Source organism: Pontibacter beigongshangensis (assembly GCF_014332515.1).
Classification (GTDB): Bacteria; Bacteroidota; Bacteroidia; order Cytophagales; family Hymenobacteraceae; genus Pontibacter; species Pontibacter beigongshangensis.
Genome location: NZ_VFSD01000015.1, coordinates 115344 through 158855, shown reverse-complemented (window position 1 = coordinate 158855; position 43512 = coordinate 115344). Strand labels below are relative to the sequence as shown.

The 43512-nt window shown below is 52.0% G+C and carries 35 protein-coding genes (1 of these 35 cut by a window edge); 21 read left to right on the top strand and 14 right to left on the bottom strand.

Going from position 1 to position 43512, the window contains the following annotated elements:
* Window positions 1-114: 114 nt before the first annotated feature.
* Complete coding sequence (locus FJM74_RS13535; RefSeq protein ID WP_187263142.1) at window positions 115-1293, top strand: acyl-CoA dehydrogenase family protein; 1179 nt, start codon at window positions 115-117, stop codon at window positions 1291-1293.
* 178 nt (window positions 1294-1471) lie between these two features.
* On the opposite strand, the gene FJM74_RS13530 is transcribed toward FJM74_RS13535, so the two are convergent.
* Complete coding sequence (locus tag FJM74_RS13530) at window positions 1472-1894, bottom strand: phospholipase D-like domain-containing protein (RefSeq protein WP_317175561.1); 423 nt, start codon at window positions 1892-1894, stop codon at window positions 1472-1474.
* A gap of 289 nt (window positions 1895-2183) precedes the next feature.
* On the opposite strand from FJM74_RS13530, the gene ruvB reads away from it, so the two are divergent.
* Window positions 2184-3230 (top strand): Holliday junction branch migration DNA helicase RuvB, encoded by a 1047-nt coding sequence (gene ruvB / locus FJM74_RS13525; protein WP_187263141.1) that lies wholly within the window; start codon window positions 2184-2186, stop codon window positions 3228-3230.
* Between the two features lie 411 nt (window positions 3231-3641).
* A complete protein-coding gene (queG, locus tag FJM74_RS13520) occupies window positions 3642-4583 on the top strand; it encodes a tRNA epoxyqueuosine(34) reductase QueG (RefSeq protein WP_194350003.1) in 942 nt (313 codons plus the stop codon).
* Here the strand turns inward: queG and FJM74_RS13515 are convergent.
* Window positions 4580-4771: a hypothetical protein gene (locus FJM74_RS13515; protein WP_187263140.1), complete on the bottom strand. Its 192-nt coding sequence runs from the start codon at window positions 4769-4771 to the stop codon at window positions 4580-4582. The two genes, queG and FJM74_RS13515, sit on opposite strands and share 4 nt — an antisense overlap.
* 487 nt (window positions 4772-5258) lie before the next feature.
* Here FJM74_RS13515 and FJM74_RS13510 point away from each other — a divergent pair, with 487 nt between their 5' ends.
* Together FJM74_RS13510 and aroC are read left to right on the top strand one after the other, a co-directional pair.
* Window positions 5259-6698, top strand: a complete 1440-nt coding sequence (locus tag FJM74_RS13510; RefSeq protein WP_187263139.1) for a BatD family protein — start codon at window positions 5259-5261, stop codon at window positions 6696-6698.
* The gene (gene aroC, locus FJM74_RS13505) at window positions 6695-7780 is read left to right on the top strand and encodes a chorismate synthase (protein ID WP_187263138.1); all 1086 of its coding nucleotides are present in this window, start codon (window positions 6695-6697) and stop codon (window positions 7778-7780) included. The genes FJM74_RS13510 and aroC overlap by 4 nt, the downstream gene beginning before the upstream one ends.
* Window positions 7781-8029: 249 nt before the next feature.
* On the opposite strand, the gene FJM74_RS13500 is transcribed toward aroC, so the two are convergent.
* Window positions 8030-9415, bottom strand: coding sequence for a sodium:proton antiporter (locus FJM74_RS13500; RefSeq protein WP_187263137.1), 1386 nt, complete (start codon window positions 9413-9415; stop codon window positions 8030-8032).
* Window positions 9416-9883: 468 nt separating this feature from the next.
* On the opposite strand from FJM74_RS13500, the gene FJM74_RS13495 reads away from it, so the two are divergent.
* Window positions 9884-10489 (top strand): NifU family protein, encoded by a 606-nt coding sequence (locus FJM74_RS13495; protein WP_187263136.1) that lies wholly within the window; start codon window positions 9884-9886, stop codon window positions 10487-10489.
* 319 nt (window positions 10490-10808) lie between these two features.
* On the opposite strand, the gene secDF is transcribed toward FJM74_RS13495, so the two are convergent.
* The 6 genes from secDF to FJM74_RS13465 all read right to left on the bottom strand — a co-directional run bounded on the left by secDF (window position 10809) and on the right by FJM74_RS13465 (window position 17486).
* Window positions 10809-13829 (bottom strand): protein translocase subunit SecDF, encoded by a 3021-nt coding sequence (secDF, locus tag FJM74_RS13490; protein ID WP_187263135.1) that lies wholly within the window; start codon window positions 13827-13829, stop codon window positions 10809-10811.
* Between the two features lie 140 nt (window positions 13830-13969).
* Entirely contained in the window at window positions 13970-14344 is a 375-nt protein-coding gene (locus FJM74_RS13485; protein WP_241739144.1) for an RNA methyltransferase, read from the bottom strand.
* Window positions 14345-14501: 157 nt separating this feature from the next.
* Complete coding sequence (locus FJM74_RS13480) at window positions 14502-15194, bottom strand: potassium channel family protein (protein WP_187263134.1); 693 nt, start codon at window positions 15192-15194, stop codon at window positions 14502-14504.
* On the bottom strand, window positions 15191-15811 hold the full coding sequence (gene udk / locus FJM74_RS13475; protein WP_187263133.1) for a uridine kinase: 621 nt from the start codon (window positions 15809-15811) through the stop codon (window positions 15191-15193). The genes FJM74_RS13480 and udk overlap by 4 nt, the downstream gene beginning before the upstream one ends.
* Window positions 15812-16167: 356 nt before the next feature.
* The gene (gene rdgB / locus FJM74_RS13470; RefSeq protein WP_187263132.1) at window positions 16168-16764 is read right to left on the bottom strand and encodes an RdgB/HAM1 family non-canonical purine NTP pyrophosphatase; all 597 of its coding nucleotides are present in this window, start codon (window positions 16762-16764) and stop codon (window positions 16168-16170) included.
* A 212-nt stretch (window positions 16765-16976) separates the two neighbouring features.
* A complete protein-coding gene (locus FJM74_RS13465; protein WP_187263131.1) occupies window positions 16977-17486 on the bottom strand; it encodes a phosphoribosyltransferase family protein in 510 nt (169 codons plus the stop codon).
* Between the two features lie 186 nt (window positions 17487-17672).
* Here FJM74_RS13465 and FJM74_RS13460 point away from each other — a divergent pair, with 186 nt between their 5' ends.
* From FJM74_RS13460 to FJM74_RS13430, 7 genes are all read left to right on the top strand, one after another.
* A complete protein-coding gene (locus FJM74_RS13460) occupies window positions 17673-17915 on the top strand; it encodes a type B 50S ribosomal protein L31 (protein ID WP_187263130.1) in 243 nt (80 codons plus the stop codon).
* 74 nt (window positions 17916-17989) lie between these two features.
* Window positions 17990-19177: a GlmU family protein gene (locus FJM74_RS13455; RefSeq protein ID WP_187263129.1), complete on the top strand. Its 1188-nt coding sequence runs from the start codon at window positions 17990-17992 to the stop codon at window positions 19175-19177.
* A 190-nt stretch (window positions 19178-19367) separates the two neighbouring features.
* The gene (locus tag FJM74_RS13450) at window positions 19368-20498 is read left to right on the top strand and encodes a DNA polymerase III subunit (RefSeq protein WP_187263128.1); all 1131 of its coding nucleotides are present in this window, start codon (window positions 19368-19370) and stop codon (window positions 20496-20498) included.
* A 6-nt stretch (window positions 20499-20504) separates the two neighbouring features.
* Window positions 20505-21455, top strand: a complete 951-nt coding sequence (hemC, locus tag FJM74_RS13445) for a hydroxymethylbilane synthase (RefSeq protein WP_187263127.1) — start codon at window positions 20505-20507, stop codon at window positions 21453-21455.
* 284 nt (window positions 21456-21739) lie between these two features.
* Complete coding sequence (locus FJM74_RS13440; protein WP_187263126.1) at window positions 21740-22222, top strand: hypothetical protein; 483 nt, start codon at window positions 21740-21742, stop codon at window positions 22220-22222.
* A 57-nt stretch (window positions 22223-22279) separates the two neighbouring features.
* Window positions 22280-22669 (top strand): hypothetical protein, encoded by a 390-nt coding sequence (locus tag FJM74_RS13435; RefSeq protein ID WP_187263125.1) that lies wholly within the window; start codon window positions 22280-22282, stop codon window positions 22667-22669.
* A 190-nt stretch (window positions 22670-22859) separates the two neighbouring features.
* Window positions 22860-23087 (top strand): UPF0175 family protein, encoded by a 228-nt coding sequence (locus FJM74_RS13430; RefSeq protein ID WP_187263124.1) that lies wholly within the window; start codon window positions 22860-22862, stop codon window positions 23085-23087.
* A gap of 567 nt (window positions 23088-23654) precedes the next feature.
* Here FJM74_RS13430 and FJM74_RS13425 read toward each other — a convergent pair.
* On the bottom strand, window positions 23655-25070 hold the full coding sequence (locus FJM74_RS13425; protein ID WP_187263123.1) for a PQQ-dependent sugar dehydrogenase: 1416 nt from the start codon (window positions 25068-25070) through the stop codon (window positions 23655-23657).
* A gap of 436 nt (window positions 25071-25506) precedes the next feature.
* On the opposite strand from FJM74_RS13425, the gene FJM74_RS13420 reads away from it, so the two are divergent.
* From FJM74_RS13420 to FJM74_RS13400, 5 genes are all read left to right on the top strand, one after another.
* Window positions 25507-26127 carry a peptidylprolyl isomerase gene (locus FJM74_RS13420; protein ID WP_241739142.1) on the top strand — a complete coding sequence of 207 codons (621 nt, stop codon included), beginning with the start codon at window positions 25507-25509 and terminating at the stop codon, window positions 26125-26127.
* A gap of 233 nt (window positions 26128-26360) precedes the next feature.
* Window positions 26361-27266 carry an SDR family oxidoreductase gene (locus FJM74_RS13415; protein ID WP_187263121.1) on the top strand — a complete coding sequence of 302 codons (906 nt, stop codon included), beginning with the start codon at window positions 26361-26363 and terminating at the stop codon, window positions 27264-27266.
* Between the two features lie 251 nt (window positions 27267-27517).
* Window positions 27518-29170 (top strand): sodium-dependent transporter, encoded by a 1653-nt coding sequence (locus tag FJM74_RS13410; protein WP_187263120.1) that lies wholly within the window; start codon window positions 27518-27520, stop codon window positions 29168-29170.
* A gap of 6 nt (window positions 29171-29176) precedes the next feature.
* Window positions 29177-29344 carry a hypothetical protein gene (locus tag FJM74_RS13405; protein ID WP_187263119.1) on the top strand — a complete coding sequence of 56 codons (168 nt, stop codon included), beginning with the start codon at window positions 29177-29179 and terminating at the stop codon, window positions 29342-29344.
* A gap of 9 nt (window positions 29345-29353) precedes the next feature.
* On the top strand, window positions 29354-30307 hold the full coding sequence (locus tag FJM74_RS13400; RefSeq protein ID WP_187263118.1) for a ComEA family DNA-binding protein: 954 nt from the start codon (window positions 29354-29356) through the stop codon (window positions 30305-30307).
* 265 nt (window positions 30308-30572) lie between these two features.
* Here the strand turns inward: FJM74_RS13400 and FJM74_RS13395 are convergent, their stop codons facing one another.
* The 3 genes from FJM74_RS13395 to FJM74_RS13385 all read right to left on the bottom strand — a co-directional run bounded on the left by FJM74_RS13395 (window position 30573) and on the right by FJM74_RS13385 (window position 36472).
* Window positions 30573-31445: an NAD(P)-dependent oxidoreductase gene (locus tag FJM74_RS13395; protein WP_187263117.1), complete on the bottom strand. Its 873-nt coding sequence runs from the start codon at window positions 31443-31445 to the stop codon at window positions 30573-30575.
* A gap of 315 nt (window positions 31446-31760) precedes the next feature.
* The gene (locus tag FJM74_RS13390; protein ID WP_187263116.1) at window positions 31761-35270 is read right to left on the bottom strand and encodes a DEAD/DEAH box helicase; all 3510 of its coding nucleotides are present in this window, start codon (window positions 35268-35270) and stop codon (window positions 31761-31763) included.
* A 479-nt stretch (window positions 35271-35749) separates the two neighbouring features.
* On the bottom strand, window positions 35750-36472 hold the full coding sequence (locus tag FJM74_RS13385) for a class I SAM-dependent methyltransferase (protein WP_187263115.1): 723 nt from the start codon (window positions 36470-36472) through the stop codon (window positions 35750-35752).
* 390 nt (window positions 36473-36862) lie between these two features.
* Here FJM74_RS13385 and FJM74_RS13380 point away from each other — a divergent pair, with 390 nt between their 5' ends.
* The 3 genes from FJM74_RS13380 to FJM74_RS13370 all read left to right on the top strand — a co-directional run bounded on the left by FJM74_RS13380 (window position 36863) and on the right by FJM74_RS13370 (window position 42683).
* Window positions 36863-40816, top strand: a complete 3954-nt coding sequence (locus FJM74_RS13380; protein WP_187263114.1) for an AAA domain-containing protein — start codon at window positions 36863-36865, stop codon at window positions 40814-40816.
* A gap of 300 nt (window positions 40817-41116) precedes the next feature.
* Entirely contained in the window at window positions 41117-41674 is a 558-nt protein-coding gene (locus tag FJM74_RS13375; protein WP_187263113.1) for a hypothetical protein, read from the top strand.
* A 130-nt stretch (window positions 41675-41804) separates the two neighbouring features.
* Window positions 41805-42683, top strand: coding sequence for a hypothetical protein (locus FJM74_RS13370; protein ID WP_194350002.1), 879 nt, complete (start codon window positions 41805-41807; stop codon window positions 42681-42683).
* 171 nt (window positions 42684-42854) lie between these two features.
* Here the strand turns inward: FJM74_RS13370 and FJM74_RS13365 are convergent, their stop codons facing one another.
* Window positions 42855-43512: the end of a hypothetical protein gene (locus FJM74_RS13365; RefSeq protein ID WP_187263112.1), read on the bottom strand. Its footprint extends 959 nt past the window's final position; 658 of the gene's 1617 nt are visible here — the last part of the coding sequence; its start codon lies off the right edge, out of view; its stop codon occupies window positions 42855-42857.

Sequence of the window (43512 nt, the reverse complement as noted above, 5' to 3'; positions counted from 1 at the left end):
TTTATGAATATCAGGCCGAATTGTTATCTTGTTTTATGATGTTGAAGGCACATTCTACGTATGGCTATATAAGGAAGAACGGCAATCAACAAGAAACAATCAGCAAACAAAAAAATGGCCTACGAATCTGCAGGAGCACCCGATTATTTCAACATAGATGATCTGCTAACCGAAGAGCATAAGCTTATCCGGCAGACCATGCGCGACTTTGTGAAGCGCGAGATCTCTCCGAACATAGAGCAGTGGGCGCAGGAGGCGCACTTCCCTTCGGAAATCGTGGCGAAGTTTGGCGAGGTCGGGGCCTTTGGCCCCACCATTCCGGTAGAATATGGCGGTGGCGGGCTGGACTACATCAGCTATGGTCTGATTATGCAGGAAATTGAACGTGGCGACTCTGGCATGCGCTCCACCGCCTCAGTGCAGGGCTCCCTGGTGATGTACCCGATCTATGCCTACGGCTCCGAGGAGCAGCGAAAGAAGTTTCTGCCCAGATTGGCCAGTGGCGAGTGGCTTGGCTGCTTCGGCCTCACCGAACCCGACTTTGGCTCCAACCCCGGCGGCATGACAACCAATATCAAAGACAGGGGCGACCACTACCTGCTCAACGGCTCCAAAATGTGGATTTCGAACGCACCGGAGTGTCAGGTGGCGGTGGTATGGGCTAAAAACGAAGAAGGCCGCATTAAAGGCCTGCTCGTGGAGCGTGGCATGGAGGGTTTTTCTACGCCTGAAATTCATAATAAATGGAGCCTGCGTGCCAGCTGCACCGGCGAGCTCGTGTTCGACAACGTGAAGGTGCCGAAGGAGAACCTGTTCCTAAACGTAGAAGGCCTGCGTGGCCCCCTCGGCTGCCTCGACTCGGCCCGTTACGGCATTGCCTGGGGAGCCATAGGCGCCGCCATAGATTGTTATGAGTCGGCCAGGAAGTACGCCATAGAGCGGGTGCAGTTCGACAAACCCATCGGGGCCTTTCAGCTAACTCAGAAAAAACTGGCCGAAATGCTCACCGAAATTACCAAAGCGCAACTGCTGGCCTGGCGGCTGGGTACCCTCAAAAACGAAGGAAAAGCCACTACCCAGCAGATATCCATGGCCAAACGCAACAACGTAGACATGGCGCTGCGCGTGGCCCGCGAAGCCCGGCAGATACATGGGGGCATGGGCATAACAGGTGAGTACCCGATTATGCGCCACATGATGAACCTGGAATCAGTGATCACCTACGAAGGCACACACGATATTCATCTGCTCATTACCGGAGCCGATATTACCGGTATCCAGGCGTTTAAGTAAAATACGGATGTGGTAGGAATAAAAAGTGCAGGGTAAGAGCCGAAAACTTCTCTTCCTGCAGCCAGCACCTGGAATTATTCTAATGAAAATGGCCCTCCGAGAGGTTCTGGCAGTCGATCGCCCTTTGCGCCCGAACCTTCTTTTAAGTTATACAACTCTACTTTCAGGGCAGTACACGTTACTCCTCCAGGGCAGTTCCCCGATTGCCTTCGCGCCGGAAGGTGTATGTTGCCATTTCTTTCCAAAGTTTTTCAAACTCGCGGCTATAATCTTGTACAATGCCAGGCTGGTCGGTAACAAGCACGTTTTCGTGGTTGAACAGGGCGGCACTGCGGGTCCAGTTGTAGCTGCCGGTTAGCACCCGGCTTCCATCGAAGAGGGCGAACTTATGATGCATGTGGCTACGCGTCTTGTCTACGCGCACCTGCAGGCCTTTCGCTGCCAGTTCTTTAATGTCGGAGCCATGGTCGTGGATTTTTTTGTTGTCTGTAATAATCCGGATCCTGACGCCCTTGCGGTGGGCCTGGACGATGGCATCAGTAATGCGGTCGTCGCTGATGGTGAACACGCAGATGTCTATAGCCTGTACTGCCTCCGAAATGCCGGTGACAATAGCATGGAGGCAATCGTCGCCAGGGCTGAAGAAGGCGTGGCTGGTGATGTTGTGGTGGGATCAGAACATGGCAAACGCTGTAAGGAGTGGAGCTATAGCAAATACCGAATTTAATACCACAAATACAGATAATGCTAATAATATTAGATTTATAATTAATTTATATAAAATAATTAGCAAAAATGAGTAAATTCGTAGGTAGAAATGGAGTGAAACCAAAGCTGGAACTGTTACCTTTAGGTACAGCCATAGCTGCTTAAAAAGGACAAAGAATACCATGAGAGAAGATTATATCACTGGTGATAAGGAGAGCCTAACGCCAGCCGAACGTGATATAGACAAGGCGCTTCGGCCACTCAGCTTCCACGACTTTACCGGGCAGGCAAAGATTGTGGAGAACCTGAAGATATTCGTGCAGGCTGCCCGGCGCAGGGGTGAGGCGCTCGACCACGTGCTGCTGCACGGGCCTCCAGGCCTGGGCAAAACCACCTTGTCGCACATTATTGCCTCTGAGCTGGATGCCAACATCAAAATGACCTCGGGACCAGTGCTCGACAAGCCAAGCGACCTGGCGGGCCTGCTCACCAACCTGGATCAGAACGATGTGCTGTTTATAGACGAGATACACCGCCTGAACCCGATTGTGGAGGAATACCTGTACTCGGCCATGGAGGATTACAAGATCGACATCATGCTCGATTCCGGCCCGAATGCCCGCTCCGTGCAGATCAGCCTGAACCCGTTTACCTTAATTGGCGCCACCACCCGCTCCGGCCTGCTTACGGCACCGCTTCGGGCGCGCTTCAGCATTAACTCACGCCTGGAGTACTACGATGCAGAACTGCTCACCACTATTGTGAAGCGTTCTGCCGCCCTGCTGGGAGCGCCCATACACGCCGATGCGGCCTACGAGATAGCTCGCCGTAGTCGTGGAACACCGCGTATCGCCAACAACCTGCTTCGCCGCACCCGCGACTTTGCCCAGGTAAAAGGCGACGGCACGATTACAGTAGACATAGCCAAGTTTGCCCTGAACGCGCTGGACGTAGACCACAACGGCCTCGATGATATGGACAACCGCATCCTGCTCTGCATTATTGACAAGTACAAAGGCGGGCCGGTAGGTATTTCTACCATTGCGACAGCCTGTGGAGAAGAGGCAGAAACTATTGAGGAAGTGTACGAACCCTTTTTGATTCAGGAGGGTTACATTAAAAGGACGGCACGCGGACGCGAAACAACGGAGCTTGCCTACCGACACCTGGGCAAAATTCCGCCGCAGCAGGTAACAGGCGGTGGCTTGTTCAATCAACCGGAAGTTTAAAGTATAGTAAAATGTTTGTAATAAGTGTAAGGAGCAGGCTCTAGGCCTGCTTTTTCGTTTTCGGGAAAAGAGCCTTCCTGTTCCGAGGCTCAAGGGAAGCAATTATTCTAATGAAATTGGCCCTCCGGAGGCTTTTTAGATGTTAGATATTAGATGCTAGATAGTAGACTTTTTGTCTGCAGCAGGAGTTCGCGTAGCTACAAGAACTGATTGATGTCCTCCGGTTCATCTCCAAATCAACTATTAAACAATTTAACAACTGACAATCTACCACTAACCGAATTATTCTAATGAAAATGCCCTTCCGGAGGCTTGGCTGCGCCAGGTGCTGCTACTGAATCGTGCAAAGGATTTATTTTAGTTTAATTTTGTTCTTTTATTATCCTACCACCATAGCAGGAGTTTTACATTTTGACGAAAGAGAAAAACACATACCTGATTAAGCAAAAGGCGCAGGAACTGGGCTTTATGTACTGTGGCATATCCAGGGCCGATTTTCTGGAGGAGGAGGCGCCCCGGCTGGAGAACTGGCTTAACCAGAACATGCACGGCCAGATGCGCTACATGGAAAACCACTTCGACAAGCGCCTGGACCCGCGCCTGCTCGTAGACGACGCCAAATCGGTGGTGTCGCTGCTGCTCAACTATTTCCCGGAGCAGCAGCAGCCAGCGGAGGATACTTACAAGATATCGAAGTACGCCTACGGCACCGATTACCACTTCGTGATCAAAGACAAGCTGAAGGAACTGCTGAAGTTTATAAATGAGGAAATAGGGGAGGTAGGCGGCCGCTGCTTCGTAGATTCAGCCCCGGTGCTCGACAAGGCCTGGGCCAAAAAGAGCGGACTGGGCTGGGTGGGCAAAAACAGCAACCTGATTACGCCGCAGGTGGGCAGCTTCTATTTTATTGCCGAACTCATTATAGATCTGGAGCTTGTCTACGACGGGCCCATAAAGGATTATTGCGGCTCGTGCACCCGGTGTTTGGATGCCTGCCCCACCGATGCCATTGTGGCGCCGTATGTGGTGGACGGCAGCAAGTGCATTTCGTATTTCACCATTGAGCTGAAGGATCAGTTGCCGCAGGACATGAACGGGAAATTCGGCAACTGGGTATTCGGTTGCGACATTTGCCAGGACGTGTGCCCCTGGAACCGCTTCAGCAAGCCGCATCAGGAGCCGGCATTTGCGCCGCATCCGCAGCTAAAAGAACTAAAAAAGGCCGATTGGCAGGAATTGACGCAGGAAGTGTTTTCGCAGCTGTTCAGGAAGTCTGCTGTAAAAAGAGCAGGCTATAAGGGCCTGCTCCGGAATATAAAGTTTGTGGAAGGTACAACCAGCGAGGAGAACTAAATGGCGTTTTTAGAGAATACCCGGTTCAGGATGCGTAAATAGACCCCCGAGAATTTTTCGTAACACCATTGCTTCAGTTCTTTAATTTCCTCAACTACCAGAACTTTAAAAGCTTTTCTAAGCTCTTTCTCAAAAAGCGACTTATCGAAACTTACTTTCAATAAGATGGTTTTTACGTATTCTAACATTGTATTTGTAAATGTATGATCGATGTATTGTATTAGCAAATACGTGTTATAGCCTGAAAGGTGCTGTACAGCATAGGCGTCATAATGAGCGTAAATATATAAAAAATTGTATAAAATACCAAGAAGAAACTAACTAATATTTGTAAGCAACGTGCTTTCAGCCTGTTACTGTTGATTTTATGGTGATGAAGAAGCTGCCACTTTTGTATGAAATTTGTCCTGATAAAAATGAGGCAATTTTTATTGCTTAGCAACGTTACTTTCCCCTTTTAGAGATCAGGCTTTTACCCAAACCTTTTTGGCCCAAACCCGGGCCGATACCCCAAAACAGACCTTTGTTGCAGACGTTCTGAAAGGGCTGCCAGTGAGCCGGACCAGGGTATGGCTGGCAGCAGTTTATGGCTCAAAGCGTGCAATATTTGCTATCTTTGCTGCTGGCTGTTGGTTCTTTACGAAATCCGGTCTTGCCAGAAGGTTAAAAAAGCGTATGCGGTTCCTGTTTCTACTTGCTTTTTTTATGCTGGCGTCTGTGGCCCCAGCCACAGCGCAGCAGGTACGCATTGAGCTTGGCCAAAGCCGGCTGCCCATCAACCAGTATTTTACCATCTCGGCCAGGCTTCAGGACCAGGAGCTGAAAGATATTTCCGCCTTCCCGGATATTGAGGGGTTTAAGAAAAGCACCAAGTTCTCTTCTACTAAAACCATAATAGTGGGGGGCAAAACCACCGTTATCCTCACCGTTACCCAAAACTATGCAGCCTTTGAAGAAGGGGAGTTTGAGCTGAAGCCATTTGCTATGAAGGTAAACGGGCAGGTGGTGCAATCGAAGGGCACGACCATACAGGTGCTGCCCATGGCCACCAACCCCCAAAGCCCGGACCCCACCATAGCCGAGGCAGAGGCCGAAGAAGAGATAGAAGCAGAGCAGGAGTTCGTGGATATGGAAGACAACGCTTTTCTGACGCTCTACACCAGCAAAAAAGAAGTTTTTGTGGGCGAGGGAGTAGGCGTGGTGCTCTATTTTTACCTGGCCAACGAAGACCAGCGCCTGCTCGATTTTTACGATTTCGCCAACCAGCTCACCTCTATCCTAAAGCAGCTTAAGCAACCCAACGTGTGGGAAGAGACCTTTGAGATCGGGGAGATCACGCCGGAGCAGGTCAGTATTTCAGACAAGCCCTTTCTGCGCTTCAAGCTCTACGAAGCCGTACTGTACCCCCTCAACAAGGAGCCCCTGGTTTTTCCGCCGCTTTCGTTGAGAATGATCAAGTACAAAGTGGCTAAGAACCCTGGCTTGTTAGCCGAAGACAGGTTAGAAGGATACAAAACCTTCAGGGCGCGGGAACGGAGTATTGTGGTGAAGGAACTGCCGCCCCACCCGCTCCGCGATGTTGTGCCGGTAGGTGCCTACTCCCTGAACGAGGAGGTGAATAAAAGCAATGTTTCGGTTAACAAAAGCATTAAGTACCAGTTCGAGATTGTGGGGGAGGGGAACCTGGCCGCTATTATGGCTCCTGAGCCTGTGCCGGTCCCTGGCCTGGAGTTTTACCCTTCGGACCTGAGCCAGAATATTACCCGGCGCGACGGGCGCATAACAGGTGCCAAAACATTTATTTACCCGGCCATAGCCCGGCAGCCTGGCTACTATAGCCTGAGCGATGCCTTTGATTGGGTGTTTTTTAACCCCGAAACAGCTGTATACGACACCCTTCGCCCTGAACTGGTAGTGCGTGTAACAGGAGAGAGCGACCGGGACGACCTTATTTTATCAAGAAATTTGGGTACGTTTTACAATATCATTAAGAATGAAGAAAATACTTTGGTAAGTTTACATTATGTAGACGAGATCAAGCGCTACACAAATATTGTTTTGCTGGTGCTACTGGTTGTATCGGCATTTGTTTTTTTAAGAACTAAGCATAAATGAGCAATTCTTACGGTAAGCTTTTCCGGATCACAACATTCGGGGAGTCACATGGCGCCGCAGTAGGAGTAATAATTGACGGCTGCCCGGCAGGTATTGAGATTACGACCGAGGAGATCCAACATGCCCTGGACCGCCGCCGTCCCGGCCAGTCTAACATTACCACACCCCGCAAAGAGGAAGACAAGGTAACCATCCTTTCCGGCATTTTTAATGGCCAGACACAGGGCACACCTATTGCTATGGTGGTAAACAACAAGGACCAGGCAAGCCACGACTATTCGCATATCGAGCACGCCTTCCGGCCTTCGCATGCCGATTATACCTATACAGCCAAGTACGGTACCCGCGATTTCAGAGGCGGTGGCCGCAGCTCTGCCCGCGAAACCGTGGCACGCGTGGCTGCCGGAGCCCTGGCAGCCAAAATGCTGCAGTACTATGGCATTAGCGTAGCTGCCTATGTGTCGCAGGTGGGGAGCATAAAACTGGAGCAGGCCTACACCGAGCTGGACCTGAGCCTGATCGACTCCAACATCGTGCGCTGCCCTGAGAGCAACACCGCCGGAGAGATGATAAAGCTCATAGAAGATGCCCGCGACAGTTTAGACACCATTGGTGGTGTGGTGAGCTGTGTTATCAAAGGCGTTCCGGCCGGCCTTGGGGAGCCCGTGTTCGACAAGTTACACGCAGAGCTCGGAAAAGCGATGCTTAGTATTAACGCCGTGAAAGGATTTGAATATGGCAGTGGCTTTGAAGGCGTGAAGATGAGAGGTTCCCAGCACAACGACCAGTTTTACACCGACGAGGCCGGGAATGTGCGCACCAAAACCAACCGTTCGGGGGGTATACAGGGCGGCATCTCCAACGGCCAGGACATTTACTTTAACGTCGCGTTTAAGCCGGTGGCCACCATTCTGCAGCCGCAGCAAACCATCAACGACCAGGGCGAAGAAATTACCCTGAAAGGCAAAGGCCGGCACGACCCCTGCGTATTGCCAAGGGCCGTGCCCATTGTAGATGCCATGGCCGCACTCGTAATTGCCGATTTCCTGATGCGCCAGCAGGTGAGCAGGATCGGCCAGTAGCCTCCGGAAGGGCATTTTCATTAGAATAATTGCTGATTGTTTGTTGCTGATTGTTGAATGGTTAAGGTGAGGTGCAAGGCCTCAAAGTTCTATATTTCTAAACCAAAGAGAGCTTTGCGTCTTTTTGCCTCCGGAAGGCCATTTTCATTAGAATAATTTCAGAGACTTTTCTTTTTCCTTTAAAAGCCGAAGGGCCGGATTCCATAATGAATCCGGCCCTTCGGCTTTTAAAGGTATTTGCGGCCAACACTAGAACAGGCGCAGGTGCACCACCAGGTACCAGATCAGGATCAGTACCGGCAGCAGGAACGGAATGGAGAAACGTACCACATAGCCAAAGAAAGACGGCATTTTGATGCCTGCGCTCTCTGCTATGGCTTTCACCATAAAGTTAGGGCCGTTGCCTATATAGGTGAAGGCTCCGAAAAGAACTGCTGCCAATGAAATAGCCTCCAGCATGACCAGCGTGCCGGGGTCTGCGCCGGTGCCTGTGGCAAACTGCCTTACCTCTACCACACTGCTCTGCGCCATGTCGTACTTGGCCATGGCCAGCGACAGGAAGTTGGCGTAGGTAGGTGCGTTATCCAGGAACCCGGAAAGTGACCCGGTAACCCAGTACAGGAAATTAGGCGTGATGTACTGCGCAAACTGCGGAGCGGAAGCGATTTCGGCAGAAAGCTGCAGGGCTGGCATCATCGAGAAGAAAATGCCGAAGAACAGGAACACCACTTCCAGAATGGGGTGAAAGTTGAACTGGTTTCCTTCCAGGGCTGCTTTGTTCGAATAACGGAAGCAGAAGAAGGCGGCGGTCAGCTGAATAATTTCGCGCAGGAAAGAAAAGCGGTTGCCGTCGTAGTTGATGTGCGGCATGCCTTCCACCACGTTCGGGTCCAGGAAAATGGCGCCAATGATAATGGCCAGCCAGATCAGGTTACGCTTGCCACTCACCTCAAACTCTGTCTTGTCACCAGCCGCCTTTTCTGCCAGATCAGGCTGGGGCCGCGCTGCCGCATTGCGTCTGTCGATGAGGTAAAACACCAGGCAAAGCAGCGAAACAGCCAGCAGCCAGGGCACAAACAAGTGTTGCAGGGTCCAGAAGAACGGAACGCCTTTTAAAAAACCTATAAACAGCGGCGGGTCGCCAAGCGGCGTCAGCAGGCCACCGGCGTTGCTCACTATAAAAATGAAGAAAACAATCTGGTAGGCCTTTATGCGGTGCGCGTTTAACCGGATAAACGGGCGGATAAGGAGCAGCGAGGCCCCGGTAGTGCCTATCACGTTAGCCAGCACAGCGCCTACAGCCACCATGGCTGCATTCGTGAGTGGGGTCGATCTGGCATCGGTCTTGATGTAGATACCGCCGGCTGCTATGTACAGGGAACTGAGCAGGACGGCAAAAGAGAAGTACTCAAAGAAGGTGTGTATGGGCATGTGCACATCGTGCAGCACGAATATATAATAGGCTAAAACCGTGAGGCCAATCGTAACAGCAACTTTTTTGTAGTTGTGTTCCCAGAAATGACCAAAAAAGATCGGACCACTGGCGATCAGCGCGATCAGGAGCAGAAACGGAATAATGAGGAAACCAGGCACCGCAGGGTGTGCCTGCGCCAGAACAGTAAAGTGGTTGAGCATGTTAAATACGCAGTCTAAGGCTAAATAAAAATTTAACAGTTGCGCAAAATTACATTTTCTGGGCTAAATAGCTACAGTTAAGCAGGCATAGGCAACGGCATAATTTTTTTTAGAAGCGGATTGACTCCGGGCAAACCGCCCCGTGGAGTTCGTATAAACTGCATCTTTGCTTTTTGAAGCCGAAAATTGTAACTCACCAAGGCAACAGAGGCAGGACCACTTAATCCTGCTGTTCAATTGGAAGAAAACAAAGCCTGATTTCCGGGAACTTGGCCGCCGGTTGTTTTAAGCCTCCTGGTAATTGAAATTGGCCCGGATTCTTCGAGGAGATGTTGCAGTAGCCTATAACTCCGCTTTATTGGTGTTTAAACATGCTAAAGTAAGGTTTCTGGCACTTCTCAGAAATTATAAGTAAATTTGGAAACTTTAAAACCAATACAAAAGTTTTAATATTAAACAGCGTATCTTATGACAGAAAATAAAGAAAAGGTAGTTTCAGTTTATGCTGAAGCTAACCCTAACCCGGAATCAATGAAGTTTGTGATGAATGTAGCGTTTCTGCCCGATGGCCAGAGCGTAGATTATCCAAACCTTGAGAGCGCATTAAACTCGCCCTTGGCGCAGGAGCTTTTTAACTTCGATTATGTGTCGCGCGTGTTTATCGCCAGCAATTTTGTAACCGTTACCAAGAGCACCTCCATTGAGTGGGTAAAGCTTATTCCTGAGCTGCGTGCCTTCCTGAAATCATATGTAGAGGCTGGCGGCCCGATCTTCACGGAGATGCCGGTTGCTAAAACCACGGCCACTGCCGGATCCGACACTTCGCCGGAAGATGTTGAGCTGTCGCAGAAGATTATCGACCTGCTCGAAAATTACGTGCGCCCTGCAGTGGAGCAGGATGGCGGCAACATTACCTTTAAATCGTACCACGACGGGGTGGTGACAGTGCACTTGCAGGGTTCCTGCAGCGGCTGCCCCTCTGCCACGGTTACCCTGAAGGCTGGTATCGAAAACCTGCTCAAGCGCATGGTGCCGGAAGTAAGAGAAGTAGTGGCCGACGGCATTACCATCTAACTCCCTGAATTCAAGATAAATGAAATGTCCTGCTTTCGATGGAAGGCAGGACATTTTTTTGTGCCCGGATCTCTGGTTCTACAGCGACAACAAATTGACCGCTAATCGCTTTGCCTGCTAGGGGTAAGATTTGCCGCCCAGCAATTATTGGAATGAAAATGGCCTCCTGGAGGCTTTTCTGCACAAGGTCCGGGCACGGACAAAAGGCTTGCAATTTTCAGGTGCCATGCCCAGAAAAACGAAAGAGTGGCTGCCCCGGATGGAGCAGCCACTCTTTCGTTTTACAGCCTACCCGCTTTATACGGGTAGCTAAACTAGCTTAGCGCACAGGTTGAGCAGGCTGGTTTGTTTTAAGCGAGGCAGCTGGCTCAGTTTGCTCTTTCATGGTATCTACCGCCAGCGGGGCAGCGATAAACAGGGAAGAGTACGTACCGGCTAACACACCTATGATAAGTGCAAGCGAGAAGCCACGCAACACCTCACCACCAAAGATGAAAAGCACCACTACCACCAGAAGCACAGTAACGGCGGTAATGATCGTACGGCTGAACGTGCTGATCAGGGCCGGGTTTATCAGGTCACGAACGGCTGCACGTGGGTTGTCAGACATGTACTCGCGGATACGGTCGAAAATCACCACCGTGTCGTTTATCGAGTAGCCTATCACCGTCAGTACGGCGGCGATAAATACCTGGTCCATCTCGTACGATACGCCAAGTGTATCCAGTATGGCAAATATGGCAATAATTATGAGTGCGTCGTGCAACAGGGCCACAACCGCGCCCAAACTGAACTGCCATTTACTGAAGCGCAGCATCACGTACAGGAAGATGCCGGCCAGCGACAGTGCCATGGCTATGAGTGCTGTTTTCTGGATGTCGTCGGCCATGCCGGCTCCTACTTTAGAGGAACTCAGTATCTCCGGGTTCAGGTTGCTGTATTGCTGCAGGCCTTTCTCCAGGGCAGTCAAAACTCTGTCGTCGGCCTCAATACTCTCATCGTCGGCTAGCCAGCTGGTAATCACCTTTACCCGGTTAGAGGCTCCAAACGTTTTTACCTCAGTACCAGCCGACTCGAAGTTCTCTATCAGGGTATTACGGATATCGGAGGCAGGCACGGCGTTGTCGAACTCCACCACGTACGAGCGGCCACCTTTAAAGTCGACACCCAGGTTAGGTCCGCCATTGATTATCAGCGCCCCAATACCAAGCAGGAGTATGCCAATGGAGATGGAGTACGTAACTTTCTTGTACTTCATGGCATCGAAGCGGATGTTCTTAAACAGGTTTTCCGCATACGCTGAGGAGAAGGAGAGCTTGCCGCTACGTTTGAAAGAGCTCTCGATAAACAGCCTCGAAATATACACCGACGTAAAGAAAGAGGTAACGATACCGATCATCAGGGTAATGGCAAAGCCTTTTACAGGGCCTGAGCCAAAGTAGTAGAGAATAAAACCTACCAGGAAGGTGGTTACGTTGGCATCTAAGATAGTGTAGAAGGCTTTCTCGTACCCTTTGTTGATCACCTCGCGTATGCTCAGTCCTTTGCGGGCCTCTTCGCGCATGCGTTCAAAGATAAGCACGTTGGCATCTACGGCCATACCCAGCGTAAGCACAATACCGGCTATACCAGGCAGCGTGAGGGCGGCGTTGAACTGAGCAAGTATTCCTAAAATAAAGAAGATGTTGAACACCAGCGCAATGTTAGCAATAAGGCCGCCACGGTTGTAATAGGCTATCATAAAGATTACTACCAGCAGCAAGCCTGCCAGGGTAGAGATAAGGCCCTGATTAATGGCCTCCTGACCCAACGACGGGCCTACAATGGCTTCTTCCACAATGCGGGTAGGAGCCGGCATCTTACCGGCTTTCAGGATGTTGGCCAGGTCTTGCGCTTCCTCTACCGTAAAGTTGCCGCTAATGGAGGAGTTGCCTCCTGTAATCTCTCCTTTTACTACCGGCGCTGAGTACACATTGTCATCGAGAACGATTGCAATCTGGCGCTCCACGTTCGCAGCCGTCAGGCGGGCCCATTGCTTGGCGCCAGTCGGGTTCATGTTCATGGTTATTTCAGGGCGACCATGCTGGTCAAAGTCCTGGCGGGCATCGTTAATGGCATCGCCACCCATCGGGGCTTTGCCGCCACGGCCTTTCTTAATGGCATAGAACTCCACAAACTCCTGGCGGTTGTCGCCTGCTACCGGCTTCACGCTCCACAGGAATTTCATGTTCGACGGGAAAATGGAACGTACTTCCGGGCTAGTCAGAATGTCGTTGATCCTGGCTGTGTCACGCACGTTGGCACCCAGTCCGCCGGGCATCATGGTAAAGAGGCGGGCCAGCACACTGTTTTGCTCGGCAGCCAGCGAGTCTAGCGCGGTCGTGTCAGTTGGTGCTGTCTGGGCGAGGGCTGTTGTGTCTGTCGCGGCCGTTGTTGTATCGGTGGCGGCAGCCTGTGCCAGCACGTCTTCTGTTTGAGGGGTTGCTGTGGCAGGAGCGGCAGCCTGGTTCAGTGCATCTTGCTGCGCCGTGGCGGTAGTGCGTAAATTAAGCTTTCCTGCTTTTTCCTGCTGTGTCAGGAACTCATCCAGCTTTGAGAAATACGGGGAGAATTCCTCTGGCGTCCATACTTCCCAAAACTCCAGGTTTGCCATGCCGGAAAGTAGCTTCCGCACACGGTCCGGGTTGTCTACACCTGGAAGTTCTATCTGGATGCGGCCGCTGCCTTTCAGGCGCTGAATGTTGGGCTGGTTTACGCCAAACTTGTCGATACGGGTACGCAGGATGTTAAAAGAGCGCTCAATGGCATCTTCCACCTCACCGTCGATCACGCTTAATACTTCCGCGTTCGAAGATTCGTAACTGATTCTGCCACGGTTAGCCTGGTTAGAAAAAATACGGCTCAGGCGGCCTGTGGGGTCCACTTCGCGGTAAGCTTCGCCAAACAGCGTAGTAAAGCTTTGCTGGCTGTTCTTCTGCATCTCCTGGGCGCGGGCCAGGGCTTTCAGGAAGTTAGGGTCTTTGCTGTTGCCAGACAGTGATTTGATGATCTCTACCGGAGATACTTCCAGCACAACGTGCATGCCGCCCTTCAGGTCGAGGCCCAGGCCTAGCTCCTTGCTGCTCACCTGCTCGTAGGTGTAGTTCATAAACACGGGCTCTCTCCAGATTGAGTCGAGGTACGCCTGCTGCATTGACAGATCTACGTTGCCTTGTGCGTCAGTGGCATAGACCTCCGCGTCTTTCTGCACATTGCGCGAGATCAGCGAAAATGACAGGTAGTACAGGCAAAGCGCCGTTACCAGTACTGTCAGGACAATAATTAAATTTTTGTTCCGCATTGGTAAATAAGAAATTAAGTATAGATAAATAAGATAATGAACCGCTTGCCATGCCTGCTGCTGAAGTAAACTTGTTGCGTGGGCATAGCTGTTCCGCAGGGAGCGGAAAAATCGTTAAAAAAGGGGAGATGGCAGGCTAACTAGGGAGCGTTAGGCTGAATGGTAACAGGAAAAAGCTGCGCAACAAAGCCATTGCCGGGCGGTGCCAGGCCAGAGGTTTTCATTTCCTCGTCGGCGGGTGTTGCAAAAGACTGTATCGGAACAGGCACGATGGCCTGCTGCAGGTTAAGGGCTACAAAAGAGGTAGTGGCCTCCAGCGATACCTTCTGCTTTATTTCGGTTTTAGATTCTCTCTCTGGCGCCATGGCCAGCATGGCTGCCGTAGCAGGGCCAGTTGCCTTTGCCGCAGCACTATACGCTATCACCTCCTGCCCATTGAGCATAAGTGCCCAGAGCAGCGTGAGAGACATCAGCAGATGCCTTACGTGACAGTATATAGCTTTAGGTTTTGGCATAATTAATTACAAATGTAAGTAAAAGGACATAAGACACAAGGTTTTTTGATTTTTTGTGTCCGCAACATAGGCATTTTACAGCCCTTTCTATACTAAGACACGTATAAAGCCGGTTTTGTCCCCCTCACATGCTTTTTTTTCTGAAATTGAAGACAGGCTACCTGTTAATTTCAATAAAACGCTTTATGTCGTTCTTTTTTCCTATAAGAATCAGGATATCAGAAGGGTAGATGATGGTCTCGGCTTTGGGCACCCCTATAATATGCTCTACCTGCATTGCTTTTCCGTCCAGGACCTCCTCAAAAGAGCGTTTGATGGTGATCAGATTAAGATTGTATTTTTCGCGGAGGGATATTTTGGCAATACTGCGGTTGGCTACGCCGCGCGGGGTGTTAATTTCTACGATCTCGTAGTTGTCGGGGAGAGGCAGGAAGGTGCGGATACTTGGTTGTAGCAGGCGCTCTGCCACCGTTTTGCCTACCTCGCCCTCCGGCGACAGAATTTCCTGTACCCCCATTTTTTCCAGGATTCGGCGCTGCTGCTTGTTAGAGGCCCTGGTAATTACCCGTTTTATGTTGAGTTCCTGCAGGTTGGCCGTGGTAATAAGCAAAGCCTCAAAGTCTTCGCCTATGGCTACCACCACGGCATCCATGTCCTGCACGTTCTGGGCTTCCAGTGCACGAATGTCGGTAGAGTCGAGGGTGACGGCGTAGGCTACTTCGTCTTTGATGTCCTGCACATGGTCCTCATTGTTGTCGATGGCCAGTACTTCTGCCCCGCGCTCGGCAAGTGTCCGGGCAATGGAGTTTCCGAATACGCCCAGACCGATTACTGCAAACTTGTACCTCATGGTTTAATTTTTGTTTTCAGGAAGGTAGTGAGCACTTCCAGCCCTTTTTCAAACTGGTTGTTGTTCGGCACGATGATGTCGGCATCGTGCTTGTAAGGTTCTATGTATTTCTCGTACGTGGGCGCTACGTGGTTGGTGTAGCGGTAGAGCACATCGTCCAGGTCGTAGCCGCGCTCAATGCGGTCGCGGGTAATGCGGCGCTGCAGTTTAATGTATTCTTTGGCGTCTATGTACACTTTCAGGTCCATGAGTCTGGCTACCTCCTCAAAGTAAAACACGAAAATGCCCTCCACCACTACGATAGGGGCAGGCCTGAACGCCAGCTGCCTCGGCACCACATCCGGGTTGTTGAAGGTGTACTCTGTCCGGTGCACGGTTTCGCCCTGGCTTATTTTGCGCAGGTCGTCGGCATAGGCCTCATCGTCGATGCAGGAAGGCAGGTCGAAGTTGAAGATGCCGTTGGCGTCTTTTGTCTGGTACTCGCGGGGCTTGTAATAGTTGTCCTGCGAGATAAGGCTGATGTGCTCCGGCGCGAACGAGGACAGCAGCTTGTTCAAAAAAGTGGTTTTCCCTGAAGCGCTGCCCCCTGTAATCCCGACTATGTATGGCTTTTGCATAGGAATCCTGGTCTCTGAATACAAATTTAAGGTTTTGCGGCAGAATGCTTTATGTTAAATATTGAATATTGGTAATGGTGTACAACAAAATGCCCTGCCTCTTACCTGATTTCCTCCTTGGTCCGTAGAGCAATTATTCTAATGAAAAAGGCCCTCCAGAGGCTTTTTAGATACTAGACGCTTGATAATAGATGGTAAGATTATGGTCTGAATCCTTTTATACCCAACGATTTACAGGGTTTTCGGGATCATTGCAGCATACGAGGGGCCGCAGCCTTCCATAATTTTTAATTTCTACTTCAATGCTGCCTCTCTGAAACTGTTTTCAGATGAAAAGTTTCCCCAATTTCTAATTTCTAATTTGAAAGAGCCCCCTGCTGCGCCTTCAGAAACTCCACCAGCTTCCGGATGGCCCTGCCGCGGTGACTGATGGCGTTTTTCGCCTCAAGGCTCATCTGGGCAAAGGTCTGGCTGTAGCCTTCCGGAATAAAAATAGGGTCGTAGCCAAAGCTGGTGTCGCCGTTCCACGTTTCTGTAATCTGCCCTTCCACAGTCCCTTCGAACTGGTGCTCCTGCCCGCCCAGAAACAAGGTAATAGAGGTTCTGAAACGTGCTTTCCGGTTCTGTTGGCCCTGCAGGTTCTGCAGCACCAGTTGCATGTTGTCGGTATCGCTGCGTTGCGGGCCGGCATAGCGGGCCGAGTACACGCCAGGCTCCCCGTGCAGCGCCTCCACTTCCAGGCCGGTGTCGTCGGCAAAGCAGTCGATCTGGTAGTTCTCCCACACGTAAGCTGCCTTTTGCCGCGAGTTTCCTTCCAGCGTGTGCTGGTCCTCTGCCAGTTCCTCCAGGCAACCAATGTCCTTCAGCGTGAGCAGGTTATAGGTGCCCTCCAGCATCTGGCCCACTTCCTTTAGCTTTTTGATGTTGTTGGTGGCAAAACAGAGTTGTTTCATTTTTAGGTAGATAGTTAGAGAAGTTAAAGTTAGAAAGGTAGGGGAGCTTAAGAAGTTAAGAGGTAGAGAAGTAAAAGTTAGAGAGGTTGACGATGAGAAACAGGTTTTAATGGTAAAAAGTTAAGTGAAGAGGCAGGAATTGCTACACCTGCCGCTGATGAAGGCGCGTGCCCACGAAACTTTCTAGCTTCAACCTCTTCGACTTTATAACTCTAAATAAGGTACGCTGCTACCTCGTCTGGCTGCAGCACCACGCTGATGTGGTCGTGCAGGGTGGTGGCCAGCGAGTAGCCGGTGTAAGTGGCCGCTACCGGAAACAGGGTGTGGCTGCGGTCTACGAGCGTGGCGATCTCTATCTTGCGGGGGGCGTATTGCAGAATGGCGGCCAGGGCATAGGTCAGTATCCGGCCGGTGTTGAGCACATCGTCTACAATCACGACCGCCTTGTTTTGCAGATCGGTCGTTTCCGGGTCGAGCTGAACCGGCGTGCCGGCCGGGGCGGCTTTGTCGATCGTGGCGCGGATGAGCGTTACGGCTATGGGCGAAATCTTTTGCAGCTCCCTGGTAAGCATTTCGGCCAGGGTGTAGCCCGTCTGGTGAATGCCGGCCAGCACGAGCTCCTGCTCCTCGAAGTTCTGCTCATAAATCTCATACGCCATCCGGATGATCTTTTGCTCGATCTGCGCTTTGTTCAGTATCTGGTTCTGTTGCGGGTGTGTCATCTTTGTCAGGGCTATTGGTTGGGCGGCCTGTGGCCTGGCTGCTGTGGCAAAATTAAAATAATATTCCCAGCAGGCCTATGTTTTAAGCAAACAACAAAATAATTTGGTCAATAAGGTTTTAGTTTCGTAAATTCTTGTTAATTTTGCAGTCCGATTCAGAATTAAGGTTAATAAACGTTTATAATAATGAGAAAAGGCATTCACCCAGAATACAGAAAGGTGGTTTTTCAGGATACTTCCAGTGATTTCAAGTTTATCACGCGTTCTACCATGACTTCTAACGAGACGATCACCATGGAAGACGGTGTTGAATATCCGGTTATCAAAGTGGAGGTTTCTTCTGCCTCTCACCCGTTCTACACTGGTAAAAACATCTTTGTGGACACTGCAGGCCGTGTTGAGAAATTCAACAAGCGTTACAAAAAATAAACGTTTTAAGGTTAAAACGTTTAAAAGCAAAGTCTTTTCGATAATATCGAAAAGACTTTTTTATTTTTGATCTTATGAACGTTGTGCTCTTCGATGAACCAGGCATACGGCAGGCGCTGTTGCCGCTTACCTTTACCAGGCCGGTGGCCGACATACGGGTAGGTATCCTTACCATAGCCGAAAAGTGGCGCACCTACATGGGTGGCGAAGTCTCTTACCTGACGCAGCCTTACCTGCAGACCAAGTTTAAGCGGCAAATGGAAACTGGCCTGTTCGTAAACGGTGCTTTGTGCCCCGATGTGGAACTGGTGCGGCTCATCAGGCAGCTGGCTGTGGGCGAAGGACTGGCCTACCAGGGCATATTACTTGCCCTGCACACCAACGGCGCAGATGTAAAACAGGTAGAAGACCTGCAGCCATTGGCCCGATCGGTAAAGGAAGTCGAAAAGTGTACGCTGCTAAAGGAGGTATGGGAGATTTTTCTGCAAAACCCCGGTCAGATTGAAAAGGATTTCGCGCTAGTGACGGCAGGCCGCAAAAGCCGGCCCGTGTACGATGTGCACACGGCCGTGTATTGCGAGCGGAATGTGTTTATTGAAGAGGGCGCCAAGATACGGGCAGCCGTGCTCAATGCAGAGACAGGCCCGATCTATATCGGCAAAAACACGCAGGTGCAGGAAGGAGCCATGATTGCCGGACCTTTTGCGCTGTGCGAAGGCAGTGTGGTGAACATGGGCGGCAAAATGCGGGGCAACGTAACAGTGGGGCCGCATTCGAAAGTGGGCGGTGAGGTCGGTAGCTCGGTGGTTCTGGGGTATTCGAACAAAGGGCACGACGGCTACCTGGGCAACTCGGTGCTGGGCGAGTGGTGCAACCTCGGCGCCGACACCAACACCTCGAACCTGAAGAACAATTATGCCGAAGTGAAGCTCTGGAACTACCCCAGCAACAGCTTTAAAGGTACCGGGCAACAGTTCTGTGGCCTTATCATGGGCGACCATTCCAAGAGCAGCATCAACACCATGTTCAACACCGGCACGGTGGTGGGGGTGAGCGCCAATATATTCGGAGCAGGGTTCCCGCCCAATTTTGTGCCTTCTTTCTCGTGGGGTGGCGCAGCCGGCCTGGATACCTACAGGCTGGACAAAGCCCTGGAGGTAGCCGAAAAGGTGATGCAACGCCGCAACGTAGCTCTCGACGAAACAGAGCGCGCCATCCTGACAGAAGTATTTGAGCAGACCAAGCAGTATAGAAACAGATAGCCTTCGTGACCTCTAGCAGCAGCAGAGCCTCCGGAGGGCCATTTTCATTTGAATAATTTGGTTGTTGATTGTTAGTTGTTGATTGTTAAAAAGTCCTTTGGTAGATATACCAAAAGAACTGACCGATTATCTAACCATTAAACAATTTAGCAATCAACAACCAGCAACCAGCAATTAACAATTAATAGAAGTGCAGTTCTCACAGATCATAGGGCAACAGGAAACCAAGCAGATGCTGCTGAACTCGGTGCGGCAGAACCACGTGGCGCATGCGCAGCTGTTTCTGGGGCAGGAGGGGAGCGCAAACCTGGCCCTGGCCTTGGCTTACGCCACTTACATTAACTGCGAGAGCAAACTTCCTGAAGATTCATGTGGAACATGTGCCAGCTGCGTGAAAATGGACAAGCTGGTGCACCCCGACTTTAACTTCGTGATGCCGGTAACCAGCACTAAATCGGTCACGAAGGATGTGCTGAGCCAGAAATTCCTGACGGAGTGGCGGCAGTTTGTGCTCGCCAACCCGTACCAGGGCCTGAACGAGTGGATGCAGTTTATCGGGGCCGAAAACAAACAGGGGCTTATTTCGAAAGAGGAAAGCCGGCAACTGGTAAAGCTGGTGTCGCTGAAGGCCTTTGAGGGAGATTACAAGATTGTGCTGATCTGGCTGCCGGAGCTGATGCACACCACCGCCGCCAACGCCCTGCTCAAACTGCTAGAGGAGCCACCCGTAAAAACGCTTTTCCTGCTGGTGTCGCAGGCTGCTGAGAAATTGCTGGCCACCATTACCTCCCGCACCCAGATTGTGCAGGTGCGGTCCTATTCAGAAGAAGAGGTGATGGCCTACCTGCAGCAGACCCACAACACCGAACCTACTGCTGCCTACCAGATCGCGCAAATGGCCGAAGGCAGCCTGAACGCCGCCACCAAACTCACCACCGAGATCAGCAGCGATTATTTCGTATTCTTTCAGGACTGGATGCGCTCCTGCTACGGCTACAGGTTCGCGGAGATCGTGGAAAAGATGAGCGAAGATTTTCAGAAGCTGGGCCGCGAGAACCAGAAGAACTTCCTGCTTTACGCCCTGAACCTGTTCCGGAAAGTGTTGTTGTATGGTGTAGATACTTCGCTGGTGGCCTTTATGCCGCCTGCCGAACAGGCCTTTATCGAAAATTTCTCAAAGCTGATAACACCGCATAACGCCGAGCGGCTCTCTGCCGAGCTGAACGAAGCACATTATCACATCGAGCGTAATGCCAACCCGAAAATGGTATTTGTAGACAGTTCTATCCAGATTGCAGGCTACCTGCGAAACCCTAATTAAATTGACATGCAAACCAATCATTCCCCTAAGATAATTCGCCTTGGCACCCGGGGCAGCAAACTAGCCATGTGGCAGGCCCATGCCGCCGCCGACCGCATTACAGCTGCCGGGTTTGCCGCCGAGATCGTGGCCATCACGACCAAGGGCGACCAGATGCTCGACAAGTCGCTGGACAAGCTTGGCTCCAAGGGCGTGTTTACCGAAGAGCTGGAAGATGGCCTGCGCGATGGCTCTATTGATATTGCCGTGCACAGCGCCAAAGATGTGCAGTCTTCTATTCCGGACGACCTGGAACTGCTGGCTTTTATGGAGCGCGAGAAGGTAAACGACGTGCTCCTGTCTTTCGACCCTGCTTTTAAGCTCACGCCCGAGAGCAACGTCGTGATCGGGTCCTCTTCTACCCGGCGCAGGGCCCTCCTTAAAAAGTACTACCCGCATGTGAGCACGGTAGATGCGCGCGGCAACCTGCAAACGCGCCTGCAGAAGCTGGAGAGCAAGCAGTTCGACGTGCTGCTGCTGGCCTACGCCGGCGTACACCGCATGGGCTACGACGACATGATTGTGCACACCTTCCCCGAAAACCAGTTTGTGCCGGCCGCCGGACAAGGCAGCGTGGCCATAGAGTGTGCCAGAAATTTGGATCCTGAGGTAAAACAGCGGCTAAAGGCAGCCCTCGACCATGCCGATACGCACGTGTGCCTGCTGGCAGAACGCGCTTTTCTGCGCACCATGGAAGGTGGCTGCAGCATCCCGTCGTTTGCACTGGCTACCCTCACTCCAGGAGGCCTGCAGATAGAAGGTGGCTTGGTAAGCCTCGACGGGCAGACCCTGCTGCAGGAAACCATGACAGCCGACCCAGCCCAGGCCGAGGAATTAGGTGTGCGACTCGCAACCTCTATTCTGGGACAAGGTGGTAAGGAGATCCTGAAAAGCATCAGGGCAGAGCGAGGCGAGTAGCATTTTTCGTAAAGCGATATTTTAACAGAAAGCGGTGCAGGTTTGCATCGCTTTTTTTGTTTGTAACTGGGAAGGTGTGAAGAGCAGTAGCAGCAGCAGTTCCGGAAGGCTATTTTCATTAGAATAATTTTCTTGATGCCGTGTAAGCCTGGCGTGCAGGAAGAGTGGTTTGTAAGGATTATGATGTATGCTATAATAATTGGCGCTACTCCATTTATCTGGCTATATTGGAGGGATAAACGGAGTGATTTAGTTTAGCAGGTAGTTACCCGAAATTAATGATTATGAAAAAAGACTATATTGTGGAGGCTGAAAAAGTGGCCAGAGCGATAGATATAGCGATTGAATCTTTGTCTAAATATCCACCAGTTGGTTTTAATGAAGCTCATGTAAATCAATTTATAAATGTATATAAAGATTACAAAGCAAGTGTCTTGAATCCTCTACCACAATACAAAAAGCTAGCTTCTCTAAAGTATATTATTAATGATATATTGACTTTTTTTCAAGAATCGAAAGGAGAAGCGGTAGAATACTTTTGGGAAAAAGTAAATGAAGAAAATTTAGGTTATAAAAGGGAAGATAAGCTACGGAAAATACTTAATCGAGGAAAGATACGTAGTCGAATAGAGTATGAATTAGCTGTTGACTCAATTGTAGCTGCTGAAGAAGTAGGCAGAATTACAATAGAAGAAGCATGTTTGCTTGGTAAAATAATCGGCGAATTTGAATTGAGTAAAAGAATAAAAATGGGCAACAAGGCATAAACGCCAGCCTTCGGTCAATGGCCTCACCCGTCGTTTATACGAGCCGTTACACAACAAATGATTATAAAGAATCCCATTTTCATCATTCCTTTGTTCCTGATTCTATTCTGTTGTAAAAGTCAGGAATCGATTTCTTATTCTGTAGACGGTAAATATGTTGGCCAAGGAGAAGCCGACTCCAGACTTGAACTGATTTTAGCCAGCGATAATGGATTCCAGTATTGGGAAAGGTTTGGATACGGATTGAAGTACACTGAGGGAACCTGGATGATCGAAAATGACATGCTGGTTCTAAACTCAAGAAAACTCTCAGAAAATGAGGAAGTTATTCGGTCAATATCGAGTGGGAGATGGATTACTTTCGAGAATTCAAAATGGAAGATTAAATCTGGTGTCTTGATCGAAGTTGATAAGAAAGAACGTAGACTCGTAAGGGTAAAAATGTAAGTCGTTGTTAAAAATATTTATAAAGAATGCTAAAATAGCTCTTAATCGAAAGTCTGTATTTCTCTGCTGCGGCTGGTTTCCTGCGCAAAATCATTTTTGCGATCCCGCACTTTTATATGCCCGCGCGTCGGTCATTAGCCAAAGCAACAAAAGACGCTTAGCAATGGTTATATTAATAAAATAATAGAATATGCGAACAGTAAGTTTAACGTTACCTGAGAATCTTGAGATAAGTGAACCCGAGCTGAAGATACTTTTAGCTGGAGAATTGTATGAAAGAGAAAGGCTCTCTCTGGGTCAGGCCGCTGATTTAGCCGGGCTCTCCAAAAGGGCTTTCGTAGAAATAATGGGCATGTACGGGTTTTCCCTGTTTAGTAAATCAGAAGAAGATTTATTATCTGACATTGCCAATGCCTGACCTGATAATTTGCGATACCAGTTACCTAATCCTGTTTGATAAAATTAACAAACTAAAATTGCTTAGGCATTGCTTCTCTAGTATCTATGCTACACCAGAGTTCTCAGAAGAATTTGGTAAAGCTTTACCCGATTGGATAGTAGTAAGGGAAGCTGGAAACAAAGCGCTTCAACAAATGCTAACGCAGATTTTAGGAAAAGGAGAATCAAGTGCAACAAACTGACTTTAGGATATCAGAAAAAATAATCAGAAAGATTTTAGCCACTATAGGTGAATGACGGGTGCCTAGGCTCAACAACAGCTAAAAAGCACTAAAATGTTTTCTAGCCCAATCCGCTCAACCCCACTCCCAAATAATGAAGAACATCGCCGATGCGCCAAAAATAGTAAACGCTAACAAAACACAAACCTAACGCGGCTCTATTTTATGGACGTTTACTGTTTAGCTTCTGGTACACAGTCAACTTACTTTTTGAAAAATAAGCTTTCTCAAGGTAGCTGCTACTCAAGCTTATATTGGTCAATTTTTAATTTCACAAACTCCTGCTGTTCCTGCCGCAACAACCGCTACCGGATCACCACCTTATGCTTCGTAAGCTTCAACCCTGTTTCCACCTGTAGCACATACACGCCAGCTGCCAAGCCCGACACATCCAGCTGCACCTGCTCCGATGCCAGGCCAGCACGTTGCTGCACAATCTGACCCAGTGCGTTGTACAAACTGAGCTGAGCGCCACTGCCGAGGGTGGCTGGTTTCAGTTGGAGCGTTAGGGTGCCGGTAGCCGGGTTCGGGTAAATAGTAAAGCTGTCTTCCTGCTCATTGGCCAGGCCGGTAGTCTGGTCGGTAAGTTTGGCTATGCGGGTATTGGTGCCGTACAAAATTACAAACAACTCTCCGGCACGGTCTTCTGCAAACCCCGACACCGAGGCAGGGGCCGTTAGCAAAAGTTCGTTGCTGCCGGCAGTGCCGTCTTCGTTCAGCGTCAGAGCCCAGATCTTTCTGGTTACGTAGTCGCCGTAGATATATTTGCCTTGCAGACTGGGCGATTGCTCCCCACGATAAACAAAGCCTCCGGTAATGGATTTTCCTACATTCATGCTGTTCTCATACTCAAAGATCGGCAGCGTCAGGCCTTCTTTGGAGCAGTTTTCGGAGGCAGGGTAGCAGAGGGTGCCTTCCATGGTGTTCCAACCGTAGTTGCCGCCCTTGGTAATCAGGTTAATTTCCTCGCGTGCGCCCTGGCCTACATCGGCCGCATACAGCCGGCTGGTGGTGCGGTCGAAGCTGAATTTCCAGGGGTTACGCAGCCCGTAGGCATAAATCTCCTCTCTAAACCCTTCGGTGTTGCCTGCAAACGGATTGTCTGCCGGAATGCCGTAGGGCCGGCTGCCACTGGTGCTGTTCACGTCTATGCGGAGTATCTTGCCAAGCAGGCTGCTTCTGTTCTGGCCATTTTTTTGCGGGTCGCCGGCGCTGCCACCGTCACCGGTCGCAATGTAGAGAAAGCCGTCTGGCCCGAAAATTAACTTGCCGCCGTTGTGGTTGTTGAAAGGCTGGTCTATGGTTAGGAGCACCACTTCAGAGGCAGGGTCGGCCACTTCCGGGTTGGTGCTGCTGCGCGAGAACCTGGAGATGCGGGTTTCCAGATCGCCGGTGGTATAGTTTACATAAAAATAGCCGTTGGTTGGGTAATCCGGATGAAACGCCAGGCCAAGCAGGCCCCTTTCGCCACCAGAAGTTACCCTGCCGGTAATATTGAGAAACACCGAAGAAGCGGTAGCCTGTGCCGGGTTTTCGGGGAAAGCATAAATGGTGCCAGCCTGCGTAACAGCATATAGCCTGTCGCCCGACGGGTGATCTGGCACCAGCTCCACCAGGTTCGTAAACGACAGCGAAGGGTATACCGCCTCCTGCAACTGATATTGCGCCCTGGACGCACAGGCGAGCAGGAGCAGCAGGCAAAGGGTAAATGTTCTTTTCATGTTCATAGGTGTTTGGTGCAACCACTTTTGTGTTTTCCTGTTCTACGCTAAAAATATGATAGAGGGCTGATAATGAGGAGGTAGTTTGCTGTGCTTTTGCCTGTAAACAAGCAGCAAACCCCTCTGAAGGGGCAAAATCATTAGAATAATTGCTGATTGGTTTGTGAATGGCTACATGGCTTAACTGTTAAATGGCAGAATTCGGGAATTTGAAGATTTGGAAATGTTCACTGTTTTGTCTTACTGTGAAGGATCTTGAGGGCGAGAAGCGCATCACAAAAGTCAAAGAAAATCCTGCTCATCCTTTCATCCTGAAAATACTGATTCAGACTAAAAATCTTGTGTCTTGCAGCCGAAATTTGGATTAAAGCGAAAAAAGGTAAAACTTAAAGCTTCTTTTACAATTGTTCAGAGCAGCATGTCCGAAAACAGAAGATTGAAACAACTCCTTTTTATTCTATTGATGCTGGTAACAGGGCCCGGTGCCGTAATGGCCCAGAAAAAACCGAAGGGGAAAGACCAGCTCGTTACCATCAGCACGCCGCAGGGCGACATGAAACTGGTGCTTTTCGACGACACGCCGCAGCACAAAGCCAATTTTCTGAAGCTGGCCCGGGAGGGCTTCTACAACGGCACCACCTTTCACCGGATCGTGCAGGGCTTTATGATACAGGGCGGCGACCCTAACTCCAAAAATGGCAACAGCAGCCAGGTTGGCACTGGCAACCCCGGCTACACCATCCCGGCCGAAATCAAGCCTGAGCACAAGCACGTGCGGGGCGCAGTGGCCGCCGCCCGCATGGGCGACCACATGAACCCCCAGAAAGAATCGAGCGGTTCGCAGTTCTATATTGTGGAGAACCACCGTGGCACCCCCATGCTCGACGAAGCCTACACCGTGTTCGGACAGGTGGTAGACGGCCTCGATGTGATCGACAAGATTGCCGCACAGCCAAAAGGAGCCCGCGACCGCCCCATCTCCGCCATAACCATGGAGGTGAAGGTAGAGGAGGTGAAAAAGAAAAAGATCGCCAAAAAATACAAGTATACTTATTGAGGCTTCGCCTTAATTCAAAATTAGAAATTATTAATGGCTGACCTGGCAGGAGCAGCAGCACGTGCAGAAAGCTCCGGAGGCCTTTTTTGATTAGAATAATTATCTGAATCAGGATTTACAGAAGGCAAGAATATGCAGGATGCCTGTAGCAGAACAACAAGTGGATGCAGCTACTTTTCTACCCGCAGATCAACCATTTAGCCATTAAACCATTTAACAATTTAGCAATTTAAATGAAAAAGATACTGATTACGGGCTCTAATGGCCTGCTTGGGCAGAAATTGGCAGAACTGCTGCTGCCCCGCACCGATGTGGAATTGCTGGCGACCAGCCGTGGCGAAAACAAACTGGCTGCGCCGTTGCCCGACCTGCCTTTTGCTGCTATGGATGTGAGCGAGCAGGAGCAGGTGGAGCAGGTAGTAAGCTCTTTCAGGCCCACCCACATCATCCACACGGCCGCCATGACCAACGTAGACCAGTGCGAGACAGACCAGGAAGGCGCCCTGAAACTGAACTACCACGCCGTGCAGCACCTGGTGGCCGCCTGCGAGAAATATAACGTGCACCTGATCCACCTTTCCACCGACTTTATTTTTGATGGTGAAGATGGTCCCTATACCGAGGAGGCAGATGCCAACCCGATCTCGTTTTATGGCGAAACTAAGCGCCTGGCAGAAGAGGCGGTAAAGCAGGCCAAATGCAAGTGGGCCATCCTCAGAACGGTGCTTGTGTACGGGGTAGTGCACGACTACGGCCGCACCAACATTGTGCTCTGGGTACGCGACAGCCTGCGGGCCGGTAAGCAAATTAAGGTGGTAGACGACCAGTTCCGCACACCCACGCTGGCCGAAGACTTGGCCATGGGCTGCTGGCTGGCCGCTCAGCACGACGCAGAAGGCATCTTCAACATATCGGGCAAGGAACTGCTCACGCCGTACGCCATGGCCCTGCAGGTGGCCGATTATTTTAACCTCGACAAAGGCCTGATAGAGAAGGCAGACGCCACCACCTTTTCGCAAACCGCCAAACGCCCGCCGCGCACTGGCTTCGACATATCCAAGGCCGAGACGGTTTTGGGGTACAAGCCGCACTCTTTTATGGAGGGTATCCGGATGGTGGCAGAGCAGGCGGAGGCCTAGCGCCCGGAATACTTTTTTTGGGTTGCGGCCGTAATTTTATGGGGAGCCCTTGCCGAAGCTGTTAAAACATTCTTTAAATTGGACTTTTTAGCAAGCCTAAGTTGCAAAAAAGAACCAGAGCTTTGGTAAATATCCAGTCAGGCAAGCGCGTTTTGCCCGGCAAAAAACATAAGAATCAGCTCCCGGTGCGATCGGCAGCGCACCGGATAATCTTAACATGATCTACCTATCAACAACATCTACCCTTTTATATGAGTGCTAACAAAGAGTCGTGGGGGTCACGAGTGGGTCTCATCTTAGCCATGGCCGGTAACGCGGTCGGTCTCGGTAACTTTCTGAGGTTTCCGGTGCAGGCCGTGCAGAATGGCGGTGGCGCCTTTATTATTCCCTATCTGGTCTGCTTCCTGGTTATGGGTATCCCGCTCCTCTGGATAGAGTGGTCTATGGGGCGCTTCGGCGGCAAACATGGGCACCACTCCACGCCCTTTATTGTGGACACGATGGGGAAGAACCGGCTCTGGAAATACATCGGGGTATTCGGCATCTGGACCAACATTGCGGTAGCTTCTTATTACTGCTACCTCGAGTCCTGGACGATGTCTTACGTATTCCATTCGGTTATCGGCACATTCAGGGATCTGGACCAGGAAGGCGTGTCCAACTTCTTTAACGAGTACGTTTCGCTCGGCATATCCACCTTAGGTGTTCCCTACGAACCGATTGTGTTTTTCCTGCTCTGCCTCTTGCTCAACACCTGGATTTTGTCGAAGGGTCTGGCAGGGGGAGTGGAACGTGTGGCTAAGATCGGCATGCCCCTGCTTATTCTTTTTGGTGTGTTTCTGGCTTATAAAGGTTTCACGATAACGGCAGGAGAAGACGGTGCCATCAACGACAGCTCCGTAGGTCTTAACTTTCTCTGGACACCAAACTTCGATGAGCTTTGGTCACCATCGGTATGGCTGGCGGCGGCAGGTCAAATCTTTTTTACGCTCTCCGTAGGCATGGGCACCGTGCAGTGCTACGCTTCCTATGTGCGCTCCAAAGACGATATCGCGCTCAATGCCATGTCGGCCGGCTGGATGAACGAGTTTGTAGAAGTCGTGCTCGGCGCCGCCATCCTCATCCCGATTTCTATTGGCTACCTGGGCATCGACCGGGTAACGGAGATGGTGCAGCATGGCGGGCTGGGGCTTGCTTTCCGTACCATGCCTTACCTCTTCTACCAATGGGGCGATGTGCTGGGCGCTATTGCCGGCGTCATGTGGTTTGGCTTGCTGTTCTTTGCCGGCATTACCTCCTCGCTGGCTATGGGTACACCCTGGATCGGTTTCCTGCAGGACGAGTTTAACTGGAAGCGGAAGCCGGCCGCCTGGTCGTTCGGTATTTTTGTGCTGGTGCTGGGTATGCCAACAGTGCTTTTCTTTGAGTATGGCGTGTTCGACGAGTACGACTACTGGGCAGGCACGGTCTCGCTCGTGGTTTTCGCGTTGTTCGAGTCTATCCTGTTTGCCTGGATCTTCGGCATGAACAAGGGGTGGCGGGAGATCATTTCGGGCGCCGATATCAAAGTGCCCAACATTTACCGCTTTATTATAAAGTACATAACGCCAATGTTGCTGCTTTGGGTGTTCCTGGGCTCGTTGTTTACGCCAAAAGGGGGCGATTGGACAGTAGCCTTCAGCGGGAACTGGCAGTTGGACGACAGTTCTATTATAAAGAAGATAATGAACAGCGGTTTAAAGCAGCAGCTGGCCGCAGCCACAGACCCGGCTCAGATAGAACACCTGCAAGACACTCTGTTCTTCGTAAATGCTTCGCGCATCCTGTTGCTGCTTGTCTGGCTGGGCCTGGCCTTGCTGGTATACATAGCCTATAGAAAACGAGTTAGGGAAGGACGAATTTAGACAACTATGAACACATCAGCCTTAATTGTGATGCTCTCGACCATCTTTCTGGTAACTGGCATGATGGTATTTTTCTTCGTGAAAATACTCACCACACCGCCCAAGCCCGAACCAGACTCCTACCTCGACAACGACGATGAGCCTAGCCGGGAACCGGTTCCTCCTAAACGGTAATTTCTTTGGATGAAAGAACTGAGGCGCCTTATTCGTCGTCACCTTGGCTTCTCGCAGGGGGAGGTCAACGGATTTTTGTTGCTGATGAGCTTGCTGGTGCTGTTTCTGGCACTGCCGTTTTTGTACGAAGTCATCTTCAGGCCAGCTCCCTCTGCCGCCACCGCCACACGCGACCAGCAGGCCCTCGATAGCCTGGTGGCACAGCTGGAGCTGCGTGATGAGAGAAAAAGCAGATCGCTGTTTAAGGCACCGGCAGTTGCACTACAGCCTTTCAACCCAAACGAACTCAACGCAGAGCAATGGCAGGAACTGGGGCTCCCGAAATTCCTGGCGCAGCGCATTCTGAACTACCGCCAGAAGGTAGGCGATTTTACGTACAAGGCCCAGGTGCAGCGGATTTATGGACTGCCCGACTCAGTATATCAGCAGCTGCGCCCCTACATACAACTGCCTGAGGAGCGACCCAGCCGCTACGGCAACCGCAGCCGCGACCTAGCCGCTGCTCCTGACCGACCTGCCACAGGGCCTGACTGGAATTATCCCCGACGCGAGAAATTCGTGCTGGCCCCCTTCAACATCAACACCGCCGATACTACCCAACTCAAGCAGATCAGAGGCATTGGCAGTAAGCTCTCGGCCCGTATTGTGAAATACCGCGATGGCCTGGGCGGTTTTCGCGACATGGAGCAGCTAAAGGAGGTGTTTGGGTTATCGCCGGAGGTGGTGGATAGCCTGCAGAAGTACAGCTACGTGCAAAAGGGGTATGCGCCGCAGAAACTGAACATCAACACAGCCACTGCTGATGAGCTACGGGCGCACGCATACATATCGCCCAATGTTGCCCGTGCCGTAGTCGCTTACCGCGAGCAGCACGGGCCCTACAGACAGTTGGAGGATATACAGAAGATAAAGATCATCAGCCCCGAGCTGTACGAAAAGCTGCAGCCCTACCTGAGCTTGTAGCAGAAGAACCGCACAGACCACGCAGCGTACGCAGCTCCTGCGAGCGTCTTGACAGCTACGGCAGCAGGAGTTTCGTCTGAATCAGAAATTACAGAATTTTAGACTACTCAGAATAGAACTCTAGAAATGACTTGCAGCAGCAGCAGCAGCAGCGCTTTTTTACTCCGGAAGGCCCATTTCATTAGGATAATCTGCTTCCCTGTAGCTTCGGCCATTCCGAGAAAAGACGTTCGCAGGAGCTGCGCACGCTGCGAGGTCTGGAAAACTACTTCTTCTCTTCCTTCAGAAACACCCGATACACCGCCGACAGATCTTCTTCGCCAAACCCCGCTTCCTTAGCCTGCGCATACACCTCTTTAGCAGTGTGCAGCAAAGGGAGCGCCACGTTCTGCTCATAGGCGGTAACACCCGCCAGGTGCAGGTCTTTGTGCGCCCACTCCAGGGGGAATTGCGGAGAGAACTCCCGGTTCAGGAGCTTTGGTTGCTTCAGCTTCAGGAAGGGAGCAGCAGCAGGGCCGTCGAGCAGCGTCTGGCAGAGCATCTCTTCTGAAATACCGAGGGCCGTACCCAGCTTGAGAGCCTCGGCAAAGGAGGCCATGGCTTGTGCCAGCATCATGTTGTTGACCATTTTCATGCCGGAGCCTTGGCCGTGGTCGCCAACGTGTATTACTTCTTTGCCCATCAGGTCGAGCAGCTCGCGCACCTGTTCCACATCGGCAGCATCGCCGCCCACCAGAAAAATCAGTTCGCCTTTTTCGGCAGGCATCAACGAGCCTGAGACCGGTGCATCTAAAAAGCGCTGCCCCATTTTTTTGGCGTGCTGCGCCATCTTCAGGGTGAAGGAGGGGTTAACGGTGCTGCAGTTTACCCACAGCGAGTTTCCCGGCAAGGCTTTCAGAAAGCCGTCTTTGCCAATGGTTACTTCTTCCACAGCCTCTGGGGTGGAGAGCATGGTAAACACCAGGCGGCACTGCTGCGCCACTTCTTCTGGTGTTGTGGCACGCGTGGCACCCTTTTCCACCAACTCATCTGCCCGCGACTGGGTGCGGTTATACACCACCAACTCGTGCCCCGCCTGCTGTAAATGAGCCGCCATCCTGCTGCCCATAATGCCAAGTCCTATAAATCCGATTTTCATGTGCTGTTCTGGTTGTTCTGTTAGTAGTACGCAGGTTAGCGCTTCGGGCTCAATTATTCTAATGAAAATGGCCCTCCGGAGAGGTTTGCTGCTGTCAGATAATCTACAGGATAGCCGGCCAATTTATTTGTACAAGCCCTAACATAAAGCCAGCTGTGCCACCTTTAGCTGGCAGGAAGTCGGAGGCTTCCGATCTTCATTTTTTCATTTGAAGTCTCCCTTCGGAAAATTACAAACTGCAGGGAAAGTTAGTAATAGCTAATTTTTCCCAGACAATTTTCAAATCTTCACATCTCCAAATTTTCAAATCTTACATCAATTTTCAACCGTCGACGACAGCTTCACCAGATCCCGCAGCTCCGTGTTGTTCAGCTCGCCCAGCCACTTCTCGCCGGTGCCCACAGTTAAGTCGGCGAGTTCTTTTTTGGAGCTGATCATGGCGTCTATTTTTTCTTCGAGGGTGCCCTGGCTCAGGAGGCGGTATACCATCACGTTTTTTTGCTGCCCGATGCGGTAGGCTCGGTCTGTTGCCTGTGCCTCTACAGCCGGGTTCCACCACAGGTCGTAGTGCACCACGTTCTGCGCGGCCGTCAGGTTAAGACCGGTGCCGCCGGCTTTGAGCGAGAGAATAAAAATGCGGTGGTGGCGGATGTTCTGGAACGCATGCACCATCTCGTCGCGCTGCGCCCGTGAGAGGGAGCCGTGCAGGAACAGCGGCTGCGTGCCCAGTTCCTCCTGCAGAAAAGTCGACAGCAGCTCGCCCATTTCTTTGTACTGTGTAAAGATCAGCGTCTTTTCCTGGTTGTCGAGAATGGGCTGGAGCAACTCCAGCAGCAGCTGCAGCTTGCCCGATTGCGAGGCCACGGGCTTGCCGGATTTCAGGTACTGGTAGGGGTGGTTACAGACCTGCTTCAGCGCCGTCATCATTTTCAGCACCAGCCCTTGCCGCGTAATGCTTTCGCTTTCCTCCACCTGCTTCATTGCCTCGTTCACGATGTTCTCGTACACGGCCGCCTGCTCTTTGGTGAGGCTGCAGTAGCGGTTGCTCTCCACTTTGTCAGGCAAATCGGAGATAATGCTTTTGTCTGATTTAACCCGGCGCAGAATAAACGGCTCCGTCAGCTTCCGGAAAGTCGCCAGTTTTTGGTGGTCTTTTTCCAACGAGATCGGTTTGGCGAAATAATCGGTGAAGAACTTGGCGGAGCCCAGGAAACCTTTGTTCGTGAAATCGAAAATGCTCCAGTACTCGCTCAGCCTGTTTTCTACGGGCGTTCCGCTGAGCGCCACTTTCAGGTTGGCTTTAATGCTTTTGATGGCTTTGGTCTGGGCGGTGCCGTGGTTCTTGATGTTCTGCGCCTCGTCTATCACCAGCAGCTGCCACTTCTGCTTGTTCAGCTTCTCGGAATCTGACCGCACGGTGCCGTAGGAGGTGAGCAGCACATCGCGCCCGTCAAAACTTTCCAGCTTCCGCTTCGGACCGTGGTAAATGCTGTACGACAAGTCCGGTGCAAACCGCTGCAATTCGTGGCTCCAGTTGCTGAGCAAGGTAGTTGGCACCACCACCAGCGCCTTGGCTTTGGCTAACTGGTTCTCCTTTTTGAGCTTGAGCAGCAGCGTGATCGTCTGCAGTGTTTTGCCGAGGCCCATGTCGTCAGCCAGGATGCTGCCAAACCCGATGCGGCTGTTCTTGTAGAGCCACTCGTAGCCGCGTTGCTGGTAGGGGCGCAGGTTAGCCTGCAGCTCGGCAGGCGGGGCAATGGCTTTTACGGAGGTCAGCTCATCCAGGGTCTGCTGCAGCTCTTTTGTCAGCTGAATTGGCACACCCTGGTATTCGTTGGCAAACAGCACCCGCATCACCTCCTGCTTGCTCAACTCCGGTGGATGCTGCAGCTGCTTCATCAGCTTCTCCAGGTCCTCCTGCGTCAGGTGAATGAAGCCGTCGCGCAGTTTCACAATGCCTTTGCTGCCTTTCACCAGCTTCAGAAACTCCTTCGGATCGATAAAATTATTATCTCCCACAGCCACCTGCCAGTTATAGTCGAGCAGGTGCTGCAGGTCGAGCCAGCTTCGCACTTTCTCTTTGGAACCACCCGTAGACATGCGCAGCGATGCCTGTGGCTTCACCAGGTGGCGCAGCGACTTAGGCAGCAGCACTTCCATGCCCAGCATCTGCAGGAGGGGCAGCATCCGGAGCAGCACATCGGCAAACTCCTCGCCATCGTAGCGTAGTTCTTTCTTCTCCTCGCTGTTCACCACTTGCGTAATGTCGGGGAAGTGCTCCTGCAACAGCATCAGGTCTTTGATCACGGTGAGTTTATGCTGCTGGTACTGCTTCTCTTTCTTGAACTTGTGTAGCGGCACCGGTGCCTGCAGCGCAGCACTTTCCCGATCGCGCACCGCTACTGTTAAACTGAAATCAGGGAAATCTTCTTCGGCCTGGATAACCGGCACCCACTGGCGCTGCGAGAGGTGGAGCATCTTGAGCCACAGCTGCAATGCCGGAAACACATGGTCGGGCTGCAGGTGGTGCGGCAGCGGCTCCTGTTCTCCAAAAAAGAGCTGCTGAAAATAATCGTCGGGTTTAAAGCGGCTGCTCTGCGGCACCACCTCCTGCACCATGCTGGTAACAAAGAGGCTGCAGAGGCGCAAAGCCGTTTGCTGCTCCGGAAAAACGCTGCTGCTTTTGCCGTTCTGTACCTGCAGCAGCCCCTGCGGCGTGTACTGTACAAAAGGCTGCAGCGCCTGCTTTACCTGCCCGTTCTGCAACAGCGGCTCCCACTGCAACAGGTGTGTGCTGCCGGAGCGGTAGAGGTGCGGAACCAAAGCCGTTTGTGCCAGCAGTTTGAGGGCGAGGCGCAGGTAAGCGTGCAGCAACTGCAGCGTGGGTGGCCAGGCAGCCAGGGTAGCCGCATCTGTTTGCAAGGTTTCGTTTATCCAATCGAGCAGCGGAACTACGGAGGTGGTTTTCTCATACACGAGCTGCAGCCGGGGCATTTCAAGCGTGTGATCTGTGAGTACGGTCGCTTCCAGGCAGGTTTCCAGGTGCCAGTCCGGTTTTTTGCGCCAGGTGTAGGAGAGGTTTTTCTCGGCTTTTTCGGCGTACTTCAGGTGCGTGAGCAGGATGGTTTTAAAGTCGCTGGTATGGAAGGGTGTGGCAGCAGGCAGGAGGCGCAGAAAGCTGTCGCCAATAACTGGTATCTGCGAGAGGTCAAATTGCTGAAAAATGTCTTCCGGCACCTCCAGCGGCTGCGGTTTGTAAGGGTGCAGGTGGTCGTGCAGGGCCTCCACCGGCTCCGTGAGGTTCTGGCTGATGTCTACCTGCCGGTCTTTGAGGGCGGCCACGGCATCGTAGTTGTGCAGTTGCAGCACCAGCATGGGGTTCAGGTCTATTTCGTTGGCGATAATGTACACGACAGCCGCCAGGTGCTTGCAGGGCACGGCCCAGTCGGGGCAGGAGCAGTTCATCTCAAAATCGCTCCATTCCCTCGGGAAAATATCGATGTACTGGTTCTTCGCCTGCTCCAACAGTTCAGGAGGCAGCTGGCGGTTCAGCAGCCCAGCCAGCCAGGCCGGGTTCGATGCCAGCAGCTCCGTCAGGTCCTCTTTCTGCCCATTTGTAAAAGCCGGAACGGTAATGTTGACTTTATACGGCTTCGGCCTTGACCCCTGCACCTGCGCCACTATCTGGTTGCCCTTTATGTCGATGGATTTTACGGCTCCTTTGGTGGCGTAGCTGCTGCCACGTGGCAGGCGGTTGCCATAGTCGATGTTCTTCAGCGCATTGAGCCACTCTTTCCCCCAGAAGGTTTTGCCGTATTTTGCCATGATCTGCTACGAAAATTTAGAAATTCAAAATGATGTCTGTGTTTATTATCTTTCCATACCGAAGTATACTCCATAGCGTTTTATAGGGTGCAGAGGGCAATTATTCTAATGAAAAATGGCCCTCCGAAGGAATTTTGCCCGGATAGGGTGACATTGAGTACGCACTACAAGCCCGTACTAGCGCCATAAGCTTTTGCCGGGCATAGTTACCGATGACGCTTAGGAACTAGCCTCCCGGCGAACCTCGCTGCCAGAGTAGCGGAAGGAGCGGCTATAGCAGGCTTGAGTCAAAGATGCAGACCAAATTATTCTAATCAAAAAGGCCCTCCAGAGCCGTGTACGGCACCTGCTCCTGCGCTGTCGTGCAAGGCTCTGGAGGGCCTTTTTGATTAGAATAATCGGTGAGGCCTTGCTGTGCCTATCGTTAAAATATGCGGATCATTTTTCAGCGATCAACAATTAACCACCAATAATCAGACCTACTTCACGCCTCCGAAAGCCGCAAAGCAAAGGTTCTTGTGCAGTACTTCTGTTTTTGCAAAGCCTACTTTCTGCATCAGCTCCAATTGGTAGCTAACCGGTCTTGGCGAGTCTTCTTTTTCTATATACGCCAGCACATGGTCGCGGTAGGCAGCACCACCTGCACCTTCCAGGTAGTCGCCGTACTTGCTCCGGAACATGCCATTTACTGCCTCCACCTCATGGCTCACCAGGTCCGAAACCCAGAAGCTGCCACCTGGTTTCAAAGCTTTGCAGAGTTTGCCGAATACCAGCTCCCAGTCGGCATCGTCGCGGAGGTGGTGCAGTACGGCTCCGGCCAGTATAATATCATATTGCTCCGGCTCCAACGCAAGCTCCCGCATATCTGACTGGATGATCTGTACATTTCCGGTAGTTTCGGCTGCCACACGTTCCTGCGCTTTCTGCAGCATCGGCAGGCTCAGGTCTACCAGGGTGCAGTTCAGGTTGGGTATTTTACTGAGCATTTTGAGGGAGTAGTTGCCAGCCCCGCAGCCCAGGTCGAGGAGGGTGGTGGCGGCAGGGTTCACAGCTTGCGCAGCCGAGGTGATCAGCTCCAGCGTCAGAGGCGCATCCAGCGTAGATTGTTGCCCTGTGTCGAGGTTGGCGAAACGCTCCACATCCTTGTCGAAGCGCTCCCTGATTTCTGCTACCGTTGATTTGTTTGCATATTCTGTTGCCATCGTTTTATGATATTTGTTGGATGAATTACAGGTGCAAGTATAGGTGCCGCTTCGGAGGGGGCTAAACAAAAAATTAATATTTTTACAACGGCTAAGGGAGGGGGAATTGGATTAATTAAAGGTGCGGGACTTGTCGGAATTCTGGAAAAGAGGGAATACCTGTATTATGATTGTTGAACTTTAGCTGATTACTTCCCTATATCCGGGAAAGTGTTTAGTAGCCAGTAACTTCATAAATATACGCAGGTTCTTCTATACACCAAGCCACCAATTGTGCATTCTTTACACAGCAGGAACAAATCCTGTTGTGCTCATTTTCGGTTCTAATCATTATCTTGCTTACGCCCCCTTTTTGCCAGTCGTTTTGTAAGCAAGTAAGGGAAATACGTCATGCAACACATCCTTAAAAACTACCGTCGTCGCCTCCTGAACCTGAGTGCCAGCAACCGGGCGCTGGTGCTGCTGCGCCTTTCTAAAGAGCAGCACCTCGATGTGCAGGAACTCGATTTTCTGAACAGCCAGCCAGCCTTTAGCATGATCAGGAGCCTGTTGAGCGGGAAAAAGAAACTGACGCTTTGCCCTTACGCCGACAGCCGCTATGCACCTGTGGCACCTGTCAGCCGAAGGCTGCGCAACATCAGGCGAAAGGCCGAGATGATCTTTGAGGAGCGCGGCAGCAAAGAGTTGTATGTGGGCTGGCCTTTTGTGCATGGGCAGTTTCCGGATGGCACCGTAGTAAGGTGCCCGCTGCTGTTCTTTCCGGTGCGGCTGCAGGTAAACGCGGCGCAGGATTGGGAGCTTCAGACCGACGAAACACAGCAACCGCAGCTGAACCAAAGTTTTCTGCTGGCATACGCGCACTACATGGGTACACCGCTCGCAGAGCCGCTCACCGAGCTGGATCTCGACACGCTGCCACAGGAGCCACTCGAGTTCCGCACCGCCATTTACGAACTGCTGAAAGAGCACCAGCTAAAAGTACACACCGGCCGCGATTTTTTTGCCGATAAACTCATGCCTTTCAGAGACTACAAAAAAGCAAATTTCGGGGAGACCCTGAAGCCGGGGCAGCTGCACCTGGAGCCGGAGGCGGTGCTGGGCATTTTTCCGCAGGCAGCTTCTTTTCTGTTGGCCGATTATGATGCGCTGCTGGAGCAGGAGGGCTTGCTGGAGATGGAAGATTTGTTCGCATCCGGAGCAGAAATTAAAAGTGGCAGCACGCAGGCACAGCATACCTTTACGATGTTTGAGATGGATGCTTCGCAGGAGGAGGCACTACAGCGGGTGAAAAGCGGCGACTCGGTGGTGGTGCAGGGGCCGCCCGGCACAGGCAAATCGCAGCTGATCTGTAACCTGGTGTCGGACTTTACGGCGCGGGGCAAAAAGGTGCTGGTGGTGAGCCAGAAGCGGGCCGCGCTCGATGTGGTGCACCAGCGGCTGAGCAGCGGCGGCATCGGTAATTTTGCTGTGCTCATTCACGATATCAACACCGACAGGCGCAGCATCTACAACCAGCTGGCGCAGCAGATAGAGCAGCTGGAGGAGTACAAAAAACAGAACCTCGCCCTCAACAGCCTCTACACCGACCGCGCCTTTCTGGAGGTGAGCCGTGGCATAAACCAGAGCCTGCAAAAGCTGGAAGCGTTCAAAAATGCGCTCTTCGATGTGAGCCGTTGTGGCTGGTCGGCCAAGGAACTGTACCTGAAAAGTAATCTTGCCGATCCACACCTTTCGCTGGGGCCGCACTACAAGAACTTCACAGCCGCCACCATCCCCGATTTCCTGCCTCGCCTGAAGCAGTACCTGCAGCAGGCGCAGCTGTTTGAGCAACCTGATTTTGTGCTGAAGGAGCGGCACAGCCTGCAGGGGTGGGGCTGGCCGCAACGGCAGGAACTGGAGCAGCAGATAGGCTCCTTTACCGGCATGTATGAGCAGCTGCAGCAGGAGATCCGGAATAGCAGTGGCTACAGCTTTACATTACATGACCTCCCGAAGTTCAACCAGGCCCTGCCAACTATTACAGCACTTCGCGAGCTGCTACAGGAGCCGGAGCAGCTGCTTCCTCTGCTGCAACCGCTGCTTTCAGGCAAAGCAAATACAAAAGAACTGAAACGGCAGGCCCAGCAGCTCCGCGATATGTACCTGGTGTGCCCGGCCCCTGATGCCACCATTCCGGCTGCTGAGCTGGAGGCGGTGCAGGCAGCCGTAAAGGCATATGAGGCACAGCAAGGGCAGCTACTCAAAAGTATCTCTTGGGCTTTTTCGTCTGAAAAGAAGACCCTGAAGCAGGCGCTGGCGCGGTATAACTGGGAGCTGAATGAGGGGCAGGTAGCCAAGCTGCAGGAGCGGCTGGCACAACGTCGGCAAGCCGAAACCCTGATGCAGCAACTAAACCAGCTGGTGCCGCTCTCGCTCCACATAGAAGAAAACCCAACGCCCGTGCTGCGAAAGCTGGAGGCTTTGGAACAGGCGCTGGATGTGTACAACCTGCTGCAGGAACTGCAGGAGGAAGAGGTGCTGCACCAAAATTTGTGGCAACAGGTAAGCCTACCGGAGCACCTGCAGGAGCTGTCGCAGCACATCCGGAGTGCCAACAGCTACTACAAAACCTGGCTCAAGTGGCTGCCGGAAACGCAGGTGCAAAAGCTGGCCGCGCAGCCGGAGTATGCCCGGCAACTGTTACAGGCCCTGCAGCAGCACTTTGAACAGCTGGTGTCGTACGACGCGTTATGGGCAGCATTTTCGGAGGCGGAGCGAGAGGTGCTACGGTTACTGCTGGCGGCAAAACCTACCTCTGTGGCAGCAGGAGAGCAGCTGTTTCTGAACAGCCTCTACCTGGCCTGGCTGCACGAGCTGGAGCAACAGCACCCGCAGTTGCGCATGCCCTCAAACGGCGAACTGGCTTGGGTGGAAGAGGAGCTGCAACGCCAATTAGCCGAAAAGGCACGGCTGACGCAGGAAATCGTGCTCTCGAAACTACGCGACCAGACCTACCAGCACATGGCGTACAACCGGCTCGGCAATGCCGTAACCTACCGCCGGCTGCAGGCGCAGGTGAACAAGAAGCGCAGCCTGTACCCGATCCGGAAGCTGTTTGAGCAGTTTGGGGAGGAGATGCTGAACCTGGCACCGTGCTGGCTGGCCTCGCCCGAAACAGTGTCGGCGGTGCTGCCCCTGCAACCGCTTTTCGACCTGGTTATTTTTGACGAGGCCTCGCAGTGTTTTGCCGAAACTGGTATTCCGGCCATCCGGCGGGGACGGCAGGTGGTGGTAGCCGGCGATGAGCAGCAGCTGAAGCCATCGGACCTGTACCGTGCCCGTTGGAGCCCCGAAGAGGAGGAGACCGAGGAGCTGACGGCCGAATCGCTGCTGCAGCTCTGTGGCTTGTACCTGCCCCAGACCATGCTCACGCAGCACTACCGCAGTCGCTACCCCGAACTCATCGAGTTTTCGAACCAACACTTTTACAAGCAGAAGCTGGAGCTGGTGCCTCATTTTGCGGATATGGTGGGGGCAGCACCGGCGCTGGAGTTCCGGCATGTGGCGGGGGTGTGGCAGGATAACGCCAACCTACCGGAGGCGCAGGAGGTGGTGCGCCTGGTGCTGGAACTGTTGCAGGCGGGGCAGCAGGAAATCGGGGTCATTACTTTTAACTATACCCAGCAGATGCTCGTGCAGGATCTGCTCGAAGACACGGCGTACCAGCAGGGGCTGGTGGTGCCGCCATCGGTGCTGGTCAAGAACATCGAGAATATTCAGGGCGATGAAAAGGATGTGATTATTTTGTCGGTGGGTTATGCGCCTGATGCGAAGGGGAAGGTGGCGATGCAGTTCGGCAGCCTGAACCAGGCGGGGGGCGAAAACCGGCTGAATGTGGCCATAACCAGGGCGCGACAGAAGATTGTGCTGCTCAGCAGCCTGCTGCCGGAGCAGCTGCAGGTGGAGCAAACGCTGCACCCGGGGCCAAAGCTGCTGAAGGCTTACCTGGGTTATGCGCGGCAGGTGAGCCAGGGGCAGTTCCGATACGAACCAAAACAGCACACGCTGCCGCACCACACGGTGCTGCTCAAAGACAAGCTGCAGCAGCAGCAGGGTAAAACGCTTCAAAAAAACTTGCCTTTTGCCGACCTGACGGTTGTGCAGCAGGCGCAGTACCAGGGCCTCATCCTCACCGACGACGACCTCTATTACAGCCAGGTGTCGGTGCGGCAGTCGCATGCCGATGTGCCCCGGCTGCTGCAGGCGCGTGCCTGGCCTTACCAGAGAGTGTACAGCCGCGAGTACTGGGCCTCGCCGCAGGCAGTGGCGGAGAAGCTGGGGGAGTGGAAATCCTTAGAATTGTAAATGAGACTGAGACCGGTTTTTTCGGGTGAAGGAGTAACGGGAAGGGTTTGTAAATTACGATGACAAGAATCATGTGGCAGGCTGATATTCGGCCAATTCAAAGCAGAAATTTTGTATTAAACTTGATGCCAGTAATTCTGGTGTCTGTTTGCATAGGATGGGATAAGTAGAACTGCTCTTTAGGAGCAGATCAGGCTGAGGCAGCGATTCAGAATTTTCAGGCCCTCGCGCAGGCCAGTTTCCGGGCTGTGTGTGGCAGGGCTCTGTGGTCGTATTTTAATAGTTTTACTGTCTCGTCATATGAAATTCTTCAAGCCTTTGCTCAGCGTATTGCTGGCTCTTTTGCTGTACTCTTTTCAACTCCAGGCGCAGCATACACCTGATCCTCACAATAGCGGTAAAGATCATGGTTACAGGCATTTCAGGTGCAGCGTTGTGCTGGACCATACCTACATTGGTACAGAAACCCTGAAAGGAAAAGATTACCTGGTAGTACCGGCTATTGGCCTGGATGCCGAATATTGGTTCAATGGCAAGTGGGGAGTAGGCTTGCACAACGATATCGAACTAATTACTTATGAGGTGCGGCGCGAAGGAGCGGAGCATCTGTTTGAGCGACATGCCCCCTTATTGCTCACGGTAGATGGTTTGTGGAAACCTGCTCACCACTTCGTGTTTCTGATTGGCCCTGGTGTGGAACTGGAGGAGCATGAAACGTTGCTGGTGCTGCGTGGCGGCGTGGAATATGAAATTGAATTAAGCTCTCATTGGGACATCTCCCCCACTATTTTCTACGATACCAGGCTGCATGCCTACGATACCTTCTCTGTCGGCATAGGCATCGGCAAGCGGTTCTGATTAGGGTGTAGCCGCAGCAGCCAGCCTGAGCCAGGTAATTATGTCAATGAAAATGGCGCTCCGGCCACATTCTCTTCTGCTGTTGCAGCTGCTCCCGCTCAAATTCTGATATTGTGCTTATATTGCCCCGATGAAAGAAGCTATCGTGGTAAAGCTCTTTGCTGTGTATGTATATCTGCAGAGCCTTTTCTGTGGCTGCCTGCCCGACAGAGTGCACAGCGATTTTGACCGTCTCCGGAAGGATTACAAGGTGCAGGTAGAGCGCATCGGCCGCCTCGACAGCCGCATTTCTGAAAGTTCCGGCTTTGCCCGCGCCACCGACTCCACCTTCTGGACCCATTCCGATGCCGGAGGCCCAAACCAGCTGTACCTGTTTAACCTGAAAGGCGACCTGTTACAGACGGTGCAGGTGCCGGTGCGCAACCAGGACTGGGAGGAACTGGCCCAGGATACAGAGGGCAACATGTATATCGGTGAATTCGGGAACAACACCAATACCCGGCGCAACCTCCGCATCTACAAACTGCAGCCGGAAACACATGCACTGCCCGATACGATCAGGTTCAGCTTTGCCGACCAGCAAGAGTTTCCGCCCCCGCGCAAGCGACGCGATTATGATATGGAAGCTTTTTTCTTTCACAACGATTCGCTGCACCTGTTCTCCAAAAGCTGGCCCGTAAGCTCCCGTAAAACCACACGGCTCTACCAGTTGCCAGCGCAGCAGGGAATTTACCAACTGCAGCCCCAACAGGAGCTAAGATTGAATTCGTCTGTTACAGCGGCAGATATTGATGCAGAGCAAAACAGTTTTGCCCTGCTCGGCTATGGGCGGCTGTACCTGTTTCAGTTGCCTGATAGCGGCCGTGTGACTTTGCAAGACAGGCGTTTTTGCCTGCCGCTGGGCCGCACCGGGCAAGCCGAGGCGGTGCTGTTCCTGTCGGAGGACCAGTTGCTGGTAGGCAATGAGAAGGGGAAGCTGTGGGTAGTGACTTTCCGGAAGAAGAAGTAGTGCCTTTGGCTGATCTGGGTTGAATTATTCTAATAAAAATGCCCCTCAAGACCTCTTTTCTGCTGCTGCCCTTTAGTGGCAGTAGGAAGGAGTAAGCGGAAGACCTGGCTCATAAAAAAACCGCCTTCCAATCAGGAGGCGGTTTTTTGTTTTATAGGAAGTTATCAGGTACTAGTCCATGTCGGGGTTTCTGTACCGGTCGGTGCGTCTGCTCTGGAAATTACTATTACGCTGACCTCTCTGATCTTCGTCGTAGTTGCTGCCACGGTAGTTCTCGCGCGATGACGAGCCTTGGTTGTCGCTGTAGTACGAGGTGCGGCTGTCCATGGAGCCAAAGCGGCTCTGGTCGCCACCACGGCCGCCCTGGTTGTAGCCGCCTTCGCTATAGCCACCCTGACCATAGTTGTTGCGGGAGCCTCCATAGCCGGAGCCGGAACCGTAGCCGGAACCCGATCCTGATCCTGAAGATCCTGAAGATCCGTAACCAGAAGATCCGTAACCGGATGACTCATAGCCCGAGCCACCATAATTTGTTCCGGAGCCAGAGTTGCCGCTCATGCCGCCACGGTTGCTTCTGTTGCCATAGCCGTCACGGTCGCGGCTTTCGCCATAACCTGAGGAGCGCTGTCCGGAGCCATAATCAGACTGACCGTAATCGCTGCCTTGTGAGCCGTAGCGTGAGGAGCGGTACTCATCGTTGTAAGAGCCTCCTCTGGAACCTTGTCCGCCACGGCTGCCATAGCCACCCTGCATATCGCGCTGAGAGCCATAGCCTCTTGAAGAACCGAAGTCATCATCGTCGTACTCTCTCATGCCGCGGGAGGATGAG

Excerpts from the sequence above, each read along its gene's own strand:
- ruvB (WP_187263141.1), top strand. The coding sequence starts at position 2,184 with ATGAGAGAAGATTATATCACTGGTGATAAGGAGAGCCTAACGCCAGCC.
- FJM74_RS13370 (WP_194350002.1), top strand. The coding sequence starts at position 41,805 with ATGAAAGAAGCTATCGTGGTAAAGCTCTTTGCTGTGTATGTATATCTG.
- FJM74_RS13410 (WP_187263120.1), top strand. The coding sequence starts at position 27,518 with ATGAGTGCTAACAAAGAGTCGTGGGGGTCACGAGTGGGTCTCATCTTA.
- FJM74_RS13510 (WP_187263139.1), top strand. The coding sequence starts at position 5,259 with ATGCGGTTCCTGTTTCTACTTGCTTTTTTTATGCTGGCGTCTGTGGCC.
- FJM74_RS13380 (WP_187263114.1), top strand. The coding sequence starts at position 36,863 with ATGCAACACATCCTTAAAAACTACCGTCGTCGCCTCCTGAACCTGAGT.
- FJM74_RS13485 (WP_241739144.1), bottom strand. The coding sequence starts at position 14,344 with ATGCCAAAACCTAAAGCTATATACTGTCACGTAAGGCATCTGCTGATG.
- FJM74_RS13480 (WP_187263134.1), bottom strand. The coding sequence starts at position 15,194 with ATGAGGTACAAGTTTGCAGTAATCGGTCTGGGCGTATTCGGAAACTCC.
- FJM74_RS13405 (WP_187263119.1), top strand. The coding sequence starts at position 29,177 with ATGAACACATCAGCCTTAATTGTGATGCTCTCGACCATCTTTCTGGTA.
- FJM74_RS13460 (WP_187263130.1), top strand. The coding sequence starts at position 17,673 with ATGAGAAAAGGCATTCACCCAGAATACAGAAAGGTGGTTTTTCAGGAT.
- aroC (WP_187263138.1), top strand. The coding sequence starts at position 6,695 with ATGAGCAATTCTTACGGTAAGCTTTTCCGGATCACAACATTCGGGGAG.
- FJM74_RS13435 (WP_187263125.1), top strand. The coding sequence starts at position 22,280 with ATGATTATAAAGAATCCCATTTTCATCATTCCTTTGTTCCTGATTCTA.
- FJM74_RS13500 (WP_187263137.1), bottom strand. The coding sequence starts at position 9,415 with ATGCTCAACCACTTTACTGTTCTGGCGCAGGCACACCCTGCGGTGCCT.
- udk (WP_187263133.1), bottom strand. The coding sequence starts at position 15,811 with ATGCAAAAGCCATACATAGTCGGGATTACAGGGGGCAGCGCTTCAGGG.
- FJM74_RS13425 (WP_187263123.1), bottom strand. The coding sequence starts at position 25,070 with ATGAAAAGAACATTTACCCTTTGCCTGCTGCTCCTGCTCGCCTGTGCG.
- FJM74_RS13400 (WP_187263118.1), top strand. The coding sequence starts at position 29,354 with ATGAAAGAACTGAGGCGCCTTATTCGTCGTCACCTTGGCTTCTCGCAG.
- FJM74_RS13430 (WP_187263124.1), top strand. The coding sequence starts at position 22,860 with ATGCGAACAGTAAGTTTAACGTTACCTGAGAATCTTGAGATAAGTGAA.
- FJM74_RS13465 (WP_187263131.1), bottom strand. The coding sequence starts at position 17,486 with ATGACACACCCGCAACAGAACCAGATACTGAACAAAGCGCAGATCGAG.
- FJM74_RS13390 (WP_187263116.1), bottom strand. The coding sequence starts at position 35,270 with ATGGCAAAATACGGCAAAACCTTCTGGGGGAAAGAGTGGCTCAATGCG.
- FJM74_RS13515 (WP_187263140.1), bottom strand. The coding sequence starts at position 4,771 with ATGTTAGAATACGTAAAAACCATCTTATTGAAAGTAAGTTTCGATAAG.
- FJM74_RS13415 (WP_187263121.1), top strand. The coding sequence starts at position 26,361 with ATGAAAAAGATACTGATTACGGGCTCTAATGGCCTGCTTGGGCAGAAA.
- rdgB (WP_187263132.1), bottom strand. The coding sequence starts at position 16,764 with ATGAAACAACTCTGTTTTGCCACCAACAACATCAAAAAGCTAAAGGAA.
- FJM74_RS13395 (WP_187263117.1), bottom strand. The coding sequence starts at position 31,445 with ATGAAAATCGGATTTATAGGACTTGGCATTATGGGCAGCAGGATGGCG.
- FJM74_RS13440 (WP_187263126.1), top strand. The coding sequence starts at position 21,740 with ATGAAAAAAGACTATATTGTGGAGGCTGAAAAAGTGGCCAGAGCGATA.
- FJM74_RS13535 (WP_187263142.1), top strand. The coding sequence starts at position 115 with ATGGCCTACGAATCTGCAGGAGCACCCGATTATTTCAACATAGATGAT.
- FJM74_RS13455 (WP_187263129.1), top strand. The coding sequence starts at position 17,990 with ATGAACGTTGTGCTCTTCGATGAACCAGGCATACGGCAGGCGCTGTTG.
- hemC (WP_187263127.1), top strand. The coding sequence starts at position 20,505 with ATGCAAACCAATCATTCCCCTAAGATAATTCGCCTTGGCACCCGGGGC.
- FJM74_RS13385 (WP_187263115.1), bottom strand. The coding sequence starts at position 36,472 with ATGGCAACAGAATATGCAAACAAATCAACGGTAGCAGAAATCAGGGAG.
- secDF (WP_187263135.1), bottom strand. The coding sequence starts at position 13,829 with ATGCGGAACAAAAATTTAATTATTGTCCTGACAGTACTGGTAACGGCG.
- FJM74_RS13495 (WP_187263136.1), top strand. The coding sequence starts at position 9,884 with ATGACAGAAAATAAAGAAAAGGTAGTTTCAGTTTATGCTGAAGCTAAC.
- FJM74_RS13375 (WP_187263113.1), top strand. The coding sequence starts at position 41,117 with ATGAAATTCTTCAAGCCTTTGCTCAGCGTATTGCTGGCTCTTTTGCTG.